The sequence below is a fragment of the Candidatus Eisenbacteria bacterium genome (assembly GCA_035712145.1).
Classification (GTDB): Bacteria; Eisenbacteria; RBG-16-71-46; order RBG-16-71-46; family RBG-16-71-46; genus DASTBI01.
The window spans coordinates 1-47,928 of the sequence record DASTBI010000058.1 but is presented as its reverse complement, the minus strand read 5'-3'; the positions used below and the strand labels follow the sequence as shown (position 1 = coordinate 47,928).

Here is a 47,928-nt window from a genome sequence, read left to right as displayed (position 1 = left end):
ACAAGCTGAACCCGTCGGTCACGGATCTCGTGGATGCGCAGGACGCTCTGGCCGGAGCCCAGGCCGGGATTCCCCTCGAGAGCCTGCCCCGTCACAGCAACCGGCGGTGGCAATTCCATCTCGCGATCGGCACCAGCTACTGAGGAGGTCTCCGGGACATAGCCCAAGTCACGCATCGGCTAGGTTTTATTGCGTCTCTCCATGCTGGACCGTGAAGGCAGCGGGCATTATCATGCCCGGCGTGTGGCGCATGAGGGAGCGGCTCGATGAGCCGCGAACGGCCCGACACCTCTGAACGACCTCTCACCCTTCGGTTCCGCACACGCCGGCCGTTCGTCCGGCGGGCCGCCGTCCATGGATGGCCGCGGCACCCTCCTCAGCATTCTCACGGATGGTGCAATAGGACGTTTCTCGACCGCGGTCGGGGCGTCGTGGTCCTTCGTTGCGAAGCCAACGAATCGATGCCGCGAGGCGGGTGATGAGCAGCCGGGCTCACGCCTGGGTCGACTCGATGATCGAAGTGAGTTTCCAACGGTGGCCTCAACCCGAGGAGGACGAGATGGAAATGAGATCTCGCTGGTGGGGCGGCGTCGTGAGGGGTGCGCTCACGCTCATGACGGGAACCGCGCTGTTGACGGGATGCGGCGTCTCGAAGGCCAAGTACCTGGACATGACCAAGAGCCGGGACGAGCTCTCGGCCAAGAACACCGAGCTGCAGAGCAGCCTCGAACAGGCGAACAAGGACAAGGCCCAGCTCGAAGCCGACAAGGCCGCGCTCGACGTTCAGGTCAAAGAGGCGCAGGCCGTGGCCGCCGAGAAGGCCAAAGCGGCCGACGAGATGAAGGGCACCTATGAGTCGATGATCGGCAACCTGAAGGAGGAGCTGAGCAGCGGCAAGATCGAGATCGAGCGGGTTCGCGACGGCATCAGCGTGAACATGGCGCAGGACATTCTCTTCAAGTCCGGCTCCGCGGAACTGGACAAGACGGGACGTGAGCTGCTGGTCCAGGTCGCCGAGAACGTGAAGGCGAACCCCTATCAAATCGTCGTCACGGGCCACACCGACAACCAGAAGATCGGCGCGTCACTCGCCAAGAAGTATCCGACCAACTGGGAGCTGGGAGGCGCCCGCGCCGCCCAGATCGTGCGCGTGTTCGAGCAGACCGGCATCGCCAAGGAACGGCTGTCTGCGGTATCGTTCGCCGACAGTCGGCCGCGGCAGGGGAACGACACGCCGGAAGGCCGCGACAAGAATCGCAGAATCGAGATCAAGCTGGTGCCGCCCCTCAATCAGCAGACGGCGGAAGGCAGTACGAACTGAGCGTGGCGCTCGAGAGCCGGTGAGCCGATCGCGAGTCGCACGCGATCGGTCCCGGCTCTCGGGCGATGAATGGACTGGGAACTCGTCGATCACACACCGGAGGCACGAATGCGCTGGACGATGGTGACGTTGGTTACTGCGGTCCTGATTGGTTCGGCTGGCGTCGCGCGCGCCCAGGGCGGCGGCGGGATCGAGATCACGCCCACGATCGGTTATCGCTGGGGCGGAGGCATGAACTCGCTCGTCGGCATCCGTGACTTCGACACGGAAGACACCTACAGCTACGGGGCGTCGCTGGGAACGCCGACTCCCGGGAACAGCTCGGTCTCCGTCAATTGGATGCACTTCGAAGGCAACATCGACGCCGTGCTCGAAAACGGCACCAGGATTTCGGGCGGACCGCTCAAGCGTGACGACATCATGCTCAACGGCACCTGGTACGCCTACCGCTCGGGCTACACGAAGCCGTTCTTCACGCTCGGCCTCGGCGCGTCGATCTTCTCGAGCCAGCGCACGGAGACGATCGGAAAGTTCGCCTGGAACATGGGCGTCGGCATTCGCCGCGACATGAACGAGAACATCGGGCTCAAGATCCAGGGCGTCTGGATCCCGGCCTGGTTCACCACCGGCTCCGGCGTGTGGTGCGATCCGTTCTACTGCTACGGGGTCGGAACCGGCGAGTACTACGATCAGTTCGAGCTTTCGGCGGGACTGATCCTCACCCTCTGAGGCGGGTCAACCTGACGTCGCGACCGGGCAGGAGCCGTCCTGCCCGGCAATCGACCATCGGCGGTGGACGGAGCCGGCTTCCTCACCGGAGGGCCTGACCATGTCGGCGAGAATGTTCGCGACACTCCTCCTGTTCGTGCTCAGCGAAGCGGTCGGTGTGGCGCTCGGCGAGTGGTTCTTCCAGCTCTTCCTCAAGGCCGTCCCGCCGGTGGCGCTCAGCGATTTCAACACTCAGTCCTCCCGCATCGCCCACTGGATGTACGGCGGAGGGGTCGGCGTCGTGCTCTTCATCTGGGCGCTGCTCGGCATGGTGGTGGGCAAGATCGGGCGTTCGTCGTCCAAGGCGGTCGATAAGGCCTGAGCCATCACCCTCCGGGGGCGCCTTCACGACTCCACCGTCCCAGTGGTCCTCACGGCGACCGTCGGAGCGGACGTTCCTCTGCCGGCCTTGAGGTGGACCTCGCGCTGCGGCGCCGGGATCGAGATCCCCTCCTGGTCGAAGCGCAGCTTCACCGCCCGGGTGATCCCCCAGTAGACCTCCCAGTAGTGCTGCTTCTGCGTCCACACCCGGACCACGAAGTTGACCGAGGAGTCGGCCAGCTGGTGCAGGCGGATGACAGCAACCGGCTCCTTCAGCACCTGCGGCTGCGAAGCGACGATCTCTTCGAGCACGCGCTCCGCCTGGCCGATGTCATCCGCATAGCCGATGCCGAAGACCAGATCGACACGGCGGTTCGGCTGGGTCGTCTGGTTCCTGATGACACCGCTCATGACGGTGCTGTTCGGGATGATGATCGTCTGGTTGTCGCCGGTGAGGATGGTGGTGGACATCAGGTTCATGTGCTTCACGACGCCGGTGACGCCGGCGACCTCGATGTCGTCGCCCAGATCGAAGGTTCGGTTGCCCAGGATCATGCCCCCGGCCGCAAAGTTGGAGAGCGTGCTCTGCATGGCGAAGCCGATGACCACACCGGCCACGCCGAAGCCTGCCAGCAGGGGACCGACCTGGACGCCAAGCTGGGTGAGGATCACCACGACCCCGATCAGCATCACCAGGGTCCCCGCGAGGCCCACGATCGTGCCTCGCAATAGTCCGGAGAAGCGAGCGTAGCCGACCGCTCGCCGCACCACGCGCCGCGCCAGGCGCGCCAGCGTCCGAAACGCGAGAAAAGTGACCGTGATCAACGCCGCCTGGAAGATCCACTGCGGCGCTTTCGAGGCGAGGAGGTCGAGGAGCTGCAGTCCCTGCGCCCGCAAGACGCCGAGCAGGACCCGCCACTTGAAGATGTCCGCGGTGAGTTTCCCCGTGGCGCCGATGTAGCCGACCCGAAGCGCCTGGGTGTCCAGGTCCAGGCGATCCATGAGCAGAATCCCCGTCAGCAGAGCCTGGCTCGAACGCTTGAGCCTCTCGTCGGCCGCTTCCAACGCGTAGCGAAGTTCCGCGTTATCGGCATCCTGGGAGAGCCGGGCCAGCGCGTTGGCCCGCGCGCGGCCCGCGAGCTGAACTCTCGTGAGCTGGGCCGCGGCTGCGGACGGCAGACCCTGGACCAGAAACTGACGCGGACCGGCGACGTCGACTCCGATCCTCTCCAGCGCCACGACTTCGTCGACGAGAGACTCGTACGCCTGCAACAGCCGATCGACCCGCCCGCTGATCTCGCCTTCGAGCTCCACCCGCTCGGAGCCCGTCACTCCGTCGCTCGACCGGCTGAGCACCACGATCGTCTGCATCCGCCGCTGGAGCTGGGTGCGGTAGCGAGGCCATTCCTCACGGAGCCACCCGTCCAGGAGGCTTCGTGAAGCGGCCACGTCCGCGCCGCCCTGCTGCTCGTCCTGGATCCTCTCGACGATGGACAGCACACCGGCGTGAACTTCCTGCCTCCGTTGCGCAATCGACTCTTCGAGGAACTCTCGCGTGGCGCCGGTAGCGCTGTCGGCGAGCGCGCTCAGGGAGTCCCGGACCTGAGACGACGCTCGGAGGTCTTCCACCTGCGCGGCAACTTCCTCTGAAGGACTTGCAGCGTCCCGCGCTTGAGCGGTCACGAGAATCGAGTGCATGGATGAGAACAGAACGATCAGACCGATCGATGCCAACCGAAGCATGGCAATCCTCCTCGCGGCTCGCGAGCACCAGACAAAGTTAATTCGCGGGATGGTCGGCGGTCCTGATCGACCCTCGTGGGCCGCCGTTACTCGAAGGGAAAGACTCTCTTCCACTCTCTCTTCATATCGACGCTCGTCCCACCCAGACGCCGCCGCCTGATCGAGCGCCCGGTCAAGGCGACCGATGTGGGATTGGCGGTCGTAGCGCCGTTCCCGTCCGCCGTCGGTGTGAGGGACGAGAAGCGCCATGCGAGGACCATCGCCTGCGGCCGTCCATTCACGAACTGCACGTCCTAGAGCTTCATCAACGGCGGGTCAAATGGAATCGATCCGAATCACGGGAAACGCTTGCTCGACAGGATCACGTCGATGTCGTCCGGTGGCAGTGAGCCGCTGGGCGGACTGCTATGCGGACCCGCGCCGCGAGTGATCACCGGCACGGAGTCGGCGCTCGCCGGGACGAGATGCAGCGGCGGCTCGCTCTTCGCGGTCGATACCTTCAGCCTTTCACCGAGCGGCGCCTCGTTCTGGAACACCGGCGGCTCCTTCTGAGAAGCAGTGTTCTCGGGCGTCTCGGACACCGACGAATTGCCGAACTCGAGAACGCCGATGACACCCAAACTCAGGGCGATCAACCGCCCATAACCAAGACGAGGTGCTGAGGGGAGCGGCTCCACCACAACCTCCGACGTCATCCCTGGCGACATACGTCGAAGATTTCATCCGGTGCTGCTTCGACTATTCCTGTTGAACGCCTCGCGGTCCGAGGGCTCGGTGTCTTCCTAGTTCTCTGCTTTGCTCTCGGTGTCTACGTCACTCCTTCTGTCGCGCGCGGACCTCGGACAAATCGCGCTTCAGGAAGTAATCCCGTCCTCTCTATGCTTCGCCCTGAACCGCGGGAACGCCGACCGCGGCGTCCGCGCGCTTGCGCCATTGCATGTACGGGAAGGTCACGATCGCGACCACCAGAACCGTGAGCAGCACGGCCGCGGCGAGCCCACGATGACCGTGCGCGACGATTCCCGAGAGCGCCAGCGCCACACCGGGATGCCGAGTGGCGGTGGAGAGCGCGAGCACGGTCCGGTCGCCTGGATCAGGCCCCCCGAGTAGGTGGCCCATGAGAAGGCCGACCACCGTGAACGACACGATGGCGGCAAGCGAATACTCGCCGACCAGGCCCATGATTCCCGGCCACGCGGCGGCGAACATCGGGATGACCCCCACCAGCAACAGGACGGACCCCACCCGCGACAACGGCCTGGCCAGTCGCTCCGCCAGCGCGGGCGCCATTCGCCTGACCAGAGCGCCCAGCATCAACGGCGCCAGCACGGTGATGCCGACGATCTTGAAGATCAGACCGACCGGCACGTGAATGTCACGGCCCATGACGCGAGCGATGAGCTCGATGGACGCCGGGACGGTGACGATGGCGGCGATGGCGGAAATGGTCAGCAGCCCGATGCCATAGGACACGTTGCCGCCAGCCTTCCTCTGTTTTCCCGGAAGCACCGGGGGGACTGGAGCGATGGCGAGCAGAATGAGCGCCGTCTCCACTTCCGGCCGCAGATTGAAGAGCACGGCGGTGGCTACGGCCAGCGCCGGCATGACGAAGTTCATGGCGAGCAGCGACCGGAAGAGGAGGGAGGGCTTGCGCAGCAGGTAGCTCAGATCGCCCTGATGCGCCTGGAGCGCGATGGAGAACACCGCCAGGCCCACGCTGACCTGGAGCACGATGGGAACGAGCTGCGCGAGCGTCATGGCACTCCTATCCGAAGGGCCCGATGCGGAACGACATGCTGAAGACGGTGGCGAGGCCGATGCCCAGGAGAACGATCGCGATGACGACCGGCTGGGAGCTCATGGAGGACCTCGAACCTCGTCCCTGGATGACGAAGCCCGATCCCTTCGAGCCTGGACCCGCATCGCGTTTCGCTGGGTGGCTCGCTGAGAGGCTACAAATCGTGCGAGAGGCGCGGTGGGAACATCTGAACAGTGAGCGCCTACTGCTGAGGTGTCAAGAAGATAGAGCGCGAACCCTGCGCCGCGACGAACGCGTCTGACTGTCCCGTTCTTGGATTGCCTGAGACGCGACGCTCAGGTGAGCATCTGCAGGAGCATCAGCAGGACCTCGGTGATCGGCACCTCGGTTCCGATCAGCACGATCACGGGGAGAAGCGCGGGGACGACGATGGTGCCGATCTGGACCTTTCCAATCGGGGCGAATTTCATCTGCGTCCCCATCCCATAGAGTGTCGCCACGTCGGCGGCGGGACCGATCTCGGGTGCGGACAGTATGTCGTCTTCGACCTTCTTGCCTTCCACCCAGCGCTCGTGAAGGGCGCGAACGTGCCTTCCAGCCAGCGTTCCGTACTGGAATCGCGCGCGCAGGTGGGCGCGCCTCAGCCGCGACTGGAATGAGGTGAGCGGCAAGAGGAACAGCAGGACCATGAGCCCGACCATGACCAGCAGCGGAATCTGGAACTGCTTGAGCGTCGCGCCGTGGCTCAGGATCTGGTGCGCGACCCCCGCGCACACCACGCTCGAGATGGCGAGCACGACCAGCCCGAAAGCCGCCGAATGGAACTCGAGGAATCCCAGACCACCGACACGGTCGGGGTGGGAGGGAACGAGCTGCAGCTCGAGCCTGGAGATCTTCCGCAGGAGCACCCAAGTCAGCATCAGCCTCCAAAGCCAGACGAGGAGCAGGAGCAGAAAGAGCGGGCGAACGACGAACAGCCCCCACGCCCCGCCGAAGTCGAGCGTGGTCGCGCCATCCGCCCAGGTGAGGGCGTCCGCGTCATCGTTGACCCAGACTCGACTCGCGAGCCAGGCATTGAGGCCGACCATCGCAACCATGACGATCCACACGACGCTCGAGTCACGCCACCGCTCGACCGACTTCAGCACGCCGGCGAACCGATCGCGATCCTCCGAGCGGATCAATCCGGATGGCACGAAGTTGCCGACGATCGCGCCGATCACCCAGTTGGCGAGCGGTTCGGAGAGGATCATCAACGGGATCGCCAGCAGGCAGCGCACGTGGACACCCAGGTGGCGAAGGATGGGGTCGCTCCGGTCCGACTGGAGATAGCCGCTCATGGCGGCCCAGACCATGATCGGAACCCAGGAGATCAAGATGAAGCCGACGGAGCGGCGGATGGCCCCGAAGCCTTTGGGAGGCGCGAATCGTACGGCTCGCTGCAGCCTCAGCAGCGGATCCTCGACCAGCGAGAAGACGGGCACCGCTGCATCCACGAACCGTGCGCTCAAAGGAACCTCCGAGCCCCTACGGGTATGCGAGGACGAGCCGGCGCGACGGTAGTCGTGGGCCGCGGGAATGGCAAGGCCGGCAGACGGAGGTTCCCCTGCAAACGAGCGAGCCACCGCGCTCAGGCGGTGGCTCGCTCGTGCATCCGCTCTGGATTACTCCTGCTTCGTCGTCGTCGCCGCCGACTTCTCCATCAGCGGCAGATTGGCTCCGACCTGGACGTCCATCAGCGCCGCAATGAGATGCTCGACCTGGACCAACCGAGCCGCGTCGGTCGGACCGAGGACCTTCTCGAAGTTCTTGTAGTGCTTCTGGAGGAGGTCGACTCGCTTCTTCTGAAGATCGAGCGCCGACTTCACGAGAGTCTTCGCCTTTTCATCGGTCATCTTGTCGAAGTTCTCGGCGTAGTCCTTGATCAAGGCCAGCCGCTGATCGCCGATCTTGTCGAGCTCCGCCTGGTACGTCCGGTAAACCGGCCAGAACGCGTCCGCCTTGGCGCCTTCGACGTGAATCGCTTCCTTGACCAGCTCCATCTTGCCGGTCTTGAGATCGGACCTCAGCAGCTCGATCTCGGACTCGAGGCTGTCGGCCCCACTCGTCACGGGAACGACCGACGCCAGGCCAGCCATCAACAGCACCGCCGCCAGCATGCCGAACACAGGTTTCTTCATGACCTGCTCCTTGTGGTTGAAGTTTGAATAAATCGTGAAACCTAAGGCGCTTTGCCGGCGGCCGTCTTGATCGCGAGCAGTCCTGGCGGAGAGGGGCGCCGACCGCTCACTTCCTGCGAGGCACCACCTTGTGCTTCTCCATGTCCATCACGATCGTATCGATGAACGGCTTGATCTGGGTCTCGGGAGCTTCGCCGGCGCTGATGGTCGTCTGGGTCAGTCCGGACCAGGCGAGCTTGTCGTTCGTCACGTCGTAGAGGTTGGTCTCCAGGCGGAAGACCTTGTTCTCCTCGGTGTATCCGGGCGTCGACATGTAGCTGTAGCCCATCGAGTAGTAGCCGTACCAGCCACCGTAGTAGGCGGAGGGCGCCGCGACCGCGGAGTAGGTCGGCGGGTAGTAGGTCTGATAGGTCTCCTGATCGATCAGGCGCGTGACGATGACGGCGTCGACGCCGAGCTCCTTGAGCTTCGCGACGGCAGCATCCTTGTCGAGCTGGCCTTCGCCCGCGAAGGAGTAGCTGGTGACGGGCGTGATCCCGCGCGACTGCAGCTCCTGGGCGAACGTGTCCTCGTAAATGCGCCGGGCGGACGTCTTCGGCGTGACGCCGACGACGGCGATCTTCTTGAAGCTGCGGTTCGCGGCCGTCGGATCGGTCCAGGAGTTCGTGAGCTCGGTGCTCGCCGTGCATGAGGCCAGCCAGGCGAGGGAGAAGACGGCCAGAGAGAGGCGAACGGACGAACGGAGCTTCATGGATTCCCCTTGGTTCGCAGAGATCTGGGTGGGTTGTCGTGCGCGCGGCAGGGTCACCCGCCAAGCCTCGCGCTTGTCAAGGCAGCAGGGCACGGGCCCCGCCTTGTGAGCCTATTCGCAGCGGGATATTGGGCTCCGGACGGGCCAGAAAGCAAATGTTTCCCGACAGCGGGCGCGATGGGTCCAAAAACGAGATGAGGCATGGAGTCCGGGAGCGCCGACGAACGCGGATCGAGGAGCGACGGGCGCGCGCCCGGAGTGTTTGACACACTCTGCGCCCCGCCTTAGCGTGCGGCCTCTCAATCGGTGACGCTTGGCCGTTCGGAATGCCTCTCACTCCGGTCGGATCGGAAATCAACCGCGGGGGATTCGATGTCATCGCTCAAATCCGCACGGGTGGTCCTGGCTGCCGCGACCGCCGCACTCTTCGCCGGCGTCTCCGTCGCCTCGGCTCAGGCCAGGCTCGAAATCACGCCCTTCGCCGGTTATTACATCGCCAGCGATCTCTACAACGCCTATTCGACCACTGGGAACAGCAACGTCGAGCTGACCAACTCCGGTCTCTGGGGCGTGAAGCTTTCAGCCACCGGCTTCCGCGGCGGAATCGAGTTCTCCTACACGCGGACGGGCTCCGACGTCCACGTCGACCGCACGCTCAGCGGGCAGCCGCGTCAGGAATTCGGTCGCGTCGACATCGACAGCTACGACATCAACTTCCTCGGTTACCAGCCCTCGGGCAATCCGCGTGTGACGCCGATCGGCATCGTGGGTTTCGGATGGTCGGTCACGCATCCGCAAATCGACACGGACTTCAACCTCGGCACCGGCCCGCAGCCCGAGTCCCACACGCTCTTCAACTTCAACTTCGGTCTCGGGGTGAAGGTGGCGATGAGCGAGAGGCTCAGCACTCGGATCGAGGGTCGCTGGCGGGTCACCGACACCCACCTCACCACGGACAGCGGCTTCTGGTGCGACCCGTGGGGCTATTGCTACAACTACTCCTCGGACTGGTACAACAGCGGCGAGCTTCTGGCGGGCTTCAGCTTCGCGATCCGGTAGCAGGCGCCACGAGCCGGATCAGAAGACTTCCTGCAGGCCGAAGAAGAAGCGCGTCGTGTCGTCCTGGCCGCGCGCCGCGTCGACCGACAGGTTGGTGTTGGTCTTCTTGTTGAATTTCACCCGGATCCCGAGCCCGAAGCCGGGATCGGGAGTTCCGAAGGGACCGCCCGACGAGTTGGTGGACGCGGTCATGTTCATGAATGCCACGCCTCCGAACATGTCGTCGCGCGTGAACCGCCTGCGGTACTCGAACTCGAGGTAGACCATGTTCGCGCTGCGAATGCGGCCCTGAAGGTAGCCGCGGCCGCTTCGACCGTAGGTATCCCAGCCGATGGCGGGAAGATCCAGATACGGCCCCCGGCCGAACGTGAACCAGTAGTAGTTCCAGATGGCGAGCACGTCGCGCCCGCGCGGAAGATGGACGTAGGTGCGGAAGTCGCTCCACAGAGTCTGGCGGTCCTCGTCGCTTCCCAGCTCACGGAGATCGAAGCGAAGGCTCGCGTTCCAGAAGACTCCCCGGCCGGCATTGATCGCATTGTCGCGGGTGTCGATGAGGACGTTGCCGGAGACCGCCGAGGACTGTGAGCGGGAGGGCAGCCCGCCGCTGTAGACCAGGTAAGGGGTCGTCTCGCCAGCCTCGGCGCGCTCGTCGTGGATCTCGTCGTAGCGATCGAAGTGGTACCCGAGCCCGACGTAAATGGGCGTTTGCTTGACGCGCTTGAGCACCGTCTCGTGGAGCCGGTAGAGGACGAACTCCATCGGATACGAGCTTTGCCCGGGATGCGCGGATCCGAGTCCGAAGGTCGGCTGGCTGGTGTCCAGGTAGCGCCAGTCGCCTTTCAGCGCCCATGCGTTGTCGGGCAGGTAGAAGTCCGACTTGAGGTGCACGCTGATCTGCTCGGTCGTGGAATAGCTCGCGCCCGCGCTGCCGGCCGAGAGGTTCGTGGTCAAAGGATCGCCGAGCCAGCCTCCGATCGCCACCGAGGCGCCGATGAACGCGCCATAGGACGGGTTGTAACCGATGCTCGGAAGGATCGTCAGCGAGAGCCCGGGCTTCAGCTCTCTCGCGACCTCGGTCCTCACCGGCAGGCCGAACCATGATCGGAGCACGTCGGTGATGTCCCGAAGCGCCGCGGAATCCGGCGGCGCCGGCGTGGAATCCTGCGCCCAGGCCGGCGCGGTGCAGTGGCCGGCCAGCGCGAGAGCCAGGACGAGGCACGAGCGGCTCGGGAACGGCACGCGCGCACGATACGTGGGACACGAAGCGCCCGCAACGGGCCTGGCCCCGCGACTCAATCGGTGAGGTCGAGCTGGCAGGCGACCTGCTCGTGCGCGGAGTGGTTGCCGACCGCGGCGCCCTTGATGAAGACGCGCTCCTCCGACAATCCCCTCACCTCGACCAGCTGACGCTTGAGCGCTTCGGCGCGCCCGACGGCGAGCCGCTCGAGGTCGGCTGGAGCGATCACCGTGCCGGCCAGCAAGCGCGACTCCATGGTGCGGACGGCGTCCTCCGTCAACGAGCGCCGGGAGGACGGCCAGGTCGGCCGGTCGGGCGTTCTTCCCGACAACGCCAGCTTCGCGATGCGACGCAGGTCGCCGCTCGAGCATTCGGGATGGGGAAGCGTCTTGCCGAGCGAGTCTTTGCCGAACGCACGAAGGTAGAGCTTGGCGATCGCCCGCTCCCGCTCTCCCGGCGGGATCGGAGCATCGACCGCGCGTTCCGGCTCGGCCACGCCCGCGGCGAAGAACTCGGAACGCCGCTGCCGTGCGATCTGAGTCTCGAGACCGCTGCGCGCGAGGCCTCCGCGATCGACGATGGAGTCGGCGGCGCCGGTCACGTAGATCCGCAGCTCGGGGCGCTCGCCGAGCGCCTCGACCAGCTTGCCCACTTTGGTGGCCTGGTCGGCGGAGAGCGTATCGACGCCCGGCGCGAACGCGATGACCCCAAGGGTCTCGTCGCCTCCGCCGGGAACCAGCTTGCCGAGCAGCGCGAACGGCGACATCGCCAGACGCGTCACCAGGTTGACCAGGGCCTGCAGGATGACCCGGCCGATGCCGAAGTGCGGGTCGTCGAGGTCTCCCTCGACCGGGACGTCGAGCGCGATGCGGCCATGGCGATCCCTCAGCAGCGCGAGCGCCAGGCCGACCGGCAGCCGGGTGGCATCCTTGCTCCCGGACTTCTGGCCGAGCGTGAACTGGTCGAGCTTCGCGTCGTTCTGCCCCTTGAGGTGACGGTCGGCGATCCGGTAGTCGAGATCGAGACTCATCTGGCCGCGGTCGACGAAACGACCCAGGTACTTGCCGATGTAGGGGGTGAGCGCGGTCATCTCGTAGCTCGAGAGCGAGAACGTGAACACCCCATAGGGCTCCTTGTCCGCGGGCCGCAGCCGTGCGTCGACCTTGATGGGCGCCGTGCCGTCGGCCTTGCCGGCGAGAACGAAGTGCGCTTCGTCCTTGGGGTCCGACGACAATCCGAGCAGCTCTCCGCTGATGCGCTCCACCCGGGTCACGTAGGGAGGCGCCACGGTGTGGTCCACGAAGCGCATTCTTCCGTTCTTGATTCCGATTCGGTCGATGCGGAACGGCACCGCCTTGGTCACCGTGCCCTTGGCCGGCGGCACGAGCGACGGAAAGATGCGGAACAGGTTGAGCGACGCGTCGGAGCCCAGCGCCACGGTCGCCGAGGGCCGGGCGAGCGCGAGCGACTTCATCCGGAATCGATCCGGTCCCAGATCGAGCTCCGCGCCCTTCACCACGGCCTCGGCCACCCGAAGGAAGTCGTCGCCCGAGGCCGAATCCGCGGCCGCCAGCTCGCGCACGCGTCCGTCGGCGCGCAGCGAGAACGTGAGCCGTCCATCCTGCGTGGCGCCGGCTTTCAGCCGGCCAACGAGGTCGGCGTTGCCGCGCACGATGTCGAGCCGGATGAAGGTATCGAGGTAGGCCTGCACCGGGCGGAGCGGCACGGCTTGCGCGCGCACGCCCAGGTCCACGAACGTCGGAAACAGGCTCGCATGGCCTTCTGCTTCCAGCGTGCCCGACTCTTCGACCCGCGCCCGCGCGCGAATGGCTCCGCTCAGCTCGCGGCCGCTGTCGAGCCCGCGGGTCTCGAAGCCCATCTGATCGAAGCTCAAGGTGGGAGGAGGCCATTGCGTGCTGTCCGTGAACGACACCGCCACGTTCGAGACGTCGAATCGGTCGAGCGTCACCCGCCAGGGCGGAGGCGGTCCGGCCTTCGCCGGCTCGGCTCTGGTGCGCGGCTCGAACAGGCGAGCCAGGCTGAACACGGTGTCCGGCGAGAGCGAGGTGACGAGCCGCGCGCCCTCGGCGTGGACTCGCGACAGCGAGGCTTTGAGCCTCGCGAAATCGACACGACCACCTTCGGCGGCCAGCGACGGCACGACCACGACGTCGCCTGCGCGTCCCGGCTCCACGATGCGGACCCCGTTGGCGCGGATCGACGCCTGGCGCAGCACGAGATTCGTGCTGTCTCCGGACGCTCGATACGTGTAGGGGACGGTGAGAGACAGGCGCCCTTCCAGCACCTCGAAGCGCAGGTCGGAGCTCATCCAGCGCCACAGCGCGCGCGCCGAGAGACTGTCGACATCGACGCGGCCTGTGGCCACGACCGGATCCACCGAGAAGGCCCCCTGCCACCGCAGCGTGCCCCCCTCGATGAGGCTGGCGGTGAAGGAGTGATCGCCGCGCTCGGTGGGAAGGGTGCTGAACCGCTCGAGCTCGAGCTGGATGGGCTCGATCGCCGTGGCAAAAGGAAGGCTGCGAGATTGGTCCTGGAACAGCAGTCTGCCGCCCTCGAGCGACACTCGCCGGATGCGAAGCGAAGGGAACTGCGCCGGTCGGGTCGCGACCCGGGCGGTATCCCGCTCCGGAAGGAACAACCGCATCCAGTCGAGCCGGCCATCGGGAAGGACGGTCAGGTGGACCTCCGGACCGACCAGCGCGATGCGGTCGAGCACGATGCCTTTGCGAACGATGGAAGTGATGGAGACGTCGAGCGTGAACTCTCTGGCCGAGAGCAGCGTGTCCCGCTCGGGTCCGAGCAGCACGAAGTCGTGGATGCCCGTTGCCAGGATGAAGGGATTGACCGCCAGCCGGCCGATCGAGAGCGAGCCGCGCGTATGCTCCGATACGAACCGCTCGAGCTGGCCGCGGAAGTAGCCGGGCAGGAAGAGCGCGCCCAGGACGCCCCAAGCGACAATGACCCCGGCGGCGACGACCAATGCCGTGCGCAAGCGGTGTCGCCTCTGAGGGACGGTCATGCCTGGTGTCCGAATCTTGGAATCGAGGGGTTGGAGCGTCACTTCCGGAAGAGATGCGATGTGCGGCGCAGTATCCTCCCGCGCGGCACGCATGGGTAGAGTATCTTTCGCCCACGCGAGGACGTTCCGAGATCGGCTTCTCCCGACTGGCCGCTCGAACCCTCGATAGGGGTCCGCGCTTCAGCCCTCTCACGGACTTGGTCCCGAAGGAGACGCAGATGAAGGCCAGTGGAAGAGTCGCATGCAGCATGCTGTTCGTCGCGATCGCTCTGAGTCTCGGCGGCTGCAGCAAGTCGGCCACCAATGCGATGACGGAATCGGGCAAACCGACCACGTCCGCCGTGACGTCCGCGTTCGATGCAGGAAAGGGCTTGTTCAACTATCTGGGCGGACTGCCCGGAGTGAACCGGCTCGCGGAAGCCTTCGGGCTCAACATCTCCAAGAGCCCACTGCTGTCGAAGCTTTTCGACGCGGCGGCGCTGACGGCCACGAAGCTCGGTCTGGTGAACGAGATCGCCAAGGCCAGCGGGCTCGCGCCTCCGAACGCGGGCGTTCCCGATCTCATGACCACGCTCTCGGGGCGAGGGCTCGATCAGGCCAGCGTCGCCGAGCTGAACCAGGCGCTGTCGTCGGCCGCGGACGAGGTCAAGATGGGTGAGCCTGAGAAGACCGCGATGATGGCGCTCGTCACGCCGATCACCAACTCCGTCGCCACGAAGTAGCCGTCAACGAAAGAGCTCCGGGCGAACACCCGGAGCTTCTTTCTCTTTCCGATTCCGGCGCCGGCTGGGCGCCGCCAACCTAGCTGGATGTGACCTTGAAGTCCTTGCTCTGTACCGGGCTCCCGTCGACGGATACCTCCACCTTGTAATTGCCCGCCGGCAATCCGTTGGGCTTCGTGATGTGGAATTCGGTCGCGGCGGCTCCACTCGGTGCGATCACCTGCTCCGATTGATCGACCACCTGACCGTCCTCGAACATCCACTTCACTCCGATCCTCGCGTTCGGCGCCGATCCGCTGGTGACGACCGACGCGTAGATCGTGTCGTTCGGCTTGAACACGTCCACGTGCTCCGTCACCTTCTTCTCGGCGTCGACATTGCGGCCGAGATCGACAGCCACCACCGAAACGGGGGTCATCGTCCCTTCGACCGTGGTCCCCGGCTCCGTGGTCGTCGTGGTCGTCGATGTGGTCTCGGTCTTCTTGGTACAGGCCGGGGCCACGACCAGCAGCAGGCCGAGGGCCGGCAACCACCATCTCGTCATTCGTGACATGGGATGTCCTCCTTGATCAGGCCTCCGGGATCGTGAAGGTCTGTCCCGGATAGATGAGGTCCGGGTCCTTGATGAGATCGCGATTGGCTTCGTAGATCAGTCGCCACTTGGCCGCGGTGCCATAGAACTGCTCGGCGATGCGGGAGAGGGTATCGCCCTTCTGCACCGTGTAGCTGCGGGGCGACGCCGGCCTCGTCCGCTTCGCGGGATCCGTGGTGGATCCTCCCGAACGTACGTTTCCGAAATCCGGCTTTTCCTTTTTCCGGTCGAAGATTCCCATTCCTTGTCCTCGGTCCTGGAGTATTCGCGGACGCGTCGCGAATGCGATCCGACCGGCTCGCTGGCGGTCACGGCCGAGAGACACGAAGCCCCTCACCGCCCGTAAGCCAAGACCGGCCCGACCCCCTTCGGGCAAGCACCGGGCCAGCCACACCGGGAAACCCACCGCTCACGGGGCCCGCGTCCTGTCACGCTTCCCGAATCGCACCCCGACGTCAGCCGGTCCATTTTGGACCCCAATGTTCCACGCCTCTGTAATTCGTTCTCTGTAATTCGTTCCTAAGGGATGGGGCTGCCCCCCTCGTTCGACCGGCCCATGTCCGCGCCCGTGGCCGGCTTTTCATCGGCGGTCCTTTGGGGCCGGCGCGAGCGATGGCAACACCTAGATTGCAGCCATGACGTGCTCGTGGCGACCCGACCGGCGGTGGCTGGGTGCGTTCGCCTTCCTGGCCCTTGCCGGCATTTCACCCGGCGTTCCGACCGCAGCCCAGGAGCTTCATCCGACGCTCTTCGGCGAAGGCATCTTCTCGACCGGCGCATACGACTTCTTCGTCGCGCTCAGCGCCGACCAGAAGACAGCGTATTTCTGCCGCGCCTCGGCCGACTTCGGCTACTGGACGATCCTCGAGACCCGGAAGCGCGACGGTCGCTGGACGACCCCGACCATGGCGCCATTCTCGGGCCGCTGGAGCGACGCCGACCCTCATCTGACTCTCGACGGATCGAAGCTGTTCTTCATCTCCAACCGCCCCGATTCGGGAGACTCGCCCAAGCCGAGCTGCGACATCTGGGTGGTGGAGCGATCGGGTCAGGACTGGGGACGCCCCCGGGCGCTCGGTCCCGATGTGTGCACCGACGTCACCGAGTGGTCTCCGTCGATCGCGGCCAACGGCAACCTCTACTTCGGAGCGACTCGCGAGGGAGGCAAGGGCCGGGACGACATCTGGATGTCGCGCTTCGAGAACGGCCGCTACATGCCGCCGATCAACCTCGGCGATTCGATCAACACCAAGTTCGGCGAGATCGAGCCATGGATCTCGCCGGATGAAAGCTATCTGATCTTCAGCGCGGGAGGACGAGCGGACGGCAAGGGCGGACTCGACCTCTACATCAGCTTCCGCAGGAGCGGCGTATGGTCGGGCGCCCGGGCGCTCGGACACGGCATCAACTCGGCGGCCTGGGATTTCAACCCCAGCGTCTCGCCGGACGGACGCACCTTCTATTTCACCAGCGCCCGCAGCTCGCTCGACAAGCCTCCCGCCGCCCGCATGAGCTACGAAGAGCTCACGCGACGCCTTCAGTCACCGGGCAACGGGCTCGGCGACATCTATTCCATTCCCATCGAGGCCCTGCAGATCCCGCGCTGAGTTGGCAGCGGCCTTCCATTGTTTCGCCGCGGCAAAGACTGCTTCCTCTGGCGCTGTCCATGCATTCCACGTCCCACGGGGGATCGCGAGACAGCCTTCTCCCCGATGCCGCCGTGGCATCGCGCATGGAGGCCGTTAGAGGAGGGGCACCATGAAGGTTTTGAGATGGCTTGGAGTTGCAGCCGCCGCGCTGCTCATGGTGAGCTGCGCTCCCAACGTCTATAACTCGGAGTCGCCGGATTATTCACGAGGCTATGACGCCAGAGATTTCAATGGACGGTGGGAGTTGGACACGGGGCGCGGCGACTATGGCGGCGCCTGGATGGATGAACAGGATCGATTCGGGGCGGACTGGGAAAGCGCGGATCGGACGGATCGCATGCGCTATCGCGCTTGGTTCCTCCCGGACGTGTTCCGCATCAGCGGCAGTGGTCAGGTCGTGCGCATCCAGGATGAGGGCGGCTCGCTGATCGCCGAGATTTCGCTCGAGGATGCCGGCTACCGCTATGGGGCCTACGAGGACGGTCCCTACACGAATGCGCGCTGGATCAACGACAACCGCTTCGAGGTCCAGCGGGTCGGCCGTAATGGCGGGCGCATCACCCAGTTGTTCACGCTCGAGAACCGCGATCGCCGGCTCGTGGTCTCGACCCGGGTGGAGCGCGAAGGCACGACGCGGAATTTCACGCGCGTCTACGAAAGAGCCTAGGCGGATTTCGAGACGCGCCGGGGCCCGGGCGGCAGCCCGGGCCTCTTCGCGACCGCGGCCGTCTTCAGCCAGGCTTCGACCTCGCGCGTGGCATCCGCGACCGAAACCCGGCGCTCGCGAGCTCCGTGCAGAGGAGCGCCCCAGCGCACGTCTCCCGCAGGGAAGAGTCCGTGCAGCCGCTTCACGCATTTCGCCGGGAGCAGCGGATCGCCGACCGCGTTGATCATCAGCACCGGGCGGGCGCCGACGGCGGCCGCGTGGAGCGAAGGTTCCAGCGGATGGATGAGGCGTGAGGCGAGCGCCGACAGGGGAGAGGCCAGAAAACCCGGCACGCCTTCGCGCGCCAGTCCATGGCGCAGGAGCTCGCGAATGTCCGCCGCGCCGTGCAGCAGGATCAGCGCCGCGGGACGATGGGTGAGCCGCAGCACCGACACCGCGGGTGCGACGCCGAGACTCACACCCATGAGCGCGATCCGCTCGGGCGTCACTTCGGGCGCGCCTGCCGCCGCTTCCACACCGAGCGCGAGCACGGCGGGCGAGGTCATCACCCCTCGCTGGATCGCACCCACACGGAGCACCGCCCGCCACCACGACATGCGCCGCGGCTCGCGCCACGGCCAGTCCACCGCGAGCACGTGCGTCGCCGCGTCGTCCGGGACCAGCAGGGTGGCTCGGTCTCCCGTCACCAATCCACCGAGCAGGACGACGGTCCAGGGCCGGGCCGCGCCCGGAGCCGCGGCACGCCACAAGGCGCGCAGCGTGTCGCCGCCGGCCGTCATCATGCGCCAGCGCTCGACTCGCTCGCCGAGCTCGGGCGCCGGCATGCGCTCGACTCGGACGAGATCGGCCTTGTGCTCGAGCAGCGCGTCGACGGGGTCTCCCGGAGCGGCCCACCACACCGCGATCGCCAGCGGCAGGGCGACGAGAGTGAGCCGCAGGAACAGCGAGGGAATCGGGAGATTCGGGGGCATCGGGAGCCTCGGCCGGAATCATCCCTCCGCGGGCCTCGAAGTATCCAGCGGCTTTTTGGGTTAAATTGCCGCGATGCTCATCGCCCACGGGAGGACCCTGCCGCGCGTCCGCGCCATCGTCGCGGCCGCGTGCCTCGCACTGCTGGCCGCGTGCGGTGAGAAGCCGCTCGAGCCCCTGCCGGCCGCGACCCAAGCCCCTGACTTCTCCATTCCCGACGTGAACCAGAACTCGGTCACCGCCGGCGAGCTGATCTCGCCGCGGAGCCAGCTCGGGAACATCTCGGCCTGGTACTTCGGTCACGCGACCTGAGGCTACTGCCGAGCCCAGTTCGGGCTCCTCGATCAGATGCAGCACGACTTCGACACTGTCGCGACAGCCCGCCCGGTCCGGATCCTGGGCGTGAACGAGGCGGGGCAGGAGTCGGGCAACGTCGAGGTCTGTCAGGGACGGACGCTCCCCTGGCTCCAGGACCTCCCACGCACCAACGTGTGGCATGCCTGGCACGCCAGCTGGCGCGACGTGATCATCCTCGACGAGGACAACCGGGTCATTCGCGTCTACAACCTCACCGACCATGACCTCTCGGTCAGCGCCAACTACGCGGAGCTGCGAGGCATCCTGATCGGCGCCGCCCAGTGACGGCATCGACCCGCGCGTCTGCCGATCATCTGCTCGGCCATCTGAAGCTGAACCGCGAAGCGCCGAGCCGTGGGTACCTCGATCGCATCATCCACGAGCACCAGACGCGGGTGCCTTTCGAGACGCTGACCAAGCTGATCGACTACGAGCCGGGACTTCGGCGCGGAGACTTCCTGCCGCCGTTCGATCAGTACGTGGAGCGGATCGTGACTCGCGGCGCGGGAGGGCTGTGCTGGACGCTCGCGCGTGGCCTGCACGCGCTGCTCGAGGACCTCGGATTCGAGGCCTCGTTCATGATCATGGATCCGGGCCATTGCTGCGTTCGCGTCGAGCTTCCCGAGGGGGCGTTCTACGCGGACGTGGGGTATGCCGCCCCGATCTTTCAGGCCTATCCGCTGTTCCAGTCCTTCTCGCTCGACACGCACCGGGAGAAACTGGAGTACGAAGTGCGCGGGGACACGATCCTGGTCACGCGCAATCCCGGGCCGACCAAGACGCTGGACCCGAAGCCGCGAACCCTCGCGAGCCTGCGCGATCTCATCCACGCGGCCAACGACTGGAGCGCTCCGCAGAGCTTCCTCCATCGGCTCTCCTACGGCGCCTACGTGGATGGCGTGTTCACGAGCCTCCGGAACGGAACGCTGACTCGTTATCCTCCGGGCGGCGTCGAGAAGACCGAGATTCCCGAGGACCAGGTGGCGGTGCGCTTCGCCCAGATCTTCGGGACAGACCCCACGCTCTACATCGAGGCCGCCGCGGTCCTGCGGCGCTACGGTTCGTCGATACCCACGAGCTGAAGACAGATTCAGCCGCGCAGTCCCCGGGCATCCTTCAGCAGCTCGCGGCCCTTCGCGGTCAGCCTGATCCCGTTTCTTCGATGCTGGATCAGATCCAGCTTGAAGAGCGCCCGGATAGCATGCGCCACGCGGACCTGCTCCAACCGAACCGCCTCGCTCACCGCGGCGGAGACCATTCCGGCTTCCGCCTCGATCAGCGTGTTTGCGGCCAGCTCCTCCTCGCGATCGTCCAGCGGGCGCAGCAGCCACGCGCTCCCGAAGATCTCCCCGTAGACGCCCAGGATGAACGTGGGAATCGCCGCGCCGAAGCCAAGCTTGATGTGCTCTCGATCGATGTCGTCTTCGAACGTGAGTGGATTGTCGATCACGATGGGTCCTGCCACCCATCCCAGGTAGTAATGGTCCGCGGGCTCGTAGAGACGCCCCATGAGAGCCATCGCCATCAGGACCAGAGCCACGATCGAAGCCCAGAAGAGAGTGGGCTGGCCGTTCATCCAGGACGTGCCATACACGACTCCCAGGAAGGCGCCGAAGACCAGCGCCAGGCCCAGCAGGAGACCTCCGGGATCGCGACGGGCGTTCGGCTCCTGCTTCATCAGCAAAGCGCCGAACATCATCCCGACGAAGGTGCCAATGGCCGTGAGCACGTGGCGAGGGTCGTTGCTCCAGGCGTCGTTTCTCGTATTGACGCCCCACAGGATCATGAACAGCAGAAGCGCGATCGCTGCGGTGAGCAGGGCGGGGGTGAGCAGCACACCCGAGATCGCGAAGCGGAGATAGTCCGAGCGGTCGCGCGCGTAGATCTCACGGAACCGCTCGCGGACCCGCGACTCCAGAGGGGTTACGCCGTGGGCCTCCATGGGCATGGCATCTTACCCGCAAACGGCGCCGGGGCGGTTCGTGTATCTTTCGCCGCCAACCCATTCGAAGGAACGCGCCATGAGCACCACTCCCGAATCCATGCCCGAGGCGACCACCGAACCGCGCTGGAAGCCGCTCGATGCTCCGCAGCGACGCGTGCTGGGGGTGCTGATCGAGAAAGCCAAGACCACGCCCGCCGGCTATCCGATGACCGTCAACGCCATCGTCAACGGCTGCAATCAGAAGAACAACCGCGATCCGCTGACGTCCTATGACGACTTCGACGTCGAGAAGGTGCTGAGCGAGCTCGTGACGCTGGGCGTGGTGAAGGAGATCGACTGGGTCGGCCGCGTGGCGAAGTACAAGCACCTCGCGTACGAGTGGCTCGGCGTGCGTCCGGTGGAGCTCGCGGTCCTCGGTGAGCTGTTGCTGCGCGGGCCTCAGGCGCTGGGAGAGCTGCGCGCGCGCGCGTCCCGCATGGAAGCGATCGAGGACCTCATGGCACTCAAGCCCATCGTCGAAGGTCTGGTCGAGCGCAGGCTGATGATCGAGCTGACTCCACCCGGCCGTGGCCAGATGGTCACCCACAACCTCTACCCGGCCGACGAGCTCGAGGCGCTTCGATCCCAGCGCGGCAGAACCTTCGCGCCCGCCCCCGAAGAAGCGCCCTCGCGACCCGCGCATGGGACGTCCGACCTTCGCGCCGAGATCGTGGAGCTTCGCGCCCAGATCACGGCGCTCGCCGAGCGCATCGAGCGGCTCGAGTCCCGGGACCGCTGAGCGCTATTCGTGGGCGAGCGCGATGATGGGGGGCAGCCTGGCCGCCCGGCGGGCCGGGTAGGTGCCGAACACCAGACCCACCAGTGAGGACGAGATCGTCGCGATCAGCACGGACGAGAGCGAGAGCACCGGATGGATCGGCGCGCCGAGCTTGTAGCGGAACACCGCGGTGACGCCGGCTGCGATCGCGAACCCGAGCAGCAAGCCCATGATCGCGCCCGCCAGCGCGATCGCCACGGACTCGGCGATGAACTGGGCGTGGATGTCGGCGGCGCGCGCGCCGACGCTCTTGCGGATCCCGATCTCGCGCGTCCGCTCCGTGACCGCGGCCAGCAGCACGTTCATGATTCCGATCCCGCCGACCAGCAGCGAGATGCCGACCAGCGCGCCCACGAAGGTCTTCATGATCAGGAAGCCGAGCTCGACCTGTTTCAGCTGCTCGGCCGCCACGACCACGCGCGCCTTGTCCTGGCCTTGCGGGTATCGCCGGCTGAGCCAGTCGGTGGCCGCGGCTCGCACGTCCTCCACGTCCTCCGCGGTGGCGGCCCGCAGCATGATGGAGGGCGCGAACGCGCCTGAAGGCGGCGGCGGCAGCAGCGCGCTCGCCGACCGGATGGGGGCGGTGAGATGGAAGGCCGGGTCGCTCCTGTCCTCGAATCCCGTGGGCGCCTGGATGCCGATGACGCGCCGGGAGCGGCCGTTGACCCGCACCACCCGGCCGACCAGCGTCAGCGGATTGCGGGTGGCCGACAGCTCGGTGGCGAGAGCGTAGTTGACCACGATCACCGCCGCGTTGCGGGAAACCTCGCCTTCGCTGAAGAACCGCCCGGCGGCCAGGTCGCGGGTCTGGAACTCGGTGAGCCCTGCGCTGCCGAACGCCACCGAGGCGCGGCATCGCACGGCGCCCAGGCTCGTGCTGGCGCGGCCGCCCAGGGTGAGCGCCGCGGCCTCGACGCCGGGAATCAGCCGGCGCAGCGCTTCGGTATCCATGGTCGTGAAGATCGGGTACTCATGCGTCGGAACCCACTCGCCATCCTGGTATACGCTGGTGCGCGGACTGATGGTGACGAGCAGCGCCGACGTGTTGCGCAGGACCTGTTCGCGGGCAAAGGAAACCATGCCGTCGCTGACCGCCATGGTCGCGATGAGCGCAGCGGAGCCGATCAGGATGCCGAGCACCGAGAGCACGGTGCGCAAAGGATGAATGCGCAGCGATTCCACGCCCACCCGCACGTTCGACAACCACACGCTCGCCTGCATCCCGTGCTTGTACGCGCGAGCCGATGGAGTATCACGCGGCGCGTGCCCGTTCTCCTGAGCCCGGGGACCTGACATGGCCGAGCCCGCGACCGGCTCCACGCACACGCTGCCCCGCGTCCTCGGCCTCTGGGACACCACCTGTGTGGTGGTGGGCGCCATCATCGGGGTCGGGATCTTCTTCAATCCGCGAGACGTGGCGGCCATCAGCGGCAGCTATCCGGCGGCGATGGCGGCGTGGGGCATCGGCGGCGTGATCGCGATGCTCGGCGCCGTCACCTTCGCCGAGCTCGGCCGCTTGCGTCCCGTGGCAGGCGGCCAGTACCACGTGCTGCGCGATGCCTACGGAAGGCCGCCGGCCTTCCTGTTCGTCTTCTGCAACCTCACCGCGGTCCAGGCGGGCGGAGTGGCGATCATCTCGATCGTGTGCGCCCAGAATCTCGGGGTCGCGCTCCACGGCGGCGCGCCGGGCGAGCCCTGGGTGCTGGGCATGGCCACCGTGCTCAGCTGGTCGCTGGTCCTCGTCAACGTGATCGGCGTGCGCTCCGGAGCCGGCCTTCAGAACGCGACGGTGGTCCTCAAGCTGCTCACCTTGTCGGCGGTCGTCGTCCTCGCCGCGGCAACCCAGCCCGGGACGGCGCGCCCCGACAACACGGCCGGCGGAAGCCCGATGTCCTTCGCGTCGCTCTTCGCCGCGGTCACGCTGACGCTCTTCTCCTACGGCGGGGGACAGCAGTCATTGTGGATGGCGGGGGAGGTGCGCGACGCGGAGCGCACCGTGCCGCGGGCCATGCTGCTCGGCGTCGCGACGGTGGTCGCGGCGTACCTCGCCGCCAACCTGGCCTACTTCGACCTTCTCGGCTTCGACGGTGTGCGGCATGCGGAAGCGCTGGCGTCCGACGCCATCTCGGTTCGCTCGCCCGGGCTCGGCCGGCGCATCGCGGCCGCCGCGGTGGCCCTCTCCGCCTTCGGCGTGCTCAACGCTCAATTCCTCTCGGGCCCGAGGCTCACCTGGGCGATGGCGCGCGACGGCCTCTTCTTCACTCCGTTCGCTCGACTGAGCAGGCGCTTCGCGACACCGGTCCCCGCAATCCTCCTGCTCGGCGTGGTCTCGAGCGCGCTCACCCTGGGGCTGGGGTTCGCGCGCACGGACCTGCTGACCACCGGGGTGGTGGTGGTCGACGCAGTCTTCTTCGCGCTCACCGGCCTGGCTCTGCCGATCCTCATGCGCCGTGACCGCACCTCTCGAGCCACCTGGATCCGAGTGGCCGCGGTGGCCTTCTCGGTGCTCCAGCTGATGGCGATCACCGGGTCCCTGCTCCAGCAGAACGTCCGCGTGGTCGCGCTCAGTGGTCTGGGCTGGATCGCGGCCGCCGCCATCACCTGGGTGCTGTTCTTTGCCCGGCGGCCTGCGCCTTCTTCCGCCAAGCCCGAATGATCAGGCGCGCGCGGAGACCATCGTGGATCCGTGAACCGAGAGCTCTTCGACCGCGGGGTCGAATGCCTGGCTTCGCAGCGCCGCGACCAGGTCCTCCACCCAGCGCGTCTCCCGGATCAGCTCCGGCAACCCCGCGAACGCCGGACGCCAGGCGGGATAGACCGTGCCGAAGAACGGCTGGATGAGCGCAAACTGAAGGCGCCACAGCCGCTCCGCGGCTGGGTTCGAGGGATAGGTGAAGTCGTGCATCAGCACCAGGCCGCCCGGTTCGAGCATCGATCTCGCGTGGTGGGCGAGCACCGCCAGGTCGGCGTACTTCGCGAGGTACGAGGACACGATCGCGTCGTAGCGGCCTTCGCGATAGTCCTCGGCCCGGCCGAGCACGAACTCGACGCGGTCGAGACCACGCTCGCGCGCCCGCCGGCGGGCGATCTGGAGGTATTCGTCGCGCAACTCGACGCCGATGACGTGCGCTTCCGGGAAGCGCTGGGCAACGGCGAAGGTGAGGATCCCGGTTCCCGAAGCAAGGTCGAGAATTCGCCTCGCACCTTTCGGAATCGCATCCACGATGCGGCGCTTCCAGCGCCCGTCCGCACCGAGCGTCGTGGCATGGACGATGAAGTCGTAGCTCTCGGCCGTCCCGGCGAAGAAGCGCTCGACCAGCGCCAGCCGGGACGGTGTCCAGGATGCCTTGCCCTGCACGCTCATGGCCCGGGACATTAACCGTTCGCCGCCCGGCGGTCCTCTCTCGAGCCCGTTCGACACGTCGCGCGCCCGCTGCTCCCAATCTCGCAACTCCCCGTCGTCTCCTCACGTGGAATGTGCACGACCCTCAACCGAAGGAGGCGACCATGAGACCGGTTCCACGCAACAGACTCGCGTCGGCGGCGACGCTGAGCGCTCTCACCCTCGGGCTGTCCGTGATGGCCCATGCTGCCGCTCCACCAGAGTCCAATTCAGCGGCTTCAATCCGCTACGAGAGCCCGGTGCTGCACGTCGAGGTGACGGGGAAGGGCCCGGCCATGATCCTCATCCCGGGGCTCACCTGCCCGGCCGACGTATGGCGTGAGACCGTGGCGCGGTTCTCGGGGCGATACCAGTGCCACGCGGTGACGCTCGGAGGATTCGGCGGAAAGCCGCGCTTCGAAGGACCGTTCCTCGACAGCGCCCGTGATTCTCTGATCGCGTACGTGCGAGCCCGCCACCTGCGGCGCCCCGTCATCGTCGGTCACTCGCTCGGCGGCGTGCTCGCGCTCGAGATGGCGGCGGCGGCGCCCGACGCGATCGGGCCGCTGGTGATCATCGATGCGCTGCCGTTCCTGGGTGGAGCGGGCGACACCACGGCCACCGCGGAGTCGGCGCGTCAGGCCATGGAGCCCATGTGGAAGAGGATGCGCAGCCAGACGCAGGAAGCGTACGCCGCGTACCAGCGTCAGGCGCCCTATCTCAAGTCGATGGTGGCGCCCGGAAAGGGCTACGAACGGGTGGTCGAGTGGGCCACCGCGTCTGACGGAATCGCGGTGGCGGATGCCATGTACGACCTCAGCTCGCGAGACCTGCGGGCGAGGCTGCAAGACGTGCGCTCGCCGCTGCTCGTGCTGGGATCGTGGTACGGGATGAGAGCGTTCACGACGCGCGAGGCGGTGGAGGCCACGTTCCGCAGGCAGTATGCTCAGGCGCCGCAGTGGACGCTGGCCGTCGCGGATACGGCGAGGCACTTCATCATGCTCGACTCACCCGACTGGATGTACGCGCAGATGGATGCCTTTCTCGGCGGCGGCGCCGCCGGGGCGGTGAAGGCCGCGAGCGCGAGCGCCCGATGACACGAGCTCGATGAGACCGGCCACCCTCCAGCGTCCCGGCCGCGCCTACCTGATCTGTCAGGTGGCCGGCTGGGGCGCGTTCGGCCTCGTGGGCGTGGGCATGTCCCGCGCCTTCGGCTTCGGCAACGCGCGGATGGCGATCACGACGATGCTGGGCGTCGTGATCGGCGGGCTGGTCTCGCATCTGTGGCGCGGATTCATCCTGCGGCGCCGCTGGCTCGCGCTCGACTTCGGCCCTCTGGCGCCGCGTCTCGTGGCGGGCGTCCTGGTGGCCGCCCTGGTGACCGAGATCGCGGTGTGGATGACGGGCCTCTACGTGACCCGAGCCTACACCTGGAAGACCAGCACGCCCGGGGTGATGTTCGCCACCACGTTCAACTGGATCTTCACGTTCATCCTGTGGACCGCGATCTACGTGGGCATCCACTGGTTCTTCCGCTGGCGGGACACCGAGATCCAGCGGCTGCGCCTCGAAGTGCTCGCGCGTGAGGCCCAGCTCGACGCGCTCTCGGCTCAGCTCCAGCCTCACTTCCTGTTCAACGCCATGAACGTGCTGCGCGCGCTCATCGCCGAGAATCCGGAGCGAGCGCGGGACCTGGTCACCGAGCTGTCGGAGCTGATGCGCTACGCGCTCCAGGCCGGGCGGAGGGAGCGGGTGAAGCTCGACGAAGAGCTGACCGTGGTCGAGAGCTATCTGCGCGTCGAGTCTGCCCGATTCGAGGAGCGGCTGCGCTGGCGCATCGACGCGGATGCCCAGGTGCGCGACCAACTGCTTCCGCCGATGCTCCTGCAGATGCTGGTCGAAAACGCGGTCAAGCACGGGATCGCGGTCAGCGACCAGGGAGGCGAGGTGGTGGTGTCCGCCCGCCAGTCGAACGGTGCGATGAGCCTGGCGGTCACGAATCCGGGGCGGATGGGCGGCGCCGGCGGCACCCGCATCGGGCTTGCCAACGCCCAGGAGCGGCTGCGCCTTCTGTATGGCGAACGCGCCACGCTGAAGCTCACGGCCGAGAACGGCATGGTGACGGCGGCGGTGACGCTTCCCGCGGAGCCGCCGGCATGAAGGCCCTGATCGTCGACGACGAGCCGCTGGCGCGTCGGGAGCTCCGGCGGCTCCTGAGCGCGCACGGCGACGTCGAGGTGGTCGGCGAAGCCGGAGGCGCCGCCGAAGCCGAGCGGGCGCTGGAGGCCTTGGGGCCGGATCTCCTCTTCCTCGACATCCAGATGCCGGCCCGCACCGGCCTCCAGCTGCTGGAGTCTCTGGACGACGCCCCGCAGGTGGTGTTCACGACCGCCCACGACGAGCACGCGCTCCGCGCTTTCGACCTCGGGGCGCTCGACTACCTGCTCAAGCCGATCGCGCCCGTTCGCCTCGCCCAGGCGCTCGACCGCGTCAGACAGCGCCTGGGCGCCGCGATGGGATCCACGCTGTCGATGACCCGGCCGTTGCTGGTTCGCGACGGCCAGGAAGCCTGGCTCGTGACGCTGAGTGACGTATCGGTGATCGAGGCGGCGGGCAACTACGTGCAGCTCCACTTCGGCGAACGCCGGCCGCTGTTGCTGCACTCATTGGCCGCGCTCGAGCGACGGCTCGACCCGGATCACTTCTTCCGCGCCAGCCGCAGCATGATCCTCAACCTCGATCACGTCGAGCGCTTTGATACCGGCATCCGGCTCGAGCTGATCGCACATTTGCGCGATGGTCGCACGGTGGCGTTCTCGCGGCGCCAGTCGGTGGAGTTTCGACGAAAGCGAGGACTCTAGTCGCTGGTCACCGTGTGGTGGACGCCGTCGTCGAAGTTCTGCCAGCGCACGTGGCCGCCCGCTCTCACGGTGGCGTTCTGCGGCTGGAACTCGCCGATCGTGATCGACACGAAGACCGACTCAGGTCCCGACGCGCTCACCGTCACCGTGCCGGCCATCCGATGGTGCGAGGTGGTGTGGTACCGGCAGTGATAGGGAAAGGCGCCCTCGTGGCTGAAGGTGTGGATGTAGTTCTGGCTCCCCGCGGTCGCGCCGAGCAGCGCGGGGGAGTCCAATTCCTTCGACGAGGATGGATTCGTGGCCTCGTCCTTCCCACAGGCCAGCGAGGTCAGGGCGAGCATGAGGCCGGCGGCCGCGACCCGGGCAATCGAACGGGACATGGAAGCCTCCGTTCGAAGATATCGGCCGATTCAGGCCATCCCTGAAGCGCGACCTACTCCCGGGTGCTTCGCAACGTCTTGTTCGCCAGCATCCGGCCGGAGGGGGCGGCCGTGGTCGCGGCCGGCGGCTGAGTCGCGTGACCCGCGGCGAGACGCTCTTCGATCGCCGGCGCCAGCAGCTTGAGCACACTGAGCGGCAGCGAGCTCGTGAAGCCGTACTGCAGGGCCTGCGGACCCTGGACCGACGCGGTCAGCACCCCGAAGTAGCGGTCGCCAAGATAGAAGGTGAACGCCGCCGTGCGGCTCACATGGCGCATGGACGACGGCCGCCCGCTGCGGGTCAGATAGCGGTTGTCGCCCGAGCCGGTCTTGCCGCCGACTACCAGCGTATCGCCGTTCTCCGCGAACACGCCGCGGATCCGTCGCGCCGTGCCCTCTTCGACGACCTGGGCCAGGACTCCGCGCAGCACTCGCGCGGCCTCGGCCGGCATCACGCGCTGCGCCGAGTCCGGCGCCGCTTCGAGCGCGGTGTAATAGGGTGTCTCGGTGGCGAACCGCAGCCGCTCCAGGCAGCGCACCGGCCGGAACAGCCCGTCGTTGACGATGATTCCCATCAGGTCCGCCAAGGCCGTCGGGCGGTCGGCCGAGCTGCCGATCGCCGTGGCATACGAAGGCACGAGGCTCTCGAACGGGAAGCCGAGCCGGCGCCACGAAGGCGCCATGCGGGCGAAGGCATCGCGCTCGATGCGGGTGCGGAGCCGGCGGTCCTGGGCGCTGCGGTGGCGGGTGCCGAGCAGCCACGCCGAGGCCTCGCGCCGCGACGGTTCGCTGTGCGCCATCAGCTCTTCACGATCCATCTCCGGCTGTGCCACGAGACGGCCTGCGCACCACAGGCGGAGTGGGTGGGTGTCGAGCAGGTAGCCGTAGTCCGACATCGTCAGGTTCGGCTTGCCAAAGGCCTGCTTGAGCCGCGGCGAGACGTCGGCCGCGATCGCGGGTTCACCCGTGAGCGTCGCCAGCCAGCGACTCAACGAGTCGGCGCTCGCGCCCGGGTGCCAGGCGAAGTAGAGCATCGCCATCCGGCGGAACGGTGGATCCGGCCCCAGAATGCGGGACACGATCTGCGCCTCGCTCTTCCCTTGGAAATCGCGATAGGCGATGTTGACCACCGCGCGCGCCTCGGCGTCGGCCTCCTCCTCGATCATCTGCCGGCGCAGCGGGTCACGAACGTCGGTGAGCACGGTACGGGCGTCGTAAGGCAGCCGAGCCGCGTGGTACTTCACCAGATCGCGCATCAATCGGATGAACACCAGGTTGGTCGAGCGCACCGTCGCCTGACGCACCGTCAGCTTGCGGCCATTGTCCGACTTGTCGAAGTTGTGGAACTGGTGCATGCCGCCGCCGGTGAAGAACCACTCGCCAGGATTGGCCGAGTACTCGCGGTCCATCGCCAGCTCCAGGAAATCCTCGAGGCCGACGCCGGGATGGTCGATCAGCGTCCCCGCGGCCCACATCGTGAGCTTGTCCTGCGCCGTCGCCATTCTCTCCTGGAGGACGTCCTCCGGCAGATCGGACATCCCCTGGTGGAGCGAGGCCATCACCTCGAGATAGTGCGCCAGGGTGCGCAGCTTGGCCGTGCTCCCCAGCTCGAGCTTGACGCCCCGGTTGAGATCCAGCGGACGCTCGAGGTTGTCGGCATGGACGCGCAACAGGTTCCCGTCGGGGGTGCTCTCGTAGAGGAGCAGCGTGTAGCGAACCGCGGAAGGGTCGCCGCTTTCGAGGAGATGCGGCCCCATCAGGCCGTGGGCGGCCACGTAATCCGCGTCGGCCAGGCTGTCGAACAGAGCGGTGGTCGCATTCTGGAGCTTCACGTCCAAGGTGCTCTCGACGTTGAGGTGCAGTCGGTCGAGCTCATAGAAGTCCTTGGTCCCGAGCAGTCGCCTGACCTCGTTCCGGATCAGATTGGGCGCCTTTCTCTCGGGAGCGACCACGAAGCGAGCCGGAGTCGGCCGTGCATGCACCGCGATCGCGAGCGGCGTCGCGCGCACCCGGCGGGCGAGGCTGGAGTCGATCACGCCCTCACGCTCGAGCAGGAAGGCATAGCCGTTCGTCCGCTTCTCGAGAGCGGCTTGATCACGGAGCAGGTATTGGCTGGGAGCCCGCACCGCGCAGAGGAGCGCCAGCACGTGCTTGAAGGCCCAGGCTCGATCCTCGAGCGCCTGCTGCCTCTTCTTCGCGGCCTTCTTGCCGGACGATGCCGGAGGAGTTTCCTTGTTCAGCTCTTCGAAGACCGCCTCCGGATCGGCGTTGAACCACACGCGCAGGCCATCCTTGAGGCCGTGGATCTCCCCGACCCCCGGCGCGGCCGCGAGCGGCATGGTGTTGAGGTACTCGACCACGATTCGCCGGCGCGCTTCGCGCGTGTCGGTCCCGTCCTGGTAGGCGCGCAGGCTGGCGGCCACGATCTGCTGGAGCTTGTCGACGCTCGATGAGGTGAGGCCCTCCTGCGAATGACGGTACTTCTCGAGCTGCACCGCGAGCGTGCTGCCGCCTTCGTTCCGCAACTGAAGCCCCAGCGAACGACCGCCCTGGACGAGCATCGCCTTGCCCAGTCGCGCCCAGTCCACGGCGGGATTGCGGCGTGGGACCGAGAGGTCGTCGATGCGGCGGTCCTCGATGAAGCTCAGGGCGTGGACCACCAGCGGCGGGATCTCGGCGTAGCTCTCGAATCGCGGAGGCGCTGGGGTGGCGGCAAACAGCGGCTGCCTTCCGACCCCTTCGATGACGAACCCGGCGGTATCCGGCTCGGCATAGGGGGGCGCAATTCCCATTCGCGTCAACGCGACCAGGGCACTGGACGCCCGGGCCCTCTCGATGACGTGGAAGCCGACGCGCTCCAATGTGTTACGGAATTTCGGGATACGCGTATAGCCGAGGCGTTCGTCGAGCGGACCGTGGCTCGGGAACTGAACCACGTCGTCGGCGCTTGCGGCCGGACCGATGCGATAAGAGAGGTTGGAGTTGAGCGTGGCGAGAAGCTCGGCCTGGAGAGCGGACGTGGAGATCTCCGCCCAGAGCAACACCCCGAAGAACGACGCGCCGGCCAGTGAAAGCCAGGCACGGCGTGAGGTGGCGACTCGAACGACTGGATGTTCCTGATACCAGTCCAGTAGATGTCTGCTCGGCAACTCGGCACCCGCGCGAAGTCAAAGCACCATGGTGGAGGGCGGGGGGAGCTCGCTTGCTCCTGCCCGATTCTACTATGGCGCGCCCAAACACTGACTGAAGAAGTTCGTGACCAGTCCTTCAGCAGCTCTCGCGGCCAAGCCGACCGCGGCCGCTCAGCGCCATGTGCAGGAGTCGCGCCCCTTCGAAAGCGTCGGATGCGCGAGCCCCTTCATCCGGTGCATCGGCGTGTGAAACAAGGCGCTCGCTGGGAACCCCCGCCGCGCACCGCCGGCTGCAAGGGATGCCTTCCAACCCCATGGATTACAAAAGTTTGTAAGGATTGGAGGGTTGCGTGCAGCCTCTGGCGTTGAGGCAATCGGAGAAGGAGATCGGGTCAGAAGCGGAACAGCCCGACGAGCTGGAACTGGTTCGCGTGGTTCGCCTGGTCGTCCTTGTTCCGGCGGGTGCCGTAGATGTATTCGAGGCCGACGTCGACGCGTCCGGAGGGCGAGTAGACCAGGTTCAGGGCGAGGCGGTTGGTCTTCTCGTAGGAGTCGGGAGGCTGGAAATCGTAGTTGTCGACCTGCACCAGACTCCAGAGCACGGTCGACCGCAGGTTCATGCTGTTGGCCTTCTGCCATTCCTTCCAGTGATGCTCGTAACCCACGAACCAGCCGAGCGCGCTGATCGCTTTGAGATCTCCGGTCGCAGGGTCGAAGACCGCGTCCAGGCCACCCAGCGAGTTCAGGTCGTTGATGTACCGGGCGATACCCGATCCGCCGTTGACCTGGAACATGATGCGGTCGGTGAGCCCCTTGACCGGAACGTTGAACACGCCGCTCAGGCTGCCGCCCACGCCCCAATCCGAGCGGACGTCACCGGGCGTGCTCTCGCCACGGACCTGACGCGCAACCCCCGCAAGCTGCAGGTGGCCGCCGTCCTCGAACCCGATGAACTCCCGAACGATGACGTCGGGGAAGAGGTTCACGCCCTCGCCACCCGTGATCGAGACCAACGGCGTCTCGACCGCGACCGCAAAGCGGTTCCTGCCCTTGGTCCACCAGTAGCGGAGCTGCGGCTGGCGGACCACGTTCTCGGAGCTGACGCCTTCGAAGTCCAGGTCCTCGAGGTTGATCCAGGGGTCGGAGAAGGTGGACCAGGTCTGCCCCACGATGAACCCACGGTACTGTGCATAAGCGTGTCGCAGACGGAACGCGTTGGTCTCTTGCTCCGCGAAGTCGCCTTCGAAGAACGCCCGCACTTCCTGCACGCCGGCCGGAGTCCGGAACTCGATGTTCAGACGGCTGGCTCGTGCCGAGATGTTGGTCCGCCTGGCATCCCCCGCGCTGTCCGGGACACCGACGGGGATCGATGCCGTGAGGAAGCGGTCGTCGGTCCCGAGCGGATCCAGGGTGAGCACCACCGCGGTTCGGATCCGGGCGCCGAACTTGATGGCGGCATCCGTCCCCGGGATGCGGATCGACCCGGGGAAGTCTCCGGCCGAAACGACGTCGGGAGGAAGCTCGGGAGATTTCTGGGTCGCCTCCTCGACTTTTCGGATGCGCGCCTCGAGCGTGTCCTCCCAGGCAGGGAAGCTCGACTGACTCTCGATGATCTCGAGTCGAGTTCGCATCGTCGCCAGCACCGAGTCCATCGCCATGAGGCGCGCCGTCTGTGCCGCGATCGTGGTCTCGAGGCTGTCGCCCGCGAACGTGAGGGCCTCGATCAGCGCCCGCTGCTGCTCGATCAATGCCTGCTGCTGGTCGATGCGCTTTCTCTGCTCCGCCAGCTGGGAGGAGAGAGTGGGCGCCTTGGCCGCCTTCCTCGTGCTCTGGGCACCCACGGAAGAAGGCGCGGATATCGCGGCGGCCACGCATGCGACCAGCAACAGGACAGTCCTGATCCTCACAGCAGGATGTCCGTCCCGATCGAGATGATGTTGCCGGTCTGACCCGGCACGTAGTAGCCGAAGCTGGAGCCGGCCGGGGACTTCTCGACGTGAATCAGGTGCAGGTTCAGCCGCCAACTGCGACTGCCAAACGGGTAGTAGCTGGCACCGGCCGCCACTTCCCACGGATATCGTTTGAAGTCGTCCATGATGTACGACGTCGCCGCATACACGCCAAGACGCTTGGGAACGACCATGTGCATGGCCTGCATGAAGAATCCGTGGTCGAATAGTGAGCTCACGGGCACCGGGCTCGTCGCGCTGAAGTCCGAGAGCTTGCGCATGGTGTACTCGCCCTGGAACGAGAACCCCCGGTACTTGAATCCGGCGTCCAGAGACAGGTTCTGGTAGGTGAGTTTCTCGACCGTCACGGTGTCTGCGAGCGCACCGGTTTCGAACGGATTGACACCGTCGGACATCCTGATTTGCGAGTGCCTGGGCGCCTGATCGTTCGGGGCGTAACGGCCTTCCCGGGCGGTGCACGCGGAAGCGCCAAAGCGGGTCGCCAGATCTTCGTGGTACTCGAGGTCTCCGAGCCCCCCGCGTGGGCCGAACTCTCCCGTCGTCGGCATCCACACGACGCTGCCGCTGTACGCGAAGTCGCGGTTGTCCTGGGCCGCGGTGATGCCCAGCTGACTGAGGCTTCGGTTGATCGACACTTTGTACCACATGCGATTGATCGGCTGGCCCGAGACCCAGGCCGCGGACGAGAACCCGCCTCGCAAGGCTTCCTCGGTCATCTGCCGATCGCTCCCCGCCCAAAACGGCCATGAGCCCTGGAGCGAGCGGTTGGTGTTGTTCGGGCCCAGGCCGACTCCGAACACGAGCGGCTTCGACCATCGGTACTGGAGATTGCCGAACAGCAGCGTCTGCTCGGTGGAAGCCAGCGACCAGATGGAGATGTTGTAGAGGAACTTCGGATCACCCAGGAACCCAGTGACCCACACGAACGTTCGGTGCCAGTTGATGTCGTTCTTCGTCGTGACCAGGCGTGTGCGGCCGAGGTGATCGGTGAACGTCTGATTCGCCGGGAACTGACCGAGATACCGGAACAGCCCGTAGGCACTGATGTTCAGGCTGCCGCGTCTCGTCCTGATGATGTCGAATCCCTGGGCGGGGGTGAACTCACCCGCAGTCATGTTCGCGTACGTGTCGGCCTTCACGAGACCGCTCGTGTCGGGCGGAGTCCCCGCCTCGTCCTGGGCACGGGCGGAGTGGGGGACGAGAGCGCCCGTGATCAGGATCAGCGCGGCAACGCATATCCAGGGACTGACAGAATGCAGGCCCTTCATCGATGGATCCTCCGAGAGTGGCGGGAGCCGAATTCAGAAGTCGCTCGCAATCGTTGGCCAATTCACCGAATCGCGATCACAAAGAACCGCCGGAGGCTGGATCCGAGGATCATCCTCCGGCGGAGCGAACACAGGTCATTGGGGTTCGGGTGTGAAGCCCGATCTTTCTGCAGCTACTTGGACGCCGTCAGGTTCTTCGCTCCGGATGCGTACGGATTGCCGCCCACGGCGTTCGAGATCTCCGCGATCGCCTTCTGCGCCTTGACGCTGTTGCCCGCCGCATCCAGCGGGGGAGAGATCACGGCCACGCCGAACTTGCCCGGCGACACCGCCAGAATCCCGCCGCCCACGCCGCTCTTGGCCGGCAGCCCGGTGGTGAAGAGCCACTTGCCGGAATCGTCGTAGAGACCCGCCGTCGCCATGACCGCCAGCACCTTGGGGACGTTCCCCGCGTTCATGCACTGCTTCTTGGTCACCGGATTCTTGCCGCCATTGGCCAGCGTCGCCGCCATCATCGCCAGGTCCTTGGCGTTGACGTTGACCGCGCACTGTTCGGTGTAGATGTCACAGGCCTGGAGCGGGTTGTCCTTGATGTGCCCATAGGCGTACATGAGCATCGAAATCGCCTGGTTGCGCTGGTTGGTCTCGGCCTCGGACTTGAATACCGGCTGGTTCACCGCCAGCTTCCGGCCGGCGAAGTCGCCATAGAAGCTGAGGATCTTGTTCCAGATCTCGTCGCGCGAGGATCCCTTCACCATGCTGGTCGCGGTGATCGCACCGGGGTTCACCATGGCGTTCATCTCGGAGCCCCTGTACTGCTCCACCGCCACGATCGAATTGAAAACCTGCCCGGTGGCGTCGACCCCCATGTTGTTGGCGATCGCGTCGGCGCCTTGTTCCTCCATCACCAGCGCCATCGTGAAGACTTTGGAGATCGACTGGATCGAAACCTCCGAAGCGATGTCGCCGGTGGTGTAGACCTTCCCGTCCGTGGTCACCAAGGCGATCCCGAAGATGTTCGGATCGACCTCCGCGAGGGCGGGGATGTAGTCCGCGTTCTTGCCTTCCTGCAGGTTCTTGAACTTGGCGTGGGCTGCGTTGAGCGCGTTCTGATACGCCGACGAGGACTTCTTCTGCGCGAAGGCCGGCACGCTCGCCAGCGTGCCAGCCATCGCCGCCAAAGCGATCCACCGCATCCAGGGCCGCGCGATCGTGCCGATGCCATCTTGTCGTCTCATGCTGCACCTCCAACCATGACGCCTCACTCCCAAAGCCAGCGGGGGCGCCGCTCCGCCTGGCACGATCACGCGACCTTCAGATGCTCAACCCAGTTCGCTACCGCCCCAGCGTGGTGGCGAAGCTGTACTTGAAGGACGCCTGGACGTGGTACTGGTCCACGTCGAACCCATCCGAGTTGTTCTCGCGGTGGATCCATCCGCCTTCCACGCCCATCATCACGCTGCTGACCGGCATGAACATCAGATTGGCCAGCATGTACTGCCCCTTCTTGAACGCGTCGGGGGCTTGGCCTTCGGAGTTGTCGATCTCCACCATCGAGTAGCCGACCGAAGTCGCCCACTGGCTATTCCAGTTGTGGTCGAGGAACGCGACCACTCCCGTCACCGGAAGCGCCACGCCCACGATCGGGGTGATGGGGTCGCCCGGATTCGGCTCGGTGCCGACATCGACCGGCGCATCGTTCATGTAGTTCTCGATGCCCTCGCCGTACACGAAGGACAGACGCAGCACGTCTTCCGGCCGGATCTTGAGATTCGAGCTGACGTGAACACCCCATCCGGTGACGTCGCCGGACAGGTCCAGCGGCCCGCCCGACAGGTCCTCCCACTCGATCTTGCGAACGATCCCCGAAAGCTCCACGTAACCCCTGCTGAAGGCCTTGCGGAACTCCGCAGAGAGATCAGGGAGCGGGAAGCGAGGGGTGATGCCGGCGAAGTCGATCTTGTCCGCGTAGACGCCCTGATCACCACTGGCGCCCGGGCGCTCGAGCGCGATCGTCATCCGGGTCTCGCCCTGGATCGGCATCCACCGGAACTGCACGTTGCGGAAGAAGACCATGCCGTTCGGACCCCAGTACTCGACCGTGTTGGGGAACACGTCGATGTCCATGAACGGGCTCCAGGTCTGCCCTGCTCCGAACTTCCCGAGCTCGCCGTAGGCATGGCGCAGGCGGAGCGTGGTCTGGCCTGCATCGACGCCCGTCCCGAAGAGTTCCCATTCGAATTGGGTCTTCAGGTCGCCCATATCGGTCGGGGTCGTGGTCTTCACTCCGAAGCGCGTCTGCCGGACGCTGAAGAACGCGCTGCCCTCGTCGCCGAACTCGTCCTCGAACGACGGAAGCTTGGTAGGCCGCTGGACGTCGAACCACTCGGGGTCGACGCCGATGTCATTGAAGCCGATGTCCGTCATGACGAAGCCATAGACGTCGAAGGTCGTCTGGGCCTGCGCCGCGGCATGAGTCGAAAGGACCCATCCGCCGACCAAGGCTGCCATCAGCAACGGCTGCAACGCTCTCTTCATTGCGCCCCTCATCACTTGCGGGCCTGCTCGGTGCGCTGCTTTAGCGCTGCGATCTGGGCCCGTTCCCATGCGCGGACATTCTTGCGACCCTGATCGAATATCCGCTCGTAGTTCCCCTTCAGGATCTTGTCCCTGGATTCCTTGGCCACCAGGTCGAAGACCGGCTTCCACATCTCGAACACGGCGTAGTACGGCTTGGGACCCGCGGGCGCGACCGTGTCCGTCCCGAACAGGAAGCGATCCGGGTACTTGTTGAACAGCGCCGCGGTCTTGCGCGTGGCTTCGGGACTCGAGACTGCGTACTTGGCGACTTCGTCCCAGGAGATGTCGAACGAGAGATTCTTGTAGGCCGGATCCTGCAGCAGGCTCTCGATCATCCCGACGTGGTCCTCGACCGGCTGGATGATCCGGCCGAGCCCGGTGTGTGCCCAGATGACCAGGCTGTTCGGGTGCTTGGCGAATACCTGCCGGAGCTGGGCGAGGAAAGTCGGCGGCGCGCCCTTCTTCGGGAATGGCCGGTCCACGTCGTTGTGAAGGATCACCACCATACCGACCTCGGAGGCGAAGTCCAGGATCCGGTCGAGCGCCGGGTCGGTCAGGCTCGCGACATCGCCCGCGATCTTCGAGGAGACGAATTCCTTGTGGATGGTGAACTCGCCGATCCCGGTGAAGACGCCGGGAAACGTGAGGAGGACGCGGCGGATGTGGTCGGCCGCATACATGTCGGTGGGGTTGAAGCCCGTGATCATCGGGTCGAGCCGGGCTTGCTGAGCGGGGCTGAGCGACCGATAGGCCATCGCGATCGCGGCATCGGTGAACGAGTAGTAGTAGAGCCGCGCATCGGTATCCAGGTAGTAGGTTGGCGCGCTGTCGCCCGAGATCCGGTACGACCACTGCTGCTGGAGCGGAATTCCGAACAGCGTGGAGCGCCCGACGCGAGTGCCCATGATGTCCAGGAACTTGCGAACGTCGATGCCTTCCTGGACGTAGTTCGTCAGATGGAAATGGGCGTCGTTGAACTCATAGCGCGACGCTTTCCCTGGAGAGGCGGCCAGGGAAGGCGCGGCGATCGCGAGACCCACCAATGTGCATACGGCCCGCACCGAGCGGGATGCGTGAGCGAGAGGCGGTGTGGACCTTGTGGCGCCTGTGCCTGACAAGCAGACCCCCCAAGCTCCGTTTCGGACATTCGATGCGGCCCGACGAGGAGAGCCAAAACTGCGCGCACGCTATCGCAACGACTTAGCGAGGGCAAGCGATCGCCACCGGATTCGGACCGGTCGGTGTTCACATCCGTCAGGCGCGGTCTGCAGAGACGCGACACCAGGCCCGAGGTCCATCGTTCTCGAAGGCCAGTCCGGAAGCCAGACGGCCCGGAATCCGGGCGGATCGCCCGCGAGGGCGACGAGCGCGGAGAGAAACCATACGGCACCGTATTGACGAGCCCATGCGGTGGCTGTCACCATACGCAACCGTATGGCCACCCCGCGAACGAAAGAAGACTGGCTACGCGCCGCGCGGCTCGCTCTGCTCCACCGCGGGCCGCACGGTGTGCGCGTCGAGGCGCTCGCGCGCACGCTGGGCGTGACGAAGGGAAGCTTCTACTGGCACTTCAAGGACCGCCGGGAGCTCATGGAGATCCTGCTTCGCGAATGGGAAGACGAAGCCCAGATCCTGACCGATGCCCTGAAGAGCGCCCGCCCGCTGGACGCGCTTCCCGCGATCGTGGAGGAGCTCGGGCGCAGGAATCTCTCGAGTGAGCGAGGGGAGTCCGCCTCGGATGCCGCGATCTTCTCGTGGGCCGCTCTCGATGCCCACGTCGCGAAGCGCACCCAGCTCGCCGAGCAGAAGCGGATGCAGCTCTTCCGCCGCCTCACCGGACGTCGCGACCTGGCGGACCTCTTCTATTACGCCTATCACGGCTTCCTGCTGCGCCGGCGCCGCGTGCCTTCCGCCGCCGGAGACTGGGCGGCCCTGTCGCGGCTCGTGCTCAGGGCATTCATGCCGAAGGCGAAGTCGCGCCGGGCTCGAAAGACCCGGAGAGCCCCTCGCCTGGCGTCGCTCGTGGGCGTCGCGTTGCTGGCCTGCCTGACCCACGGCTGCACGACGATGCGCATTCTCCGCCATCGCGATCCGGCCGCGGACCGGCCGCGCGAGATCTTTCCGCAGCGGATCGTCCACCGCCCGGAGCGGCCCGCCGGATGGGTGATCGCACCCCCGGGCCACGTGAACTTCGACACCGTGACGGTCCGTGACGTCGACATGCAGATGCGACCGCTCGCCGAGTATCTGCAGCGGCGGGAGGCCCGCGCGTTCATCATCGTTCGGGACGATACGATCCTCTACGAGCGCTACCTCGACGGCTACGACGCCTCCACCACGTCGTCTTCGTTCTCCGTGACCAAGTCGGTCACGTCGGCGCTGCTCGGGCGCGCGATCGCGAGCGGCGCGATTCGCAGCCTCGACGATTCGGTGACCGCCTACGTTCCCGAGCTCGCGAACCATGCGGCCTACGCCGGCGTCACGCTCCGGCAACTGTTGGGGATGCAGTCCGGGATCGCGTACACGCGGACCAACGGCAGCGCTTTCCACGACCTCCGATCCGACGACGCGCAGTTCTACTACGCCACCAACCGCGACAAGGCGCTGCTCGGGCAGAAGCGCGAAGACCCGCCGGGCGTTCGCTGGGCCTACAAGGACAGCGACACCGAGGCGCTGGGATGGGCGCTCGCCAGCGCGACCAGGAAGACGCTCGCCGAGCAGCTCGAAGCGGGAATCTGGAAGCCGATCGGCGCCGAGCACGACGCGAGCTGGGACCTCGATCGAAAGGATGGTCGCGAAAGCGCCTCATCGGGACTCAATGCGACCGCACGTGACCTGGCGAAGTTCGGGCGCCTCTACCTGGATGGCGGCAAGGCGGACGGGGTCCAGATCGTGCCTCACGACTGGGTTGCCGCATCGACGACGCGAGACACCGCGCGCACCGAGCCCGAAGTCGTCACGTGGTGGCAGATGCAGCACCAGCACTACTGGTGGATCCCATTGCAGAACTGGGATGCCGAGCGGGACTTCTTCGCGGACGGCTCGAGGGGGCAGCGCATCTACGTCCATCCGCCGTCGCGCCTGGTCATCGTCCAGCTCGCCAACGACAGCGACCAGGAATTCCCGTTCCGCAAGATCGTCCACGCATGGATGCAGGAGCCGTTTCGCTATCCGGTCAGCATCCCCAACCGCCTCCTGGCCGCCGCACGCGGAGGGGTGGGACCGGATTCGCTGAAGCGGCTCTACCGGAGACTGGCCGATGCCGCCCATGCTCGACCCGCCGACTTCGTGATCAGCGAGGCTGGGCTGATCTCCGTGGGACAGACGCTGATGGGCGACGAGGGCCGGACGGCCGCCGGTATCACAGTGCTCGAGCTCGCGGTCGAGCGGTCGCCTCGCTCGTACCGGGCGCGGGAAGCGCTCGCTGCCGGCTATGAGAAGGCCGGCAGGATGGAGAAGGCGATGGCAGAGTACCGCGAGGCATTGCGGCTCTCGCCGCAACTGGCCAGGCTCTCGGCGAGCAAGCTCGAAGCTTCCCACTGACCCCCTCGCGCGTCCGGCAGAGGGTGAAATGAGCGGACGCCTGGGTGAGCTGATCGTCGGCGGAAAGCCGGCGCGTGTGTAGGAGAGCGGCTCAACCTCGCGAGCTTTCGTGACGATGACTCCATAGCCCTCCCCGGGCTCAGCCGCGATCGGAGCTTTCGCTGCACGACCTTCCGGACTGGAATCGACTCGACGACGCCGCCTACCGCGTCTCGATGAAGCGATCGGTGCGGTGGCTCGCCTGGTTCGAAGCCATCATCGGCCCGATCGCGCTCGCGTGCGGCATGGCGGCTCCGTTCGTGCCGCTGGTGATCGTCGGCGTGGGGCTCACCTTGGCCGGGCTCTGGAATCTCTGGCGGCCTTCCCTCAACGGCATGCTCGTGGATGGGGCCGCGATGATCCTCACCGGCCTCTTCAGCGCTCTGGCGTGGGTGTGGATGGACCACGATCGTCCGAGCGCCGCCGGCAAGTCGATCTTCACCGGGCTGGTGCAGATCGGCTGGGGCATCCGCCGTCTCGCCACATGGAACACCGCGCGCTTCACCCGCAACGACCCACCGGCGATCGCCCGCCTCGAAGAGGTGATCCGGGACCTGTCGAAGCGCAAGGAGAAGACGGACCAAAACGTCGTCGTATTCTGGACCGGCGTCTGGCGCCCGCAAGAGAACCGCCTGGGTCTCTATGCGGAGGGGGTCATCGGCCTGCTCGGCCCCCATGCCGTGCGGCTCGAGAAGCGCGGCGACATCTGGATCGAGGCGCGCGGCACCTCATGGCTCGGCCGCTCGATCAAGGTTCGCGTTCAGATGAGCGATCTCGAGCTCATGGGCCGGATGTCCACCGCGCACTTCGAGCGCTTCGAGCGCTGGAAGCTCGGGCTCACCCAGGCCAAGCGCATCGCGGCGTAGCTCTCCAGGCGCCGGCCCGCGGTTGCGGTCGCGGCTCGAGATGTGGCACACCTGACCTCATGCACCGAATCGGGCGGGCGGTTCATGGGCCGGGCCGGCGGTGAGCGCTCGCGTGGCGATCGCCATCGCACTCGCCTTCGGCCTGCAGCCCACCGAGGCTGCGGCCCGAACCGGCGACACGCTCACGGTGGTGACGCTCAACCTCTGGCACGATCAGCACGACTGGCCCAAGCGGCTGAGCGTGATCCTCGGCGAGCTGCGGCGAATCCGGCCTGATGTCCTGTGCCTTCAGGAGGTGCTGCAGAACCCGAGTCTCCGCAATCAAGCGGAGACGCTGGCCGACAGCCTGGGCTGCCGGATGCAGTTCGCGAGCGTCGATGGCCCCGAACGTCCCAAGCGCTACGGGAACGCCGTGCTCACGCCCCACCGGGTGCTGGCCAGCGGCGAGCGGAATCTCGATCCGGCGGACGACTACCGCGCCGTCGCGCACGTGCGGTTCGAATGGCGAGGTCGCAGGATCGACGCCTACTCCACGCATCTCCACCATACGCCGGAGGGCGGACCAATCCGCGCGAAGCAGATTCGCCACCTGCTCGCCTACGTGGACTCGACGCGCGGGGAGGGGCCGGTGGTGCTGGCCGGGGACTTCAACGCCGAGCTGCACACGCCGGAGATGGGTCTCTTGACCCCACGCTACGTCGATGCGTTTCGCGCCGTTCATCCCAAGGCGACGCGCGACGAAGCCAGCACCTACAACAAGCGCTTCGGGCCCGACCCGGGCGTCATCGATCACGTCTTCGTCGACAAGAAAGCGAGGCCGAAGCTGCTGCCGGTCGCGACCGAGCTGATCTTCCGCGGCGTCGGTCCCGACAGTGTGTGGGCTTCCGATCACTACGGTCTGGTCGCGAAGCTCGCGGCTTCCAGGAAGTAATCCTTACAAGATCGCTCGAGATAACCGGCGACTGATCGTTACGCAACAATCACTTGCATTGCGGCAGTCTCCTTGCAGCCACGGCGAGCAGAGGCCGGACCAAGGAGGCTCATGATGCCGAAGGCACACAGAAAGAAGACGCTGACCCCTCCCATCAACCCGTGGGAGAGCGCTCTCGAAGGAAGCGATCGTTCGCAAGCGGGTGAGATCGACCCTGGGAACGAGGAGGGTGGTGGAGGGGACAAGGGAATCGACGCCAGCACCGGAACGGGTGGCTACGGGGGAGATGCGGCCCTAGCCGGCGAGGAAGAGTCCGCCGCCCAGGCCTCGCGACCGGTGGACCGGGAAATCCACGGCGATCCGAGAACCAAGGAAGGCGAGAGCTACCCCGACGAAGCCAAGCGCAGGGACGATCGCCAGGGCACGCTGGGAGACGAGATCGACGATCAGGCGGATCGGGAGGAGCGCGACGAGTTCTAGAGTCCGGTGATGAATCGCCCCTGAAAGAAGTGCGTGGCGCCTTGCTGGTCGAAGCGGTCGAGCACGCCATACCCGTAGGCCAGCTCGATCCGCAGGTAGTCCATCATGTGCCACTTCACCGCCGGCGTGATCCGCCAGAACTTGCCACCCCGAAGCGTCCCGCTGTCGAGGTCCATGTACGACAGGTTCAAAGACGTCTCCAACGCGCCTGGCCCGCCTTCGAAGATGGTCCGCTTGGGCGAGACCGCGTTGAAGTAGCCGCTGACGTTGTTGTAGCCCCGAGTCTCGCCGGTGACGAGCCATACCATCGTGACGTTGCCGCCCTGGAAGGACGGGTCCCCGACGGTTGGGGCGTCCATCCTCTGCCAGCCGTACTCGGCGCCATAGAGCCACGGACCCTTGCGATAGTAGGCCTCGAGTCCGAAGGTGCGCGCGTGATCCGAGGGGAACTTGCCGGTGTCGACGAAGTACGGAGTGAGGTAGGACTCCGGCCGCGAGCGGGCCTGGAACTGGCCCTCGTCGGGCTTGACGTCGCGGCCCATCACCGCGATGTGCATCAGCTCCTTGTTGGCCTCGGAGAAAATGGGCAAGAAGGTCACGCGCGCCACGACCTGCTGGTCGTAGGTGGCGAACTTCTCCTTCTCGGAGGTCGCGTCGTTGAAGTAGCTGAGCTGCCAGCCCAGCCGATGTCCGGGCATGTTGTAGATCCACTTCGCGCCGTCCCCCAGGATCGGAATGAACGCATCCAGGAACAGGGTTCGCTCGAAGGTCCAGAGGTCGTATCCGGCCATGTGCTTGTACTGGGAGTAGCCCTCCTTCGTGCGGCCGATGAAGAAGTGGCTGTTGATCTCGGGCACGGCGATCATGAATCCGGTCTGGCGCATGTGCCAGTCCTTGGTCCCGCCGTCGTACATGACGCCCGCAGTCCACGTGATGTCCCGCTGCGTGGCGAGCTTTCCCTTGAACATGAAGCGGAAGTCGCGCAACCCCGCGTCGTCCTTCGTCAGCACCTGCTCCTTGGCCACGTCTTCCTGCCTGTGGGTCACGAAGTCGACCAGGAAGCCGTAGCCGATCCGGAACGTGGTGAAACCCCAGTCCCAGTGGTTGTACTTGGCCAAACCTCGCTGGGCGGGTTTCTGCGCATCCGCCTCACCGGCCGCGAGCGTGGTGTCCATCGCCGCCGGGTCGGGCGCCGCCGCTTCCTGCCCCCGTGAAGGGGAGGAGGTCGTCGACAGAAGCAAGAACGCCAGACCCAGAGGGATCCAGCGCCACACCTTCGAGATGCTCGTCCGGCGGCCGCCGGCCTCGCGGAACGGAAGCGACATACGCTGCGATCCCCTCACGGGTCCTGAACGATCCGGGGCGCGGAAGCGAACCCCGATGCCTCGAATACCGGGCCTCGCCACGTCATCGCAGCGAGGCCCGGGCGTTCTGGTGCAGCCGCGGAATGGTCGGCTGCTTCGGTGCGCCTAGTAGCGGTTGTAGTAGTCCTGGATCTTCTTCGCGTCCTGCGTCTTCAACAGCGCCAGCTGCAGCAGCACGCGCGCCTTGGCCGGGTTGAGCTCCATGGAGGCGACGGTCCCGAGCTCGTCGTCGTTGAGCTCGATGTTGCGCCGGATGATGCCGCCGTTGGTCCGCGACGAGCGCACGACCACGACGCCCTTCGCGATCACCGACTTCAGCGCCTCGACCGAAGGCGCCGTCATGTTGCCGTCACCCACGCCGGCCATGACGATCCCCTTCGCGCCGTGCTCGACCGCCGAGGTGATGATGTCCGGGGACATGTTGGCGTGGGCGTAGATGATGTCCACGCGGGGGAGAGCATTGACGCCGTCAATGCTGAACTCGCTCTTCCGCGTGTGAACGAAGGCCGGCATCCGGTACCAGGTCTGCTTGCCGAACAGTGTGGCGCCGATCAGCCCGGCCTCGCCCGATGCCATGGTGCCGACGTCGGTGGAGTGGGTCTTGACGATGTCGTGCCCCGAATGGATGTCGTCGTCGACGGTGACCAGCACGCCGCGGCCGCGCGCGGCGGGATCGCCGGCGATCGCCACGGCGTTGTAGATGTTGAGCGGTCCGTCGGCGCTCATCGCGGTGGAGGGCCGCATCGAGCCGGTCAGCACCACCGGCTTGTCGCTCTTCACCACCAGGTTCAGGAAGTAGGACGTCTCCTCCATGGTGTCGGTGCCGTGCGTGATCGCGATGCCCGAAACGTCCGGCTTGGCGAGGATCTCGTTCACGCGCTTGCCGAGCTTCAGCCACACCTCGTCGTTCATGTCCTGGCTGCCGATGCTCGCGATCTGCTCGCCCGAGACCGTGGCGATGTCCTTGAGCTGAGGGACGGCGTTGATGAGGATGTCGACGCCGACCGCGCCCGATTGATAGCCCGCCGACGTTCCGGAGCTGGCCGAGCCGGCGATGGTTCCACCGGTCGCGACGATGATGACCTTCGGCTTCGCGGCTGGCTTGGTCTGCGACTTCGCAGTCTGTGCGCAGGCCGCGCCGACGGCGATCACCGCCATGACGCTCAACGCACTGATCCAACGCAGCGTTCTCATATGACTCGTCCTCCTCGGCCTACTTGGGTTGATACAGGCTGACGTCCAGATTGGTCAGCTTGATGGGATCGAGCAGCTCGGTGATCTGCTCTTCGGTCAAGATCTTCTTCTCGCGGATGACCTCGAGGACTCCCTTCCCGCTCTTGTAGGCCTCGTTGGCCAGCTCGGTGGCCTTTTCGTAGCCCAGCACCGGATTCAGGGCGGTGACGATGCCGACGGTGGTCTCCATGTAGCGGGCTAGGACCTTCTCGTTCACCGTGATGCCGTCGACGCACTTGGTGCGCAGCAACTGCGACACGTTGTGGAGCAGGTGCTGGGATTCCATCATGTTGATCCCGGCGAGCGGCTCGTAGGCGTTGAGCTGGAGCTGTCCGCTGTGCGCGGCCAGCGCGACGCCGACGTCGTTGCCAATGACCCGGAACGCGACCACGTTCACGACTTCAGGGACCACTGGGTTGACCTTGCCGGGCATGATCGATGAACCCGGCTGGATCGCCGGAAGGTTGATCTCGGCAAGGCCGGCGCGCGGCCCCGAGGCGAGCAGGATGAGATCGCTCGCGATCTTCGACAGCTTGATGGCCGTGCTCTTCAGCGCCGAGGAGTAGATCACGAAGCCCTGCTGCTCCCAGGTGGCGGCGAGCATGTCAGCGGCCGGCACGATCGGCTTCTTGGTCAGCTGGGCAAGCTGCGCGGAGCACTTCTCCACGTAGCCCTTGGGAACGTTGATGCCGGTGCCGATCGCGGTCGCGCCCATGTTCTGGACGTACAGGTACTTCTCCGCGTCCTTCAAGAAGGCGACTTCGGCGTCGAGCGAGGCCGCGAACGCGTGGAACTCCTGGCCCACGGTCATGGGCACCGCGTCCTGAAGCTCGGTGCGGCCCATCTTCACGATCCTGAGATAGGCGTCGCCTTTGGCGCGGAAGGAGGCCGACAGCTTCTTGAGCTCTTCGACGAGCTTGTCGTTGCGCAGCATGACCGCGACCTTGATTGCGGTGGGGTAGGAGTCGTTGGTCGACTGCGACATGTTGAGGTCATCGTGGGGCTCGAGATACTGGTATTGCCCCTTCTTGTGGCCACCGAGCTCGAGGCCGACGTTCGCCAGCACTTCATTGGCGTTCATGTTGGTGGAGGTGCCGGCTCCACCCTGGTACCAGTCGACCTTGAACTGGTCGTGATACTTGCCGTCCATCACCGCCTTGCAGGCCTTCTCGATCATCGCCAGACGCTCCGGCTTCATCGCGCCGACTTCCGTGTTGGCCCGCGCGGCCGCCAGCTTCACGATCGCCCACGCCTCGACGAAACCCGGATAGTGATCGATGGTCACGCCGGACAGCTGGAAGTTCTCGATTCCGCGCAGTGTTTGCACGCCGTAGTACGCATTGGCGGGGATCTGCTTCTCACCCAGCAGATCGTGCTCGGTGCGCGTCGCCGCCTGCTTGGACGACTTCGAGCTCTTGGTCGCGGCGGTCACCGGGCCCGATGCGCACACACCCAGAATGAGAGTCATGGCCATCGCCAGCAGGCCCGGCAGTTGAGCTCTTCGCTCGAGTGATTTCATGGTGTTCTCCTGACCCCCTTGGGCCCTTTGCTCCGCAGAGAAGGCATGCGTGCGATGCGACAGCCCTCCGCTGACGGAAGTAACCGTTCCACTGTTCCTCTTCGCGCCGGCCAGAAAGATATCGAGCTGCGTCACGGCGGTTGCCGAACGCGTTCAAACGATGGAAATGGGGGTCGGTGAACTCGTAGCTCGACGCTTTCCCAAGCGCGGCAGCGAGGGACGGTGCGGCGATCGCGAGACCCAGCGTGACGCAAGCATCCGCACCAAGCGGGTTGGGTGAGCGAGAGGCAGTGCGGTCTTGTGGCGCCTGGACTGAGACTCCCACATCCGTTTCGGACACTCGGCCTTACGGGCCGGTGAGGAGACCGAAACTTGCTCCGCACCGTATCTCACGGCGTTCAGCGGGGCAAGCGTTTGCCGCGTTTTCCACATCGAGGAGCGCGGA

The 47,928-nt window shown here is 66.1% G+C and carries 43 protein-coding genes; 19 read left to right on the top strand and 24 right to left on the bottom strand.

Going from position 1 to position 47,928, the window contains the following annotated elements; genetic code table 11:
• Positions 1 to 565: 565 nt before the first annotated feature.
• The 3 genes from VFQ05_03645 to VFQ05_03635 all read left to right on the top strand — a co-directional run bounded on the left by VFQ05_03645 (position 566) and on the right by VFQ05_03635 (position 2,411).
• Positions 566 to 1,321 carry an OmpA family protein gene (locus tag VFQ05_03645; protein HET9325843.1) on the top strand — a complete coding sequence of 252 codons (756 nt, stop codon included), beginning with the start codon at positions 566 to 568 and terminating at the stop codon, positions 1,319 to 1,321.
• A 108-nt stretch (positions 1,322 to 1,429) separates the two neighbouring features.
• Entirely contained in the window at positions 1,430 to 2,050 is a 621-nt protein-coding gene (locus VFQ05_03640) for a hypothetical protein (GenBank protein ID HET9325842.1), read from the top strand.
• 100 nt (positions 2,051 to 2,150) lie between these two features.
• A complete protein-coding gene (locus VFQ05_03635) occupies positions 2,151 to 2,411 on the top strand; it encodes a hypothetical protein (GenBank protein ID HET9325841.1) in 261 nt (86 codons plus the stop codon).
• A gap of 23 nt (positions 2,412 to 2,434) precedes the next feature.
• Here VFQ05_03635 and VFQ05_03630 read toward each other — a convergent pair whose 3' ends face one another.
• The 6 genes from VFQ05_03630 to VFQ05_03605 all read right to left on the bottom strand — a co-directional run bounded on the left by VFQ05_03630 (position 2,435) and on the right by VFQ05_03605 (position 8,843).
• Positions 2,435 to 4,153 carry a mechanosensitive ion channel family protein gene (locus tag VFQ05_03630; GenBank protein HET9325840.1) on the bottom strand — a complete coding sequence of 573 codons (1,719 nt, stop codon included), beginning with the start codon at positions 4,151 to 4,153 and terminating at the stop codon, positions 2,435 to 2,437.
• Between the two features lie 335 nt (positions 4,154 to 4,488).
• Positions 4,489 to 4,830, bottom strand: a complete 342-nt coding sequence (locus tag VFQ05_03625) for a hypothetical protein (protein HET9325839.1) — start codon at positions 4,828 to 4,830, stop codon at positions 4,489 to 4,491.
• A gap of 199 nt (positions 4,831 to 5,029) precedes the next feature.
• Positions 5,030 to 5,911, bottom strand: a complete 882-nt coding sequence (locus VFQ05_03620; GenBank protein ID HET9325838.1) for a bile acid:sodium symporter — start codon at positions 5,909 to 5,911, stop codon at positions 5,030 to 5,032.
• Positions 5,912 to 6,247: 336 nt separating this feature from the next.
• Positions 6,248 to 7,423 carry a hypothetical protein gene (locus VFQ05_03615; protein HET9325837.1) on the bottom strand — a complete coding sequence of 392 codons (1,176 nt, stop codon included), beginning with the start codon at positions 7,421 to 7,423 and terminating at the stop codon, positions 6,248 to 6,250.
• Between the two features lie 153 nt (positions 7,424 to 7,576).
• Positions 7,577 to 8,092: a hypothetical protein gene (locus VFQ05_03610; protein HET9325836.1), complete on the bottom strand. Its 516-nt coding sequence runs from the start codon at positions 8,090 to 8,092 to the stop codon at positions 7,577 to 7,579.
• 106 nt (positions 8,093 to 8,198) lie between these two features.
• Positions 8,199 to 8,843 carry a hypothetical protein gene (locus tag VFQ05_03605; GenBank protein ID HET9325835.1) on the bottom strand — a complete coding sequence of 215 codons (645 nt, stop codon included), beginning with the start codon at positions 8,841 to 8,843 and terminating at the stop codon, positions 8,199 to 8,201.
• Positions 8,844 to 9,215: 372 nt separating this feature from the next.
• Here VFQ05_03605 and VFQ05_03600 point away from each other — a divergent pair, with 372 nt between their 5' ends.
• Positions 9,216 to 9,902, top strand: coding sequence for an outer membrane beta-barrel protein (locus VFQ05_03600; protein HET9325834.1), 687 nt, complete (start codon positions 9,216 to 9,218; stop codon positions 9,900 to 9,902).
• A gap of 18 nt (positions 9,903 to 9,920) precedes the next feature.
• Here VFQ05_03600 and VFQ05_03595 read toward each other — a convergent pair whose 3' ends face one another.
• On the bottom strand, positions 9,921 to 11,141 hold the full coding sequence (locus VFQ05_03595) for a hypothetical protein (protein ID HET9325833.1): 1,221 nt from the start codon (positions 11,139 to 11,141) through the stop codon (positions 9,921 to 9,923).
• A 53-nt stretch (positions 11,142 to 11,194) separates the two neighbouring features.
• Positions 11,195 to 14,152, bottom strand: a complete 2,958-nt coding sequence (locus VFQ05_03590) for a DUF748 domain-containing protein (protein HET9325832.1) — start codon at positions 14,150 to 14,152, stop codon at positions 11,195 to 11,197.
• A 245-nt stretch (positions 14,153 to 14,397) separates the two neighbouring features.
• Here VFQ05_03590 and VFQ05_03585 point away from each other — a divergent pair, with 245 nt between their 5' ends.
• Entirely contained in the window at positions 14,398 to 14,901 is a 504-nt protein-coding gene (locus tag VFQ05_03585) for a hypothetical protein (protein HET9325831.1), read from the top strand.
• Positions 14,902 to 14,980: 79 nt separating this feature from the next.
• Here VFQ05_03585 and VFQ05_03580 read toward each other — a convergent pair whose 3' ends face one another.
• Both VFQ05_03580 and VFQ05_03575 read right to left on the bottom strand, forming a co-directional pair.
• Positions 14,981 to 15,454: a hypothetical protein gene (locus VFQ05_03580; GenBank protein HET9325830.1), complete on the bottom strand. Its 474-nt coding sequence runs from the start codon at positions 15,452 to 15,454 to the stop codon at positions 14,981 to 14,983.
• A gap of 16 nt (positions 15,455 to 15,470) precedes the next feature.
• Positions 15,471 to 15,734: a LysM peptidoglycan-binding domain-containing protein gene (locus tag VFQ05_03575; protein ID HET9325829.1), complete on the bottom strand. Its 264-nt coding sequence runs from the start codon at positions 15,732 to 15,734 to the stop codon at positions 15,471 to 15,473.
• Between the two features lie 394 nt (positions 15,735 to 16,128).
• Here VFQ05_03575 and VFQ05_03570 point away from each other — a divergent pair, with 394 nt between their 5' ends.
• Entirely contained in the window at positions 16,129 to 17,100 is a 972-nt protein-coding gene (locus tag VFQ05_03570) for a Xaa-Pro aminopeptidase (protein ID HET9325828.1), read from the top strand.
• A 151-nt stretch (positions 17,101 to 17,251) separates the two neighbouring features.
• On the top strand, positions 17,252 to 17,809 hold the full coding sequence (locus tag VFQ05_03565) for a hypothetical protein (protein HET9325827.1): 558 nt from the start codon (positions 17,252 to 17,254) through the stop codon (positions 17,807 to 17,809).
• On the opposite strand, the gene VFQ05_03560 is transcribed toward VFQ05_03565, so the two are convergent.
• A complete protein-coding gene (locus VFQ05_03560; protein HET9325826.1) occupies positions 17,806 to 18,780 on the bottom strand; it encodes a hypothetical protein in 975 nt (324 codons plus the stop codon). The two genes, VFQ05_03565 and VFQ05_03560, sit on opposite strands and share 4 nt — an antisense overlap.
• A gap of 73 nt (positions 18,781 to 18,853) precedes the next feature.
• Between VFQ05_03560 and VFQ05_03555 the strand changes: the two genes are divergently transcribed.
• From VFQ05_03555 to VFQ05_03545, 3 genes are all read left to right on the top strand, one after another.
• Entirely contained in the window at positions 18,854 to 19,090 is a 237-nt protein-coding gene (locus VFQ05_03555) for a hypothetical protein (GenBank protein ID HET9325825.1), read from the top strand.
• A 90-nt stretch (positions 19,091 to 19,180) separates the two neighbouring features.
• Positions 19,181 to 19,420, top strand: a complete 240-nt coding sequence (locus VFQ05_03550) for a hypothetical protein (protein ID HET9325824.1) — start codon at positions 19,181 to 19,183, stop codon at positions 19,418 to 19,420.
• Entirely contained in the window at positions 19,417 to 20,217 is an 801-nt protein-coding gene (locus VFQ05_03545; GenBank protein HET9325823.1) for an arylamine N-acetyltransferase, read from the top strand. Before VFQ05_03550 ends, VFQ05_03545 begins: the two co-directional genes overlap by 4 nt.
• 8 nt (positions 20,218 to 20,225) lie before the next feature.
• On the opposite strand, the gene VFQ05_03540 is transcribed toward VFQ05_03545, so the two are convergent.
• A complete protein-coding gene (locus VFQ05_03540; GenBank protein HET9325822.1) occupies positions 20,226 to 21,077 on the bottom strand; it encodes a hypothetical protein in 852 nt (283 codons plus the stop codon).
• Positions 21,078 to 21,156: 79 nt separating this feature from the next.
• On the opposite strand from VFQ05_03540, the gene VFQ05_03535 reads away from it, so the two are divergent.
• Positions 21,157 to 21,858 carry a DUF480 domain-containing protein gene (locus VFQ05_03535; GenBank protein ID HET9325821.1) on the top strand — a complete coding sequence of 234 codons (702 nt, stop codon included), beginning with the start codon at positions 21,157 to 21,159 and terminating at the stop codon, positions 21,856 to 21,858.
• Positions 21,859 to 21,861: 3 nt separating this feature from the next.
• Here the strand turns inward: VFQ05_03535 and VFQ05_03530 are convergent, their stop codons facing one another.
• Positions 21,862 to 23,193, bottom strand: coding sequence for an ABC transporter permease (locus tag VFQ05_03530; protein HET9325820.1), 1,332 nt, complete (start codon positions 23,191 to 23,193; stop codon positions 21,862 to 21,864).
• Between VFQ05_03530 and VFQ05_03525 the strand changes: the two genes are divergently transcribed.
• Entirely contained in the window at positions 23,192 to 24,553 is a 1,362-nt protein-coding gene (locus VFQ05_03525; protein ID HET9325819.1) for an APC family permease, read from the top strand. The genes VFQ05_03530 and VFQ05_03525 overlap by 2 nt on opposite strands.
• Here the strand turns inward: VFQ05_03525 and VFQ05_03520 are convergent, their stop codons facing one another.
• Positions 24,554 to 25,273 carry a class I SAM-dependent methyltransferase gene (locus VFQ05_03520; protein ID HET9325818.1) on the bottom strand — a complete coding sequence of 240 codons (720 nt, stop codon included), beginning with the start codon at positions 25,271 to 25,273 and terminating at the stop codon, positions 24,554 to 24,556.
• A gap of 131 nt (positions 25,274 to 25,404) precedes the next feature.
• Here VFQ05_03520 and VFQ05_03515 point away from each other — a divergent pair, with 131 nt between their 5' ends.
• The 3 genes from VFQ05_03515 to VFQ05_03505 are packed head-to-tail and all read left to right on the top strand — an operon-like array spanning position 25,405 to position 28,140.
• Positions 25,405 to 26,376 carry an alpha/beta hydrolase gene (locus VFQ05_03515; protein HET9325817.1) on the top strand — a complete coding sequence of 324 codons (972 nt, stop codon included), beginning with the start codon at positions 25,405 to 25,407 and terminating at the stop codon, positions 26,374 to 26,376.
• Positions 26,377 to 26,386: 10 nt separating this feature from the next.
• On the top strand, positions 26,387 to 27,439 hold the full coding sequence (locus VFQ05_03510) for a histidine kinase (GenBank protein ID HET9325816.1): 1,053 nt from the start codon (positions 26,387 to 26,389) through the stop codon (positions 27,437 to 27,439).
• Positions 27,436 to 28,140, top strand: a complete 705-nt coding sequence (locus tag VFQ05_03505) for a LytTR family DNA-binding domain-containing protein (protein ID HET9325815.1) — start codon at positions 27,436 to 27,438, stop codon at positions 28,138 to 28,140. Before VFQ05_03510 ends, VFQ05_03505 begins: the two co-directional genes overlap by 4 nt.
• On the opposite strand, the gene VFQ05_03500 is transcribed toward VFQ05_03505, so the two are convergent.
• The 7 genes from VFQ05_03500 to VFQ05_03470 form a co-directional block, all read right to left on the bottom strand.
• Positions 28,137 to 28,520 (bottom strand): hypothetical protein, encoded by a 384-nt coding sequence (locus VFQ05_03500; GenBank protein HET9325814.1) that lies wholly within the window; start codon positions 28,518 to 28,520, stop codon positions 28,137 to 28,139. The two genes, VFQ05_03505 and VFQ05_03500, sit on opposite strands and share 4 nt — an antisense overlap.
• 53 nt (positions 28,521 to 28,573) lie before the next feature.
• Entirely contained in the window at positions 28,574 to 31,708 is a 3,135-nt protein-coding gene (locus VFQ05_03495; protein ID HET9325813.1) for a transglycosylase domain-containing protein, read from the bottom strand.
• A gap of 374 nt (positions 31,709 to 32,082) precedes the next feature.
• Positions 32,083 to 33,597, bottom strand: a complete 1,515-nt coding sequence (locus VFQ05_03490; GenBank protein HET9325812.1) for a DcaP family trimeric outer membrane transporter — start codon at positions 33,595 to 33,597, stop codon at positions 32,083 to 32,085.
• Positions 33,594 to 34,928 carry a hypothetical protein gene (locus tag VFQ05_03485; protein ID HET9325811.1) on the bottom strand — a complete coding sequence of 445 codons (1,335 nt, stop codon included), beginning with the start codon at positions 34,926 to 34,928 and terminating at the stop codon, positions 33,594 to 33,596. Before VFQ05_03485 ends, VFQ05_03490 begins: the two co-directional genes overlap by 4 nt.
• Positions 34,929 to 35,101: 173 nt before the next feature.
• Complete coding sequence (gene glsA / locus VFQ05_03480; GenBank protein ID HET9325810.1) at positions 35,102 to 36,166, bottom strand: glutaminase A; 1,065 nt, start codon at positions 36,164 to 36,166, stop codon at positions 35,102 to 35,104.
• A gap of 97 nt (positions 36,167 to 36,263) precedes the next feature.
• The gene (locus VFQ05_03475; GenBank protein ID HET9325809.1) at positions 36,264 to 37,466 is read right to left on the bottom strand and encodes a DcaP family trimeric outer membrane transporter; all 1,203 of its coding nucleotides are present in this window, start codon (positions 37,464 to 37,466) and stop codon (positions 36,264 to 36,266) included.
• Between the two features lie 11 nt (positions 37,467 to 37,477).
• The gene (locus VFQ05_03470) at positions 37,478 to 38,548 is read right to left on the bottom strand and encodes an amidohydrolase family protein (GenBank protein HET9325808.1); all 1,071 of its coding nucleotides are present in this window, start codon (positions 38,546 to 38,548) and stop codon (positions 37,478 to 37,480) included.
• Between the two features lie 394 nt (positions 38,549 to 38,942).
• Here VFQ05_03470 and VFQ05_03465 point away from each other — a divergent pair, with 394 nt between their 5' ends.
• From VFQ05_03465 to VFQ05_03450, 4 genes are all read left to right on the top strand, one after another.
• The gene (locus tag VFQ05_03465) at positions 38,943 to 41,051 is read left to right on the top strand and encodes a serine hydrolase (protein ID HET9325807.1); all 2,109 of its coding nucleotides are present in this window, start codon (positions 38,943 to 38,945) and stop codon (positions 41,049 to 41,051) included.
• Between the two features lie 215 nt (positions 41,052 to 41,266).
• Positions 41,267 to 41,956 carry a hypothetical protein gene (locus tag VFQ05_03460; protein HET9325806.1) on the top strand — a complete coding sequence of 230 codons (690 nt, stop codon included), beginning with the start codon at positions 41,267 to 41,269 and terminating at the stop codon, positions 41,954 to 41,956.
• Between the two features lie 112 nt (positions 41,957 to 42,068).
• Entirely contained in the window at positions 42,069 to 42,887 is an 819-nt protein-coding gene (locus VFQ05_03455) for an endonuclease/exonuclease/phosphatase family protein (GenBank protein HET9325805.1), read from the top strand.
• Between the two features lie 114 nt (positions 42,888 to 43,001).
• Entirely contained in the window at positions 43,002 to 43,367 is a 366-nt protein-coding gene (locus VFQ05_03450) for a hypothetical protein (GenBank protein ID HET9325804.1), read from the top strand.
• Here VFQ05_03450 and VFQ05_03445 read toward each other — a convergent pair.
• From VFQ05_03445 to VFQ05_03435, 3 genes are all read right to left on the bottom strand, one after another.
• The gene (locus tag VFQ05_03445; GenBank protein HET9325803.1) at positions 43,364 to 44,692 is read right to left on the bottom strand and encodes a porin; all 1,329 of its coding nucleotides are present in this window, start codon (positions 44,690 to 44,692) and stop codon (positions 43,364 to 43,366) included. The two genes, VFQ05_03450 and VFQ05_03445, sit on opposite strands and share 4 nt — an antisense overlap.
• 144 nt (positions 44,693 to 44,836) lie before the next feature.
• Positions 44,837 to 45,925 carry a type II asparaginase gene (locus VFQ05_03440; GenBank protein HET9325802.1) on the bottom strand — a complete coding sequence of 363 codons (1,089 nt, stop codon included), beginning with the start codon at positions 45,923 to 45,925 and terminating at the stop codon, positions 44,837 to 44,839.
• 19 nt (positions 45,926 to 45,944) lie between these two features.
• Positions 45,945 to 47,483, bottom strand: coding sequence for an aspartate ammonia-lyase (locus tag VFQ05_03435; protein ID HET9325801.1), 1,539 nt, complete (start codon positions 47,481 to 47,483; stop codon positions 45,945 to 45,947).
• Between the last annotated feature and the right edge of the window lie 445 nt (positions 47,484 to 47,928).

Bases quoted from the DNA above. Each gene is read 5' to 3' on its own strand.
- VFQ05_03510 (HET9325816.1), top strand. From the start codon at position 26,387: ATGAGACCGGCCACCCTCCAGCGTCCCGGCCGCGCCTACCTGATCTGT.
- VFQ05_03460 (HET9325806.1), top strand. From the start codon at position 41,267: ATGAAGCGATCGGTGCGGTGGCTCGCCTGGTTCGAAGCCATCATCGGC.
- VFQ05_03530 (HET9325820.1), bottom strand. From the start codon at position 23,193: ATGTCAGGTCCCCGGGCTCAGGAGAACGGGCACGCGCCGCGTGATACT.
- VFQ05_03570 (HET9325828.1), top strand. From the start codon at position 16,129: ATGACGTGCTCGTGGCGACCCGACCGGCGGTGGCTGGGTGCGTTCGCC.
- VFQ05_03535 (HET9325821.1), top strand. From the start codon at position 21,157: ATGAGCACCACTCCCGAATCCATGCCCGAGGCGACCACCGAACCGCGC.
- VFQ05_03450 (HET9325804.1), top strand. From the start codon at position 43,002: ATGCCGAAGGCACACAGAAAGAAGACGCTGACCCCTCCCATCAACCCG.
- VFQ05_03515 (HET9325817.1), top strand. From the start codon at position 25,405: ATGAGACCGGTTCCACGCAACAGACTCGCGTCGGCGGCGACGCTGAGC.
- VFQ05_03440 (HET9325802.1), bottom strand. From the start codon at position 45,925: ATGAGAACGCTGCGTTGGATCAGTGCGTTGAGCGTCATGGCGGTGATC.
- VFQ05_03620 (HET9325838.1), bottom strand. From the start codon at position 5,911: ATGACGCTCGCGCAGCTCGTTCCCATCGTGCTCCAGGTCAGCGTGGGC.
- VFQ05_03525 (HET9325819.1), top strand. From the start codon at position 23,192: ATGGCCGAGCCCGCGACCGGCTCCACGCACACGCTGCCCCGCGTCCTC.
- VFQ05_03505 (HET9325815.1), top strand. From the start codon at position 27,436: ATGAAGGCCCTGATCGTCGACGACGAGCCGCTGGCGCGTCGGGAGCTC.
- VFQ05_03575 (HET9325829.1), bottom strand. From the start codon at position 15,734: ATGGGAATCTTCGACCGGAAAAAGGAAAAGCCGGATTTCGGAAACGTA.
- VFQ05_03485 (HET9325811.1), bottom strand. From the start codon at position 34,928: ATGAAGGGCCTGCATTCTGTCAGTCCCTGGATATGCGTTGCCGCGCTG.
- glsA (HET9325810.1), bottom strand. From the start codon at position 36,166: ATGAGACGACAAGATGGCATCGGCACGATCGCGCGGCCCTGGATGCGG.
- VFQ05_03465 (HET9325807.1), top strand. From the start codon at position 38,943: ATGGCCACCCCGCGAACGAAAGAAGACTGGCTACGCGCCGCGCGGCTC.
- VFQ05_03445 (HET9325803.1), bottom strand. From the start codon at position 44,692: ATGTCGCTTCCGTTCCGCGAGGCCGGCGGCCGCCGGACGAGCATCTCG.
- VFQ05_03540 (HET9325822.1), bottom strand. From the start codon at position 21,077: ATGGAGGCCCACGGCGTAACCCCTCTGGAGTCGCGGGTCCGCGAGCGG.
- VFQ05_03520 (HET9325818.1), bottom strand. From the start codon at position 25,273: ATGTCCCGGGCCATGAGCGTGCAGGGCAAGGCATCCTGGACACCGTCC.
- VFQ05_03605 (HET9325835.1), bottom strand. From the start codon at position 8,843: ATGAAGCTCCGTTCGTCCGTTCGCCTCTCTCTGGCCGTCTTCTCCCTC.
- VFQ05_03600 (HET9325834.1), top strand. From the start codon at position 9,216: ATGTCATCGCTCAAATCCGCACGGGTGGTCCTGGCTGCCGCGACCGCC.
- VFQ05_03630 (HET9325840.1), bottom strand. From the start codon at position 4,153: ATGCTTCGGTTGGCATCGATCGGTCTGATCGTTCTGTTCTCATCCATG.
- VFQ05_03435 (HET9325801.1), bottom strand. From the start codon at position 47,483: ATGAAATCACTCGAGCGAAGAGCTCAACTGCCGGGCCTGCTGGCGATG.
- VFQ05_03640 (HET9325842.1), top strand. From the start codon at position 1,430: ATGCGCTGGACGATGGTGACGTTGGTTACTGCGGTCCTGATTGGTTCG.
- VFQ05_03560 (HET9325826.1), bottom strand. From the start codon at position 18,780: ATGCCCCCGAATCTCCCGATTCCCTCGCTGTTCCTGCGGCTCACTCTC.
- VFQ05_03645 (HET9325843.1), top strand. From the start codon at position 566: ATGAGATCTCGCTGGTGGGGCGGCGTCGTGAGGGGTGCGCTCACGCTC.
- VFQ05_03610 (HET9325836.1), bottom strand. From the start codon at position 8,092: ATGAAGAAACCTGTGTTCGGCATGCTGGCGGCGGTGCTGTTGATGGCT.
- VFQ05_03585 (HET9325831.1), top strand. From the start codon at position 14,398: ATGAAGGCCAGTGGAAGAGTCGCATGCAGCATGCTGTTCGTCGCGATC.
- VFQ05_03635 (HET9325841.1), top strand. From the start codon at position 2,151: ATGTCGGCGAGAATGTTCGCGACACTCCTCCTGTTCGTGCTCAGCGAA.
- VFQ05_03500 (HET9325814.1), bottom strand. From the start codon at position 28,520: ATGTCCCGTTCGATTGCCCGGGTCGCGGCCGCCGGCCTCATGCTCGCC.
- VFQ05_03555 (HET9325825.1), top strand. From the start codon at position 18,854: ATGCTCATCGCCCACGGGAGGACCCTGCCGCGCGTCCGCGCCATCGTC.
- VFQ05_03580 (HET9325830.1), bottom strand. From the start codon at position 15,454: ATGTCACGAATGACGAGATGGTGGTTGCCGGCCCTCGGCCTGCTGCTG.
- VFQ05_03475 (HET9325809.1), bottom strand. From the start codon at position 37,466: ATGAAGAGAGCGTTGCAGCCGTTGCTGATGGCAGCCTTGGTCGGCGGA.
- VFQ05_03565 (HET9325827.1), top strand. From the start codon at position 17,252: ATGAAGGTTTTGAGATGGCTTGGAGTTGCAGCCGCCGCGCTGCTCATG.